This is a genomic window from Paenibacillus algorifonticola (assembly GCF_050481745.1).
GTDB lineage: Bacteria > Bacillota > Bacilli > Paenibacillales > Paenibacillaceae > Pristimantibacillus > Pristimantibacillus algorifonticola_A.
Genome location: NZ_JBCNGR010000017.1, coordinates 173,015 through 230,685, shown reverse-complemented (window position 1 = coordinate 230,685; position 57,671 = coordinate 173,015). Strand labels below are relative to the sequence as shown.

Genomic DNA, 57,671 nt, shown 5'->3' with positions numbered 1-57,671 from the left:
AAATAGATGTAAATTTTGTGATGTGGTGTCCCCAAAGTAAACATTAAATGAGTTATTGGTAACACCATCCTTAAACTCCCATTTATGTATGGGTACAATATCCGTACAAATTTCTCTCCAGGTGTTATTAATATCTCTATAGTGAATAGGAGCTGAATAATATTCTGCTCTAAAAGTGCCATCGCCTTGATCATAATGCTTGGAAAATGCACACCTCTTTTCAAAAGCTTCTTTCATATGATCCCCCTCCTTATTTTAGTTCCCAAACAATACTGCCACCCACTCCTCTGCAAAGAGGAGCATGTATATCGTCTACTTTCTTTCCATTCCGTTTAATTTCCAATCTGCCATCCAAGTTTGTATTTGTGACAATTTTCAAATCTAGACGGGCTAATTGATTTAAGGGAATCTGACATATAGCTTGAAAATGAAAATCTATATCATCGTCACTGAAATTGACTTTGTAGCCGAAATTAAATTGGGTTATAGCTGAGCGGCCAGAACCTTCAATTTTAGGATTAAACAAAAACTCCGCATCTTTGTAAGTTATAATATCGTTATAAAATGCGGGTCTTCCATTAAGTTGATAGTTCGAATTCTCAGTCACATAGTTCATTTCAATCATTTGGCCCATTATTTTAAATATCCCGCTGTAGTTTTCAAAATACATGGAACCACCGCCTCCTATAAGGCCAAAGCGGATAAGTTCATCTCTTTTTATGTTGTAAAAGCTTTGCTCTTCTCGGGTGTGAAAATCAAATTCAGACGTGCAGGTACCGTCAGCATATTCAGCTACCCAAATGAAAGCTTGCTCCACAGGCGATGTAAATTTTCTATTATTACCAAACATAAAATATTCCCCCATTGTATTGGTAGACAAGAAGCCCCACTATAGCAGTGGGGCTCCCATTATGTGTATTGATAAGCTACGCGGGTTAAGAAAGTAAAATTCCCTGCCGTAGCTGTTGCTGGAACGTTCGCATGAAGAGATACTTTAGCAAAGTTGGTCATTGCCCCTATTGAACCATCATTTGCTGTTCCTTTAATAATACCTGCTCCAGCAGTGCCAGCGCCTTGAATGGCTTTGGTAAAAGTTCCACCAATCGGTGTGAAATTACTCTCATTTAATGAATCAACCCTTGCTTCAATCCACTTGTTTGTGACAACCTCACCCGTGTTACTTCCTAGGACGTCTTTCGTTGTAATGGTGCAATTAGTCATATCTGATAAAATGCCAGAACCACCCTTGTTGTTCCAAATAAGAAATGTTGTTACTTCTGACACACTGCCCGCATCAACGACACCAATTTGCCATTCTGTTTTTTGTTGTGTATTTGTAATATCAAACCACTGTACTATTGGGGTTGCCATGTTCAAAATCCCTCCTTGTGTTATTGCTAACTTCAATATAAGTTGGAGAAGCCTCTTCTTAACCTTGAAGTTGGTAAAAAAATACCCAATGCTGCGTTAGCATTGGGTATTTTCACGATCTTTTTACAGAATCTTCTTATAACTAACATCCAGCACATCCGGTACACCCTCAACGATTTGCAGCGTATCAGGAGCAAAATTAATGCCTGTATATTCACCCTGGCCATTCTCAATGTTCACATAATGAATACCCGGCGACTGCAATTGTCCATTAATATAGACGAATAAAGTATCTTTGCGTGCACTGCCCTTAGCTAGCGTATAGGAAGTTTCTCCACCAACCGCTTCATAAATTTCGCGGGTCGACTCTTCCTCCACTTTACCGAGGCCTACTTCCGCTGCTGCAAGCCTTCCTGCCAAGTGGCTAAGTACAGCCTGCACATGAAGTCCAGTGTAGTTCGGATCCGTAATAACCCCTACTAGTTGAGCGCCTTTGCCAGCTGCAGTGGAGACAAAATCGCTTCGAATAGCTGTATCAGCATTGGCGCGGGCAGTCGATTCACTAGCGATTTGCTGGACAATCGGCGTAGCTAAGTTAGCTGCTCCATCATTATCCAGCGAACCTGCGCTACCGTACAAATCCTTCATCAGCTGAATAAGATTCATATACGCTTTAGCATCGGTCGCCCCTTCAACAAAGCCGGCTCCGCCTTTAATAATGGCATCTACCGGAATAACCGAAAGGTTTGTCCGTACTACATAGCGAAAATCGACATTTTCCGAAGCTGCGGGGAACGTATATGGTTCTTCAGTGTCGTTCACTATGCTATAAAATTTGAGAACAAACTCCCCTGAATTTTCTTCCAAACGGCCATATACAACGTCTGAATCCTCATCTCCAATAGGAGAATCCGTACCGGCAAGACGAACTTGTACTTTTTCTTCTAAAACCACTCCTTCAACTGCAACTGAAGTGGCTACCGGCCGGGAGCCTATAAGGTTCGTTACCATCAACTGGTTAAAACCCGCTACCACCTTATCGTTAACTTGAACAAACACATCCAATTTCGTGTCTTCCAATACATCCCGATGAGCTGAAAAATCAATATCAATAAAGTTTTCACTGATTTTATTCGCCTCATCAAAATGCTGATTCCGCATAATTTTGTTGTTAAACTGCTCTCCACGGAATCTAGCAATCCCTCTCGTACCTGCCATATTTCCTCATCTCTCCTTTCTCTTTCCACCTTCATTATAAGGAGATCCCGCTTTATTCTCACAGCAAAGCGTAATATTTAAACTACCTGAATGACCAGTTCGACGGTTAAGCCTTCAATGCCCGCTCCCGCTTGAATGATGTGGATTCGAAAGTGATCATTTGCATGAGCATAAGCGATTTGCAAATCATACGGGCTTGTGCTTGTCTTGCTGGAGTGCGCGCCTCTATCTATCGTCAGACCTGACCCCAAAATACTCGTCCAGCTAGGGCTTATATCCAGTTGTTCCTGCGAGCACTTTTCTATATCGATTAAGGTAGCTTCGCTGCCTGTTGTAGAGCAGGAAGCATACACCTCCGTAATAATCCCTTCATATGGAAAGCGAATATCCATTTTAGCGACACCATTTTTGACCTTATTAAGCACAAAAACTATCGTCTTGCTTTCAGCGCGGCGTTCAATGGAATCCAAGCGAGCATCAAGGTCTAGATGCGGCGCATCCTGCTCCTTATATTTTCTAGCTTTAATGATTTCCTGCTCAAGCTTCCTGAGAAGCTCTGCATCCTGTTCCCATCCAATAGTCGTGCCTTTCTCAAAATACTCAAGCTTCCAAATTCGAATATGAATTTCGTCACCCAGTTTCAATACAAACGGTTGTCCGGCTAAAGCGGAATCCCCATAATCCAGAGGATAACGGCCCAAATCCAAACGGATTGTCCGTTTATCCACTTCCTCATAGCCGCCACCCGATAGCAATTGCTGACCGTTAAAATGAACTTCAATTTGCCCAATATCCGGAATATAAGTGTATGGATCAAGCACAATAAATAAACCTTTGCCGCTGTCCAAATAAGCTTGATCCACAATAAGCTCCAGGCTGTCCCAGTAAAAAGTCTCCTTCTTGCCATAACGCTTCAACGTCATTTTAGTTCCGGCCATCGTTCCACCTCCCTACACATGATTAATATCCAAAATAAAATTCAACGGTTTGATATCAAAATGTTCATTTTTTCGTTCAACCTTCATCCAAAACTTTATTCGACCTAAGGGAGAAACCTCCGGCAGCTCAAGCGTCGGGGAAAAATCCATCGCTGGCTGATCCTCATCGTCATGACACAAATCGACCCACTCGTAGCCAAACTTATCGAGGTACTGGAGAATACCCAATTTGACATTTTTAGCTGTCTTATTGGCTGAAGGATTGACTAGCTCCATTTGAACAACCGTCATATTGTCATACATCGTACCCAAATACGTATCTTGCGTTACGTTAAGCTCCTTGCCTTGCCAGTGTACTTGCAGCTCGGTACCAAATAAGAAGGTATCCCCTCCATAAATATCAAAGGCGCTCAGGCTCGATAGAAGAGTTCCATTGCTATCATAAACTTTAATCATTCCATAATAAGGAGCTGTGGGAATCTGGATATCCACGCCTGTCCAGGTTCTTTCAACCGTTGACGATGCAATGGAATTGCCGAATTCATCACATAAATACACCGTGCAGCCTTCAGACAAATTACCGACTGTTATTTTATCGCTTTTGCAAAGCACTAGACGATCCAATTTCAGTGGAACAAAACCGGAGCTATCTTTACTCTTTAAAACGACTCCGAGTTTATTCGCGGCCAAAGTATCGGTATCAAAAAGCTCCCATCCACTACCACGATCCGCATAAAATGTCCATCGATTCCCCGTTCTGAGCGCTCGCCATTTGCTATACTCCCGCACAGCTGTATCTATACTTTCCAAAAATTCAATTCGGGACTCGCCATCCTTCCAGACGACAATTCCCCCCTCGTCCTTATGCTCCGTAGGTACATAATCTGCTGTTACCTCGAAGAGCAGGCTATGTTCTGATTCTGGAATATCAAACAGTAGCATATTATCTTCTTCCGTGTGATTCATAACGAACTGTTTAAGAGAATGGTCCAAATCTCCCGCATGGTGAGGGGAGAGTGTATAGCGAGCATGAAGACTCTCGTATTCAAATCCATCATCAAACAGGAGCCCACTCGTTTTTTTATAAATACCCAATTTTATCACCTACCTTGTTTTCTTCCAGTTCCATATGCTCCACGATGCTATCTTTCCAATAATGAGCCAAATTCTTGGTTTCTTCTGTTCAGGATGCGTAGTCATCCGTCCTTGTTCAGCTTCATCAATTGAAACTTCAATCGTTTTATGACGTTTCCCGCCGATTGGCTGAGCAATATCAGTCTCCAAGATAGCTTTGCGACGTTCTCCTGCCGATGGGGATATCGGCTCTGTTTGATGTATAATGCGTTTCCGTTCAGCATGCTCGGAGCTTTCAATATCCACTTCCAGCGGTGCATGCTTGCGGCTTGATTGTTCATGCTCCTGAATATTCGTTTCCGTGAGCCGCCGTTTGCGAATTGCTTCATTCGCTTCCGCTACATCACCACCATTAATCGACAATACATTATCGGCTGAAATGATTTCTTCCTCATCACCACCATTTATGAATAGCTTATTTTCTGCCGAATGGCTTAGCTGTGTAACAGCATTAAGCACGGTTTCACTTTGGCCAGCAGCCGTTTCATCCAAAATAGCCGGCATACTGACATCACCAAAATGAGTGGAGCCTTCTTCATGCCTGATCGCATCAAGCACGGTTTCCCCTCTCCCTACTCCATCCAACTCCATGATGACCTCATTGCTATTTATAGATTCAGCTCTCTCATCCTGATGAAGAACATTGAAATAGTCAGGCGCGAACAAATCAGCCCCTTCCACATTTTCATAGAAGGCCTCTTCGTTAGAAGCTGCAATTGCGGCTTTGTCCGGCTGGTGAAGAATGGAGTTATAGTCGGAAGCAGACTCGGCCATCGCGGGATCCGATATCAGCAATTGTGTATCCTTATCTTTAAACATCGACGTTTCCATAGGTTGAGCCGTTCCTTCAAACTCCGTGACATAGCTCGCCTCCGTACGGTCATTTTCACTCTGATAAGTGAGATAATCTTTGTACTGCGCTTGCTCCGTCTCCTGCATTACATAGTCCTTCATTCTATCCACATACTGGGCCGTTTCTGACAGCTGCAGATTCGTATCCTCAAGTCCAAGCCCATTGGCGGCTGTCTGAGTTATATCCTGTACGCCTTCTGCCTGCCCTGCTTTATCGGCATATTCAAAATCAGGTCCTTCCGCAAGCTTGCTGTTAGCATCCGTAATAGCTTGTCCAATATGATGCAGCCACACTTCCTGGCCCAAACCCGATTGATTGAGTAGAGTTGTTTCATCCATTATGCCGCTATAGGGTGAGCGAGTATAAGCATGTTCCGGAATTTCCGCAATACCCGCTTTATTGCCGCTGGCCTCCGCAAGTTCGGTTTCGCTTGTAAAAGAAAGCAGATTGCCGCTTCCCCCAGCGGTCTCCGTAACATGCATGAATCCATCTGCCCGGGCATCAGTAAACATCTGTTCCAGTGAGTCGATGATCGCATCTGCAGCAGCCTGAGCATCAGCCTCTGAAAGCTTTTCAGACAAAGCACGAGTTCCTATTTGTTCCATCCCCGATTCAATCATCTCAAACGCAGCCGATCCATACATAATTTCCATAAGTCTGGCTACTTTGCTTACATGCGGATCACTAGATAAAATTTGCTTTATATGGTCTGAGAGGGTGTCCGCAGCTATTTCTCCTTCAACTCCAGAATGGCTGGAAGAAGCTGCGAGTAAATTGATTTGGGCATCTGCATTCACATTATCTACGCTGCTATACGTTGACCATGCAACGTCCGCTTCCCTGCGGCTGCCGTCGATCGCCTCTGATAGCAGCTCCATAGTTCCTTCTTCCTTATTTCCTGAGAGGGCACTCTCCAGCTCGACTTGCACAACCTCATCTTTGCTTGCTGAACCGGCGTTATAATAGTGGGATGTATAAGCCTTATGTGTGTCATCTGTGACATTTAAAGTGTTGGAGAAAGCTTCAATCTCCCCATCCGCCATTTCGTTTTGCCTTATTGTATGGGAGAAGGATTCTCCGGTCGTTCCGTATAAAAAGGGATTATTTTTTTGAGCTGCATGAAAAGCTTCCGTCTCGATCTCAAAATCCTTAGATTGATTAATGGCCGGATTTAATTCAGTTGGCCTGTCTACTATATTTTGCCGCTCATTTTCATAAAAGGGGGCTGCCTCCACAGGCTGCGCCGATTCGGGAATAGCCCGCTCAACCTTGAATAGCCTAGTTGCCTTACTAGCATTCACTACATCAAATACATATCGCGATTGAACGTCAGATTGGTTGTCAGCCAAAGGTGATCTTTGCTCTCCTAATTTGAACTGTTCGACTAATAAGTCTTTATCTGCTTGGGCAGCGGCCGCGCTACGCGCTACTTCACCCACTTCAGGGATCGTTTGAAAAGCGGCTTCATTCCCTTCACTCAAGGCCGCTTCAAAAATACCCGAATGATTAGAATTCTCCGATTCATCCATTTGAGCCAGCGGTGATCTTATGACACTGTAATCAGCGCTTAAATACTCATGAACCCGGTTTAGGTAGTTGACTATGCTTGCCAGAACGGTTTCCATCTCTTTTCCTTCCGGTTCAGACACATAGCTGGCTTTATAGCTTTTCCCGAATGCCCCGGTTGCCACATTCGGTGTTTTTCCCGCCTCCTTCATCTTGTCTTCAATTAATGCCTGATACGTGCTGCTCACTGGAGCAGTCAGATGATATTGGTTATTCACATCGACCAAGTAGTCCAAACCGAACGTCAGTTCATAGCCCTTTTTTGAAAAAAGGGCGGTGAAACTGAGCAGGTAAGATTTTTTACCGTTCAGCATTTCACCGCCTACCTCCCTTGCTTATTAAATTAAGCTATTACCCCTGATTCTTGATTAACGTTTCTTTCAAAATGCCAAGACCGATTGGGGCAAATGGCGACATATTGGCCAGTGTAAGCGGACTTACAGGAGTATCAGCCAGCGTATACCGATATAGCTGTTTATAGTCATAGGTCGCAATAACCTCTTCTCCATCTCCTGGAATATAGCCCGCAGCAAAAGTAATGGCTTTCGTCTCCATTTCAATCGTATAATCCGTACCATATTCCATTTCAACGCAATCCACTTTAATTTTAATGTTGAAAGGCGTACCGTCATTTTTCAGCGACGGACGATGTGACAGATGGAATACCGCTCTCGTGCCGTCTCCTTTGCCTAAATCTTCATTTTCAGCCGTTTCTACGACCTCCAGCTCATCAAGCTGAGAAATATTTTTCGGATGCACAGCGTAGCATTCATCCAATTTACCGACAAAGCCATCATTTGGATGCACAATATACATCGGAGAAATATGATATTTTCCGCTGTATACAGATGGGTTGAATCTCGCTTCGCCCTCGTCCACCTGTTTGTCATGGGAGATAAAAGCAAGATAATGATGCTGGTAATAGGTGCCGCCAATCGACTGCTGCAATTGTACAGAGCTATTGCCATTTGAAGTATTGTTTCCATAGTCAACGAATAGTGCACCGAGCTTCATATTCGCTTTCCACTTCACTTCATCGGCTGCGCGGCAGCCAGACATAATAACATGGTTCTTCCGCGGCGCTTTGCCCAAAGTCGTCAAGCGACCGATATAGAGCGGTGCATAATACGTATTTTCCGGCCCTGGTGTCGGGTCTGGGCGGAGAAACATAACAATGCGGTCTTTGGTAATATTGCCCCAATAATAAATGGTCGAGTCCCGCTGCCAGCCGCGTGAAAAATCATCCAGCGGTGTAAAGGACATTGCCGTTGGAAGTGACGGATACAGATAATAAATAGCGGTATAGGCTGCATTAAGCAATTGATCCCCTTTATCTGGATCGAAACTCTTTACTGGAATATCGCCGTAGTCGAGCGTATCTGTACCATTTCCGTTCAGCACCTTAATGTAAGATACGTTCATCTCCGCGCCAGACTCTGGAGCAGCACCTGTCAATGTGATCGTATTGCTAGCATAATTGACCGTATATAAGTCAGGCGACACCTCGACTTTATTTTTATAAAAAGTCACAGTACCCGCTTTAAGTGTCGCCGTTGTAGGAATAGGGAACGATTTGCGCGAGCCATCGCCGTCTGGAAGAATAGATTCCGGATCTCCAATGTATACAGCATCACTCATAGCTTGTACAATTTTTTCCCCGCGCACATCATCAAAAGTAAAGAAATACATGCGTTTAGGCGGCCTAGGAGCAATCTGGGCAGGCTCGTAAGATACTGTATACTTATCTCCCTCTACCGGTGCCTCCCCCATAAGGACTTGTCCCTTAAAATCATCAAGCGTATAGTCTGCTTTAGGCACCTCAACACCGTTTCTATAGATAATGACCGTATCCTTAACGATAGGATACACTTTAAATTGAAAACCCCTATCAGTCTCCGGAATACGTACTAATTGCCCTAGAATAGAGTTTTGAGAAATAAAATCTGCTTCACCAAGCGTTGCAGTATTTTTAGTGCCATAGCCGTAAACCATACCGAAATTTCTGACTTGCCCGTCGCTGCCTCGCGAACGGAACAAACGGACATCGGCAAATTTCGTATTTTTATAGACAGAACGGTACTTGATGAACGTATTCCAGCCATTGTTGTTAAACAGCTTTTCCAGGTCTAATGGCAGCTGTTGAATATTAGAGTCTTTATCAAACCACATAATGTGACCACCTCTCGTTTAAATAGGCCGGCTGCTTGGTTAGGGCAGCCGAAGCCTTTATTACGTAATCTCATTTCCTTCTTCATCTACTGAGTTGACATACAAACCTATACCTGCCGGACGATATTGCGTGCCGGGCTTTTTCGTGAAAGGTGAAATTCCTTCTACCATGAAGTAGCGGAAAACATCATACTCATTTGGGCAAAGCGCCTTACGCACACGAAGCTTATTCGCATTAAACGACAACGCAGACAAAGCAATGGTATCTTTAAGTGAACCCCGGACACCTTCCTCAGGATGGATTAAATACACTTTGGAAGTATGCACCTTCTGGCTATAACGTGAAGGATTAAATGAGTATTTGTACAATGGATTTTCTGCATTATTCCAGGCTCTTGGATAGTCCTTGCCATCTGAGGCGCGTTGTGGCGGAATCGCGTTTGGCGGCGCGTTCCATGACAAGTAATACGCTTGATAGCGGGCACCCAGCTTAGAGCGGCTCATCATGACATTATCCAGCCCATTGGCCGGGTATTTCGGATAGCTTTTCAACAACGGAAGAATGCTCGGCATCCTTGTCGTATTATCGAAATCATATTTCGCAATTTTATCAATCTCATTCTCCCTAGGGACAGAACCTACAAACATCGCATAAGCATCGTCACCTTCTTCAATCGGATCAATTTTTCCAAAATAAAGCGGAATGGATGGAACAAGATTTCCTTCTGGTGCCGGTACATTGTCGGACTGAAGGATTAAAAATAAATTCGTAGAATTCATATGTCCTTTAATTGCTATTTCAGAATCATGCCACCAATTAGTATACTGGGCGGGTGCACTAAAAGAGGACGAATAATAACTATCCAAAAGATTAGTTCGTAAACCAGCCGTCATAATAGGAGATTGCATCCTGTCTAAAGTAGCTTTTGTAATCGTGAATACTCCTCCAAGTGACGCTACTGTTAGCCAATCACTCTGCTCTGCCTCTATGTCTAATGCAGCACGCAATTGTTCTTTTTCATCACTGCTATTCCAAGGAAATACAATATTAGGATGATCCACTTTCAAACCAGACAACTTCTCTATCATGTACATATAAAGAGTATGAGGTGCCCGATAGTTTCTAGCTTCATTACTTGCCCATCTACCAAAAGCCTCATTTTTTATGACCTCAGGATCCACATCAAGATCCCTCATGGCTCCAATCGTCATTTCCCAGCTCCCAGCAATAGCAATACCAAACATTTTCCCCTCTGCGTTCTCATAAATATAATGTTCCGCAACAGTGTTTCTTACTACACTGCTATTAGTTGTAGATCCCGTAGGTTTGGTCCATTTTGCATCATAGATAACCTTTTTAAAATTAGCTGCAATTTTCCAACCTGCTGTGGCAAGCAATTCACCCAGTCTCCACTGCAGGTTCTCTTCCGTTACCTTATGGGTAAAGGAAGCAGGTGTTGTATCGATAAATGCCATTTATTTAACACTCCTTTGCTCAATTCTTTAATTGTTCAATCATTGATTTCCCTTCTAAACAGGGCAGTGAACGGTATAACTCCAAGAGGTGCCCTCTGATTGTGATTTCATGACTACCTTGATCTGCGTAATTCCAGCCACAGGGCTGTACGCAAAATGCAATGAGCCGCTGCCGGAAACATAATTATTAGAAGAAGCTACTAGCTGATCCCGGTAATAAACATCGATCCGATCAGGCACGACCTCCATTGAATAATCAATTCTCACATTACCTGCTCTTGCTCCCATTTCATGAAACTTCTCTGTCAAAACCCCTCCACCACTATCATTCATATGACCACACTGCATGGTGCCTGAAGGAGGCGGTGGCGGTGGTGGTGGCGGAACCGGCTTCGCTTTGACCAGAACCGTTGCCGTGACAGCAGCATGCTGCTCCCGTTCATTCCAAATCTTAAAGGTTACAGTATACTGTCCGGCATGATGGAAGGTGTATTCAGCATCATTAACGGTATAATCCCCTTTATGCACATCACTGGAAACCGTCCATTGATAGTACGCAATTGGTGAATGCCTGCTATATAACGAGGAAATTTTAATCGAATCTCCTTCGTCAATGACGGATATTCCCGGATTAATGGTGGCAGTAAAAGCAGGCGGCGGTGGTGGTGGCGGTGGAATCTCGGGCAACGTATAGCCGCCTTTTAAAATACCAAGCCCTGCCGGTCTAAATCCGGTAGCTGATCTTTTCGTTAGTGGTGAAATTCCTTCGACCAAATAATAAGCGTATACCTCGTATTTGTTTTCCACATCACAATGATTTTTGACAGCCTTCAGCTCGTCACCATTCATTATAGATAAGGGAGAGACAAGAATAACGTTGCGCAGCGTACCATATGTGCCATCCTCAGGATGGATTAATAACGCCCTTGATGAATGAGCTTTATCACTATACCTCGATGGATTAAACTGATATTTATAAACATCATTCTCATAGTTATTCCAAGCACGAGGATGCTTCTTCCCATCCTGATCCTCGCGAGACGGCGGCATCACATTCGATGGAATATTCCATGAAAGATAATGAGCCTGATATCTTGCGCCATATTTTGTTCGTTTGACCATAACCGAATCAATACCGTTGCTCGGATAGCTAGTGTAGTCCTTCATAATGGGCTGGAGAATTTCTTGCTTAAGCTGCACATCGTCATAATCGAGCTCAGCCGACCTTTTTAATGAAGCTTCCAGAGCAGCCCCTTCCTTGTGATAAGCCGTCCCAGCAAATAAAGCAGCAGGAGCCATGTCGTCAGAAGATTCCGTTTGAATCGTAAATTCCAGCCACATCCGAGCTGCAACAGGGAAATAGGCACTTACACCCGCATCGCTATACGCTTCAATCGTAACGGCGCTTTTCCCATCAATATTCGTAATATCAAATTCGCCCATGTACTCGGCATCTTCACGATTATTGGTCGGCTCTACGGTAGCTGTGGTCGTAAAGTGACCGATTGTTTGCCCCGCTATCGTAAGGCGTACAAACTCATCCTGTCTTCCTCCATCCGCATCTCCCATAAGCCATACCTTCACTTTAGAGCGGTAATTCACCATTGGTTTGTTTGAAATAATGGTAGAGCTTCGTGTTGTTGCACCTGAAAAATCAAACTTGATTTCCCTATTTACAACCTCGTCCACTGAGTCGCCCATATCGAAATCACCCATATACAAAGGAATAGCAGGCACTGCGTTGCTATCCCATATCGGAGCTGTATCCGCATGAATAATAAACATGAGTGATTTGCCATCTATAAAACCCTTCAAGAAAACCTTGCTGTCTTCCCACCAATTTGTGTATTTTACATCGGCAAAAGCAAATTTCTCCGTATGCTCCAGCTGAGGTATACGCGTTCGAGCGACAGTAATCGGCGATTGGTAAAGCTGTGGAAATTTGTGTGTAATTTTAAACTGTAAAGCTTTGGTCTGGCTGTTAAGGCCCCACATTGAGGTCTGAATTTCGGCATCCAATGCAAGGCGCTTTAATTCCGCCGGATTGTCCCATCCCACAAGCATTTTTCCCGTGCCTATAAATTTATCAAGCTGGTAAAAATAGAGGGTATGCGTCTCATACAAACGATCCTCCTCCGCTTTTTGAATAGCCCATGAAAATATATCTGTACTCTGCGGTGTAAGCTCCGTTCCAAAATCGGCCAACGGCTCGTAAATAGCGAAAGGAACGCGGCACTCCGTATTACCAATCTGCTCCGTTACCTTCGCAAGCATCGCCATACCGAAAATATTGCCGGATGCATTCATCAGGATGTGGTGTTTGGCTACATAAAAATCAAACGTATCGTCAGCTTGGACAGAACTATAGTAAATGGTGCATTGACCTGAAACCCCCGGCTCAAACGTAATTCGTGTCGTTCCGTTTGCATTTTCAGTTTCGGTATAATAGGAGAAGGGCATAATCCTGCCGTCCAAATAAATGAAATAATCGTTATTTAAAAGTTCAGGCAAATCGACCACCGGGCTTGCCAAAGGCAAATAGAGTCGCCTAATCGTAGGTTTGGTGAGCTTATTGGAATAAGCGACCTTCGTAAATTCTCTAATCTTCGTCCAGCCATTATTTTCACAAATGCCTACAAGTCCTTCCAGCAGATGCTCTTCATTGAGCATCGTATCCAGCCAAGGTGTCGGCTGGTAGGCTGTATCGGCCATAGGTTCACCTTCTTTCTATTTGAGAGTCTGATAATTCACCCACACATACTTGGGCTTTCCGCCCTCATTAAAAAATTCAAAATGCAGCTGAGTCCCGCTTGGACATGGAATAATGGCCGTTAAATACATGCCTTCCGGAATGTCCTTTGTATAAATATTTCTACAAACCAGCTTCTCTCCAACATATAGATTCCAATAATCCTTAGCCTCATAACTAGACACGCCGACAGCTACCGAGAGCAACTCGCAATCGTCCGTAAGCAACAATCTGCTTTCCACTTTCCCTGCTGACTGCGCCTCCACCATAACTCCCTCAATATAAGGATTGGTTTTAGTCGGCATAAAGGGAGGATCTAGCCGCCCCCCAACGATATAACTAGCAAAATTAGCACCGCTGGACATCTATTACACCGCCTTTATATAATCAAGCTTCAGATTCTTGAATATACCGTTCTCTCTAGTAATAGTGCCTCTAACTGTACTAAAAGTTGCGATATTCGTTTCCGATTCTAATTCCTCGTTTAAAACAGCAGCCGTTGCAATTTCAATTTGGAAAGCTACCACAATTAGCTGCTCATTTCGCTCCAGCGTCAAAATCTCAACCGTCCCATTATCATAGGTGTAAACAACTGAAGTCACTAAAGCGGGATAACCAGCCATCTCCCTAAGCACATCTACACTTAAAACATGGGGTTCTTCGGCAGCATGGTCAACGATACTTAGGTCGTCTCCACCCTTGTATAAACCAGTTTTCTTTATTTCTCTACGAATCAGGTCGAGAATCGGAAATATCTCATTCGCATTAATAAAATTATTCAAAATAACACCTCACTCTCGCTTGCATTATAAGAAAAAAAGGAAACAATTAACGTCTGTGACGTAACTGTTCCCTTTACCTTGTGTTAAGAACCGACATTTGAGAGCGTCTGCCAGGTCAGTTCTAAATTATTAATAATACCTTGGTTGTTGCCTACCAGACGATTGCCTTTGACCAAATAATAATTGGCGGTAAATGTTTTTGCATCATATACATATACAGCATCCAAAATCTCGATTAACGGATTCCCTTTCACTACTACATTTTTCGTACGGGCCTGACGCTTGAGATCAAAAAATATTTTATTCGCTACCTCTTCTTTTAATCCCCGCATCGTAGCCCCGTCTACTTCTTCAATCCACTCGAGCTGTGAGCCCGCCGTACGGATATTCCCTTTAGTAGCTACAAGCAGCGACTTATCAAAGAAATGCTCCACCATCCCTGTAGAGCCAGATATCATTAAATGGTTGCGAACACGGGAATAATCGGTTGAAGAAGTGACACCTAGCAAATTATCTCCATCAATAAACTCCCACTTCATTCCTGAAACGACCATCCAATCGGGAGAATCGAGAAAATCCATTCGTTCCATCTTGAAAGTGCCGTAACGATCACAGTACACACGATAAGGAATATCTTGAATAAGTGATTGGAGAGCATCTGTTGCCCTTGTCCCGATGGGGAAAGATACGGAAGCGACAAAAGGATTTTGCCAGCCGCCAACTGTCATAATGGATTCCTGAGAGACAGTCTCCAGCTCCCCTGTTTCCTGATTGAACTTCATGAATGTGTGTTTGCCTTTATTCACATCAATATACACGGTGTCCTCAATCTCATAATCCGCGTGACGCAAATCTTCAGGATGTGTTTTCCAGTCAGTCATGCCCGAGGCTACGACGATATCCTCCACAATGCTTGATTTAATCCATGAAAAAGCGCCACTTTCCGCAGCAAAAGCCTCCTCCGGAGGATACTGCATGGGCTTATAGAATACGAATTCCTCCAGCATATCAAACCGGTCTACGCAGCTGAATGAAATCGTCTTATTTTCCGAATTCTCTTGAATTTCCCCTTTAATCATGCCCGTAAATACACGCACAACCTCATCTCCATAGCCGGCGTAGATACGGATTGGTGTTCCTTCACTAATGACATGTCTAATTTCGCCCTCTTCATAATAAGTCATAGGAGACTCATTTAATCGGTAGGAATCAGGAAACTCCGGCTTCCTCTCCCACGTCGGCGAATAAATGCCGGAAGCATTATTGAGCGTCACCTTGGCTGTTCGTGAAGACATATCCATATGCGAATTAACTTCCCATTGCATAACATCTGCATCCACAGTGAACATTTCTTCAAACACAAATTCGCCTACTTCGTACCACTTTTCCTTATAGGCATCGGCAATATGAGTGGCAAATTGTTCGATAGCATAGTCATTAGTTGAATAATTCACCTGATCCAGGTACATCGTGCCAGCACCTACAGCGAACAAAATTCGATTCGCCGTGTAGCTCATCGCTGTGCCTCGAACACCTGTGTTTTTCCATACATCGTCTATTTTCACATATACGTCGACATCCGTTTCATCATGGCATACAACGGTATATTCGACAAAATCGCTTTTATTATCTACAGTGTAGCTTCCGCCTCCTTGCGCTGACACGCTGCTGTCATTTATGCGGATAAGAAACGCTTTCGTGCCATTGCCCATATATAAACGTCCCGTTGTTCCCGGCTCGACTTTAACACTAAAATGAATTGTAAACGGAAATTTCTTCACTTTGCCCAATCGTTCAATGCCCGCTTCTCCACCCGCCGTGGTAATCGCTTGATAATCGCCTTTATCTGCTTGTTTGACCGTTCCATAAGGCGTCCAGTTGTTGGCGCTGTTCATGCCATCTTCGAAATCCCACATTTGCTTGCGCTCAATGGTTTCCACGTCGAATTCCTTAGCCCTGATCCAGAGCAGTCCGAACTTACCCACCGACGCTTTCGATGAATTAGCAAAAGAAATTTCAACTTTATGATGGCCTTTTGGAATCGGAATGGATGCTGGATAGGCAATACCGTTTTTCGCGCTGATTCCTTTTATTTGAGTGATTAAATAATCATCAACCTTTACAATAACAATATCCTCCAGCTCCAAATCGGCCATATATGCCCAAGCCACATTCCCTGCTTTTACCCAATCATGCTCAAAAACAATCGTTTTGACCGAGCCGGCCCGGCTTGTCCCTTTAAAACCAAGCACATTGAACTGCGTACCGTCATCCTGTACCATAAACTGTTCTGCACCAGTTAATTCCGTGTATTTTTTCACGTCGAGCTCTGTCCGTTTGGCTGTAAAATCTTTATAATACGTTTGCTTTGACGTTGTTTTATTGACCTGATAGGTGACCATTTCCTTGCTTAATTCTTGATTAACGGTTCTCGGCTTGCCATCCCCATAGCCTTTGACCCGGACGACAACCTGTTTGCGACCAAAATTTAACGCTTGCTGCTCGGTCTCCATTAATATGTCTATACGATTGCCTTTAATGGCTCCACCTGTATCATCTGCTAAATATTCGCCCCAGCTAACGCCGTCTACAACGAGTTCCACCATACTTTTTAGAGGAATAACGGAAGGATCGACGGCGATAATTTTCCAATCCTTCCATACCCGCACATCCGTGCCGCTCTTCGTAATTCCGGAGCATTTGTAGCATTTTGCAATGTAAGCCGTCGCTTCCATATGATATTCCTGAATGGTCGCTCCTGCCTCCTGCAGTAGAGGAATATCCGTTGCTGAGAAGTCTCCTATCGGGATAGATTCTGCTTTTGAGGGAACCTGGATGGTTTGCGTACCACGTAAGAAAGGCTCTGGGTTCAAATCATTATTGTTAAGCCTGACTTCAAAATGTAGATGCGTACCGTCTCCACCATTTGACCTGGAGGTTCCTGTATTTCCTCCTAGTCCAATCAGCTCGCCTGCCCCTACTCTTTGCCCTACACTTGCGACAAGCTTGTTTAAATGAGCATATCTTGTTTGCCAGCCATTACCATGATCAACGTATACTACTTTCCCATAACCTCCATTTATACTTGATTTAGTTACCTTCCCCCCCCAAACTGCATAAACATTGTCATTCATCGCTAAGTCAAAATCGACACCTTGATGATCGCGTCTTTTAGGATTGGCTGTTCTATGCCTTGAAGTAATAACCATCCCTTGAATCGTGTTATTATCCGTTGTACGGCCTCTCATTGTAGAGCTTTGCAAAATGGGCATCGACATATTCGTATTTCTTAGCTCGGTTGGAATATCGATTGGCTGACCATCTACGTAACTGGTTAATTGCTTGGCAGAATCAATAGATATAAGCTCGGATACAGCACTCTCGACGACATATTGCACAGCATCATATTTCCTGCGCATCCCTGGCACATAGGTCATTTTATCAAGCTCGACAATGACTCTCGGTTCGTTGCCAAGTGCATTAACTTTCTCCATTATATCGCGCATCAATTGATCCGTAGGATATTGCATATTAGATACTTTAGTCAAATCTATCACCTGCCTTTATCTATATTTCTCTGTTATCCATTCAATGAAACGATTCAAGTAGGTCACCGCCTCGGCCCTAGTTATGCATGCTTCCGGTTCAAACTTATCATCCGCGTACAAGGGGAACACAAAGCAGCCATCATGAAACCGCTCATTCAGCAGCGTCAAAACATCATTTTTGTACCAGTTCGCTTCAATGTCCGCCCGATCCACAATGACGCGGTCAAGGGAAGTATTGTATGAAAAAGTCCGATCTGTGTAGCGATTATGAAGATTCTCATAAAGGCGGCCCATAAGCGCGAAGAAATCTCCTCTACGAATCCGTACACCAGGAAAAAAACGGTCATTCAAGGCTATACAGCTTGAATCTACCATAACCGTCTCAACGGTCCGCCGATTAACCCCGTTTATTTTGGCATTATAGCCAACAACAGCCGGGAAACCGTTATACATATAAGGCAAATAAACTTTGCCCTTGTGAATAACAAATACATCCCGTTTAAAATTAACGGCATTTCTTATTTTTAGATCCGCATCCTCGCCAGCTTGTATCGTAATGATTTTGCGCTTCAGCTTAATGCCCATCACCGTACAGGTTTCAGGTTTATAGTTCATGCTGAAAAAATAGGTCGACTTATGCTTCAGCTCCGCAGAAGGCAATCTAAAATCTGAGCAGCCTGTATAAGGGGTATCCAGGCAACCAATCCGTTTCATCTCTGGTCTGCCATAAGCAACACATAACACTTCTATTCCTGCTGTCATTGGATTGGTCAGTGTAACCTTGCCTGTTTCCACCTTCTCAGGCATAATTTCGACACCACCTACCAGCACAAATAAAGGATTATCCACATGGTATTTATAATCAGGCACGAGAAACTCCTGTTGTCCATCAATGGTCACGAACCGTTTGACCATTCTTTCATAGCCATCCACAAACTTGTTATAGGTCATCCCTGCCAACACATCAACTTCCCCTGTAGCATCTGTCTTCAGCCGGGTGGCCACTAGCGTATCCCTGTAAAACCAGTCAAGCGGATCTACATCTATCCATCGTTTCATCCCTAGTACCCCCTCAGCAATTTATCTACGTGGCTGTAAGTCCGCATGAGCAAGGAAACCGCCTCTGCTCTAGTTGCAGGGTCATTAGGCCGGAAATAAGCAACGGCTTCGCCATCGCTTTCCCAATTCGTGGAGATCAGTCCCATCTGCTGCATTTCATCAATATAATCTTTTGCCCAGTGGCGGTCTGTATCAATAAACTCAGTCTGGTAACGATATTCGAACTCCTGCTTGCGGATGAGAGAAAGCGCTGCGGTTACAATGTACTTGCTTTCCATCTCCGCTGTTTTAACATCCGGTTCCCCAGTTATTATGCCTAAATAAATCGTACCTTTTTCATCGTAATACTTATGCTGTGTACCTACATATTGAATCCAATCCGCATATTCTTTTTTGGAATAAAATAAGAGGGTCAGCGTTGCACTATAGTGGGAGGTTCCGTTTTGAACAAGCCCGGATGAAGATGCGAGCGTCTGGTTCACCTGTGTTTTTAGAACAGGCGTTGGCGGCTTATACTCCGTAATAAGCTTGGCTTTAACCTCTGTAAAACGAATGCCATTATCATAAAATAGCTTCTTCTTATATATGGAATCCTCTGACAAGAGGGAATTCTGTTGTGTCATTTCTCTGCCTCCTTAAAATAAATCTCCCCACCTCATTATAAGGCGGGGAGCGCTTGTTCTAACGGTAGCTACCGTGATTTATAGCAATCGGTAGTTGCCAGGATTCATAGCCATCTGATTGCGCAAATTACCAACGCGTCCTACAGACAAACCTTGGCCTAATGATTGCCCAATTGCCTGCAGCTGGCTTGCAGTCGTACCGTTTGTTACATTTGGAAGTGTAATATTAACCGTGACATCTCCCGTTCCGATTGTCGTGGAATTATGCGTATTGCCTCTTGTGAGATATTCATATCGTGACATAGCTTGAACACCATTTGGCATATTAAACGTTCCTGCCGAGGATTTCATTTCATCCAATATTCCAAGCTGTGCTTGCAACGATTGTTTTTGCAAATCGCGAATTTCGGTATTGATTTCAACTGTTTCTCCTACACCAGCGCCCGGCAATCTACCTTTAAGATCAGCAATGACGCTTGTAATTTCCGAAATTTCACTTTTGGCATTAGCAATGCGTTTATTTCGCAGAATTGCAGAATCATCCGCTGGATTTCCCAGTTTGACCTTAAGCGCAAGCAGGTCATTTTCTCTCTGTGAGTTGCTGTCATTAATGTTTTCTCTGCCAATACCTATTGACGCGAGCGCATATTCTTTGAGTTTAGCCTGCTCACTGCTAATGGAGTTTTGCATTTGTGAAATGCTAGTAGTAAGCTCTTCTGCTTGATCTCCTGTTGCTTTAATGGCTTTTAAGTTACTTAACTCTTTTCTTAGAGACGTCAATTTATTTGAAGTTATTTGCTTCATTTTATCCAAATAACTTTTTGACTCTGTATCCATATTGTAAGCTGCTGCAAGTTCTTCAGCCTGAGCGGAAAGTCCAATTCGCTGAACTTTTAAATTAACCTCCCCCACCCTTTTTTGAAAAAACTCCTTGTCATAATTGATGTCCTCCATCATAATAATTGGCTGAAATTTTGTTATAAAGGCCATACGAGTTGCTTCTAGATCATTTCTATTATTCCATGCTTCTCGATATTCGAATGTATTTTCATCCGTATTATCCAATTTCTCCTGCGCTTTAGTAATATTAGAATTGAGGATATTTAATTCTTCATTGTATATAGTTTGCAATCTAGTTACCTGGGCTCTTCGCATATGAAGATATTCATCGACTGTTTGATCTCCTTCAAATAAATACTTAATTGTTTCCTCTGAGTTTTTTTCTCTCCTGTCCTGTAAACGCTCTTCTATTCTACTCTCAACACTCTCTTTAGTAATTGTAGCTACATTAGCAGTACCCTCTCTTAGTTTGGTTTCTTGATTTTCCTTGGCTTTTTGTAGAAGTCTTTCTTCTTCTTTTTGAGTCAAGAGACTATTAGTGTAATCTGAATTAGCCGCTTCTTGTTTTAATTTGTCAGTCTCCTTTTTTCTTCCAGTATTTACAGACCATTCATATATCCCTTCCTCCAATGTTTTTCCTTGGCTTTCAATATATTCTATTAACTCATTAATAGAGGTAAATTGAGCCCCATTGCTCCAATAATAGTTGTATAGGCTCTCCACATTCGCATTAAACCCATTATCAGACATTGCACCGCTATGCGAGGGGGATGCACCCACAAATTTATCAATAGAATTTAAAAAGTCGCCTACAGCAAGTGATGCCATACTTGAGAAGGACTGTGAGGTAAAGAATCCATCTTGCATTGAATACAACGTATTAGTAAGTGCTCTTTCGTCGCTATCGCGAGTATCGGCTATAGCCTGTTGCTTCTGTCCCTTTGTTGCCGTTGCTTCCCAGGATATTGCTTTCAGACTCTCACCCAATACGATAGCTCCAACCATTTCTAAACCCATAGATGCAACACTGGCAGCCAAACCAGCAATTGATTTGCCCGCACCTTTAGCCAAACTAGGAATATCCTTTAGGAAACCTTTCATTCCATTACTCATTCGTTGAGACCTTGTCATTTCCGTATTCAAACCGCGAACGGCATGTGATAAGTTACCAAAAGCTGAGCTAGTTTGTCTCGCGGTTGTATCGACCTGACGCTGCTGCTGATCATATTCACCTAGAACTTGAGTCAAATCCCTATAATTGTTAATATTAGGCAATCCATTTCGACTTCTTTCGCTAAGATGGCTCTCAAACGATTTAAATTGTGATGGTGACATAGAAGTCATTCGGTTAGTAGCTCTATCAAAATCAGGTGACCAAATCCTCGTACTATTATAGCGATTCTGATCGCTGGTGCTAGAATTCAATTGATTTAGAAAGTTTGGACTAAATTGGCCGGCTAGCTCTGGGCTATTTTTTATACGATTATTATATTGTCTCTGACGCTCAAACTTTTCATCATCCGTTAGTTGAGTAGTGGCTTTCCATTTTTTCGCTTCATCCATCGCCGTAAAGAGTGTTGGGATATCTTTTACATCTACTTTCATTTCCGTAAGATAATTTTTGAAGTGCTGTTTTTGGCTAACTGTCATATCTCGAACACTTCGAATGTAAGCATCTAATTCTGGGCTTTTTTGCATTAACCCTATATTCCTACGACTCGTATTTTTTAAATCATCACTTATCAAACCACTGCCATGCAAATCCTTTAAAAAATTGGCCATGCTTCCTTGTCGTTTCTGAACGTTCATTTCCTCGCCTATTCCAGATTTGCTAGCCCCCCATTTTAATCCTTTAATCAGCAGCATTCCCAACAAAACACTGGAAAGTACATCACCAAACTTATGAAACAATTCTGCATTTTTAGAAACGTTATTGGCTAAATTCGTAATAACCGTTGATAATTTTTTTATACTCGGTGCCATTCCATCAATCACCGTACCAAAAGCTATAGAAATACTTTCCATGGCCCGATTTGCATTAACTAGAGGGTTATCCAACGACTGCTGGAGCATTTGATTGTAGGCCGCGCTTTTAGGGTCTCCTACGAACTCCTGCGTTGTATCATCCAATTGAAGCAAACGATTCATAACCTCATGCATCATCGCTGATTCAGAGGACGCATTCGCTTTCCCAAGTATTGAATCTAGCACTTCATTCTGTACGACATCCCCTTTTCCACGCAGAGCCGTTACCAACTCTTCAAAAATTTCTTCGCCTGTTTTATTTATTGTCTGACCCGTTTTTTCATCTTGGATACTCGGCTTAATTCCCAATTCCCCCAGCTTGAGCTGCGCCTTATCGGATTGTAATTCATTAAAAATAGTGGTATAAACATTATTCTTATTGTTACTCGCAAGCAAATTAGGGTTATAGCCTGTATTTAGCCCTTTCACCAAGTTTGGCTCCAGCGCAGCCCCTGTCATTAACAAAGCCAAAGCAGGGCTTATATCTGAATTATCTTTGTTTACTCTTGAACGCTTAGTAATATCTAGAAGCTGCTCGATCGGAATATTTGTTTGATTAGAGACCACCATAGCTGGCTCAGCAATTTGCTTCTGGACATCTGCAACTTCAAGGCCGAATTGCTGGCGAAGAGATTCTGCTCCCGTTAAAATATTTTTCTCAGAGCCGCCTGTCATACTTTGCAAGCTTAATGCAATTTCGCTCATCTTCTTGATTTCTGCGGGATCGGAGTAATAACCTGTAGCAACTCCGACGACTTGACTTACTCTTTCTCTACTAACACCAAACTTAACGGCAGCGGCATTAATAAAAGCATTTATCTCCGTCATTACATTATCTATCATCGTCTTATTCGCCATGCCAGTAGGATTGCCGTTATCATCCACCCGAAAATTATCTTTAAGCATAAAGCTCTGAATCAACTTCATTTGTTCGACTTGTAAAAATTTATAGGTTTCAATGGACTGGTTTAACATTTTTAACGGTTCTGTTAAATTTGCTATCGTTAAAAAATCATTAGCATTTCTAACAGAGCTGCTCGAAGCTGCTGATACTGCCACTACAGGAGCAGCTGTTGTCGTCGTTGCTGCAGGAGCAGCAGCAGGCTGACTAGTTGAAGGATTTGCATTCGCATTCCCTGCTGGGTTCATATTAAGCGGCTGATTTTTACCTGAAGATGTCTCTATCTCTCGAATAATAGAATTAACCTGATCATCGAACTGCTCGCGAATCTTTTGAACAAGGCTGATATTCAGCCTGTTCATTTGCGCGGTCAAATAACGCTTCAGCTGCAAAGATGGCTCTATCTTCGCTTCCTCTGTATATCCAATGATACTCTCAATGCCTTCTCCTACTATTTGCAGCAGCTTGCGGTCAAGCACTTGGGTTACTCGATCCAAATAGGTTCTGAGCGCAAACCTTGTGTTTCCTTCATGACCTGCTGCTTCATATTGATTAATTTGGCTAAAAGTCGCGCTAATCTCTCTGCTTAAAATAGATTGCAGCCGCTTACCTAGCTCGCCAGCAAATAGATCTTTCCCCTCTTTAAAAACCTCATTTATGCCAAGAATAATTTCATCGACATATTCCTCTAATCCCAGCTCGATCTCCTGTGGGATCTTTGACAGCTGTTCTTTTATTTCATCTGTATCCAGAGGTTGATCTTCTATTTCCGTTGAATTGAAAGCCCGCTTTAATCTCTCAGCAGCCTTCACGATAACCTTATTCATATCAGCAGCAGAAATGCTAATACGCGCGCTTGTTCCGGCTAACACAGGGCTGCTAATCATACCAAGAATCTGCTGTTTAATCTTCCCTACGACTACGCGCAAGGTTTCTTGACTAATCTCCATTTCCAATCCGTCTAATGCTGGTGCTGAAATCAAATTTTCTTTATTTTTATCAATTGTCGCTGCTAAAGAAGCAAGCTGCTGCTTCATCAATTTAGCCAGTTCTTTACTCACTTCATTAAAGTCATTACTATTGAATGACATCCGTTGCCCCATGGCGTAGCCTGGATCCATTTCAACTTGAATATTGCGCATAAGCTTCTGAAGCTCACTATTCAACTCTTTTTCCACTTTGCTAAACGCCTGACGAACTTTATCCTGGCTTAAGCTAACAGGAGTGTTACTACTCTGCTTTATGGCGGATACATGATTCGACACTAGGGCAGTCATTTCATTTTCCAATTGCTCGCGCAAGCTACTGCCGGATTGTTTATTGACCTGACTATTCAACGATTTAGCAGATGTCAGCAGCGACTCAATTCGTCTTTCCACCCGACCAAATCTTGAATCTAGCGATTCCAACTCCTGCCCAAACCGCATCATATGATTAATAGACTTGTTCAACTCTGAAACTACATTTAATTGGCTATTTTCCACTGGCTTTCACCACCTTTATAAAATAAAACTCCCGCCCCTCCATGAAGGAGCAGACAGGAGACTAATCGTGCTTATAGCAGCTGCGCAAGAAAATTCATATCTTCTGCGTCAGCAACTTTATAACCCTCTACATAAGTGCCATCTTTTTTGACTACTTCCCCCTGCTCGTCGCTATCAGAGGAGCCTCCCCCGCCGAACAGTCCGCCAAGGGACATCGTCGATACTTTGATGGTGAACTGTATGTGTTCATTGCATTGCTCAAGGTAGTAACCCAGCTGCGGTAGGGTCAGCTTCCACACATCGTATTTATCCAACTGGCAATAGTGTGCAAGCTTGAAGAAGATATTCGCCCAATCCACTGGCGGCTTATTGTCGTACTCTTCTTCCTCTACTTCAGTAGTTACATGGACTTTTTTAACCCATTCAGACCAATCATACAGTCGATAATCTTTTTCGCATTATCTAGATCAACGTATTCTTCCAAATGTTCCACAGTCATTGAACTGTAGTAAGGCTTAAAAGCCATTAGCAGAACATTCAAAAGCTCATCATAACGATCCTCGTCATCTTCGCCATCAGGAATCAGATTTGCAATGATCACACCTGATTCAATCGTATTCAGCTTCTTCATCAGCATGCGTGCATCTTTAAGTCCGAGTGGCGGGATCGAATAGGTTTTGCCATCACGCAGCCGAACCTTCTCGTCTTCCTCAAAAAAGACCTTCTCGCGAATATCTGCTTCCTCTTGCGTAATTGCCTTTTTCTCCGCTTCTTTTTTTGCTTCCGCTTCCGTTACCGCTTCAACCTCTTTTGCTTGCTCAGTGGCTTTCGCCAATGCTTCTGCCTCTTCATTTGCTCTTGGAATAACTGTTTCACGTTCACTCATTCAAAACGCCCCCCTTTAATTTCTCCCACGTTTGATAAAAGGTAGATGGCCTGCAAGGAGGGAGAGGTCCTTGCAGTCACCTCATCCATCATTCTAAGTAAATAAAATGCGAATTTAACAATCTGATTGTAAAAAAAAGACCCTCCGAGGAGAGCCTTCTAATTATTAGCAGTCAATACCTTGTACAGAGCCTACTTCGTAGCGTTTAATACTTCCCAGCTTGCCATCCGTACGTTCAGGATCGATAACGGTCAGTGTTACACTATGAGTGGAAGCTTGTTGACGCTGTGCATCAAGGGTAAAGTTGGATTTTACGCGGCATTGGAACAATTCGGTTTGGAAACCTTGAATCGAACCATCCTTTTGCTCAAATTGGCCATCATGTACAACATGAACCGTCAACGGCATGTCCTTCGTTGTAATATCCAAAATATCGACAACTTCATTGCGTTTGTAGTTGACATAAATATCAACATCCTTCAATGCCGAGTTAAACGACAACTTGCCGCCAGATACGTTATACTCGTATTCGCCAGGGGAGGCATTCGTTGTTTTCTTCAGCAGCTTATTACCTGCCAAAGTACGAACTGAAATTTGCGGATCCACATTCAGGGAGGAACCGAATACCAAATCAGCCTCAAAGCTGCTGCCATTTTGCTTCACGGTATGTTTTTCTTCCAGAACCCAGATGAAGCCATCTGCATCATGTGTCGTGCCTGGCAGTGCAGTTGCATATACAATGACAACCACTTTGCCAGCAAGCGCCATATCAAAATCAACATCCTTGCCCGATACCGTAACGTCAAGCGATAGATCACGGCCGTTTACAACGGTTTCGTAAGCTTTAGGAGCAGGGGAAGGAACTGCGACTTGGGACAGCTGCGCTGTATATGGAGCAGACGATGGAACCGTAATCGTTTCTGTAACCATGCTATAAGCTGAACCTGTCACACCCTCACGCAGCTTGGAACCAAGAACAAGACGGACAAGGTTTAGATCGAATTTAGCAGACTCAGCTGTAATATCAATCGTTTTCTTCCGAAGAAGGGTATCGAGCGCTACACTCGAATCTCCACCTTCAATATCCTGCATATCAAGCTGGATGTCCAGCTTCATATTATTAAGCGTACCGATTGTAACGAGATCATCGCAATTCGGAATCTTCGCCATAAACTTGCCGGCACCTTTAATCAACATCTTCTTGTTTTTTGTAATTCCCATTTAAAAAAACCTCCTTCTATTTTCTCCCTCAATAGATCATGCTATTGGGGTGTCACATCCTGTTTCGTGATGCTTCGTGAAACAATATAAGCTGTTGTATGCTTCTTTATAACCGTCATGCGTACAAATTAACTAAATATGATTATTTTTAAAATTAGCGTCACATCACTTCGATAATAGAAACAACAGGCTGGCTGTTGGACGTGAAAAATAACTTGTTTGCTCTAATTGCAAGCTGTTCTCTAAACAGTAAGCGCATTGAATCGGCTCCAACACTGACATCTTCCCTGTCACTTACATACACATCACCAAAACCCAAATTCTCGACAATAAGGCTGGCATTTGGATGATGGGCATTATAGATAAACAAACCTGAACCGACCAACTGCTGAGTACACTCAGCGACTACTTCGCCATCTAACTCATCCATATTAATAATGCCGTTCGTTGCCATCATACTACCTCCTTCATTGCAGGCTGCTAAAATACATCCATATTTTTCATGCAAACATCTACTTGTTTTCGGACACTATTCAGATTTAAAGTTAAAGAAATATCTGCATTATAAAGGTTCAAGTAGCTTTGACGCATGGCGGTAAGCTCATCTGAAAGGATACCTTTACCTTCATCCTGAAATACTCGATCTAAATCTACATCCATATCGCTTACACCCTGCTGCATTTCTTTCAACACATGATAGATGTCTCCAAAAGTCAACGTCATACGATTCTAGTCCTCCCAATATAGTCTTTTTTATCGTTATAGGCGGCATCTATGCAGCTTTGCAAACACTGTCGATGCGCCTGTATGAGACCATGTAAGTTGAGCTGCGAACTGACCGTTTGCCCCATAATAAAGGCTAACAAGCGTTCAAGCTGTTCCTTATTTCTACGAAGAACATCAATACTGGCAGGAGAAGCATGATGCATCGCCTGTTCAATACGCTTAACCGCACCAACAATTCGGTCGACATCACTCACAACCACTCCTAGCGAATAATTAAAATCAGCCATTGTTTCCCTCCTCTCTGCAAAAGCATTTATCCGCCCCTCCGCTTCATGCATGGCCGACATCCCGTTATCGTTCTAGGCATAACCTGTGTTCTCGTATGCTGACTCTCCATATCCCCCAATCTGACGAGATATCCCATAGCATTCATCATTTTGCCGGTTAACTCCCCGATACAGTGCAGACATAGTAGCGCATCTCCTTGCAATCCCTCAGCTACAAAGCTTTCCCTTGCCTTATCTGTCACGTAGCGAAATTCACATTTTATGCATTTGACGTACAGGTCCATAAGTACACCTCTTCATTCCCATTACACTCACCCTAAACCTAGCAGCTTTCTGCGCAGTTCTTCCTTCTTCTTGTCTTGAGCACAAGGTCTGCAATCGTATATTCCCATATATTGATTTAACAGCTCCTCATAAGGGATACACAGTACTTCCGACAAACAATGAATGCATTTCTCCGACGGAGTCTGATATACTCGTGCCAATACTCGGGCCTGCTGCGTAATAAATCGACCACACATGCATTTCACTACAATCCCCCCTTCTTTCAATATAGGGAAAACAGCTCCCTTCCGAACAAAATAGTAGTAAAACCACTCTATTGACCGAACAAACGTTCCTATGCTAAAATTAATATAAGAACACTTGTTTCCAATTAGAGTTATTTCAATTTCCTTAAAAGTTGGATAAAATCCATTTTTATTTAAATATATTTTTTCAGCATCATATACAATTTTCAAACAGGCCTTCCGATATATAAAATAGAAAATGCATGACCTTAGAATCAATATTGTGCTTTGAGTAGATACAAAGACTTACTTTTTCTCTTTTTTTTAAATAAAAAGGTATTTAAATTACCTAACAATTTAAGATTTGATATTAAAAGTACTCCAAAAAAAGCATTCCTATGTTTAAGAAAAGAAACAGAGAAAATTAAAGAAACTACTTATTCATATTTATAAGTTGCAAATCTACTTATTTGGAAAAATAAATAAAAAATAGACGCAACTATTATATAACATCCTCCGACAACTAATAGTAAGGAGAAAAAAGGAGGAAAACGCAAAAAACACAGCCCTCATTCTGCTGCGTACATCTTTATACCTATAAAAGGATTCAACCAAAATGAAAATATCAAAATTTCAAGGAAAGTAATGGTGCTGCACACACCAGAACTGCTATCCCTTGCTTTGCTGCGCTCGAATAAACAAATACGAATAGCTGGAGGATCTACTAATGAACATGACAAGCATACAAAACTTCGATATTAACGCTCTCACGCCTATTTTTAACCATATTCTAAAAAATGTGCGCTACGAAGACAGAGCTGATGTTAAAAGTGAGTCTATCGTGCGTATATTGAATGCAATCCATACAGGCAAAATAAACAAAAATCTGTTCACTTTTGCTCACACGGTTGTTCAAAGAACGGTATTTGACTACTATCGCAAAAATAATAGAATGATCGTCAAACATAGTACTTTAGTTAACTTCTGTGATGGTGCGCATGAAGAACATAGTACTTCGGTTGATAGCTTTTCATATAAAACAGAAGAAGTGGGTTATGACATATCAGATGTGAAAAATGATTATTTCAATAATAAGGTTCGCTTCACTCCACAAGAACGCAAAATTATTGAATATATGCTATTTACCGAAGAGGGTATGGACATGAAGCCGACTGAAATTTCTAATCTATTAGATTTGAACAAGTCCCATGCTTCCCGTGCGATGAACAAACTTAAGAAGATATGCCAGGAGTTTGCCTAACTTTTTCAGAAAGCTATTCTATGTCATTATAGCATAAATCACCATAATGATGGCTTAAAAAACTTTAATATTTACCCACAACACGCATAACTTTGTTAACTATATTCATTATGTTACCACAGGTCAAGGGCCGTTGCAACTTTCGGCTTTGGATGTTGGGCATTATCAAAAATATCATCACTATTACAGAGGGGGAATAACCATGTTCGCTCAATATATAGTCGGCGGAAGGCTGGACCCACCTTTTCATCCAACTAAACCTTCTTCAAACTTCATTGGTAGAACCATAAACATTCCGGCTAAACAAAATGGCGTCAGAGTTATTAAGGATACCTTCCATTTTTCCAACGACCTTGAATTCTATGCGATTTCTATTCGTGCATCAAATGCTGACCCGAAGGATTACTGGAATCTTACAATAGGCGGGAAAACTATAGCTAAACGTATTTATTGTAAAAGCTATGAAGAAGGCCTCTATCTTCAAGTAGCATTCCCCGTTGCAGCAAGCACTGCTTTCACTTTTGAGTATCATACAACACTAGGCAAGTCAAATACGTTGGATATTATGTTTCACCTTCTTACTGACGAGCATGTAAACCTGGTGCTAACTGGCACAACAGATTTAGGTAGCTATCCTGACCCCCATCCAGAAACACCAGAGCACCCTGAGCCTGTAGGAGGAGAGATACAGCTTCCCGTCACCTGGCAGCCTTTTACATCGGTCGCTGCTGCCGAGGAGTGGGCACGGAATCTTGGCATTGAAACCAACTTTGCCCGCAAGCTTGATGCGGCCAATTACGTAACAGAAGCTCTGGCCATGCTGTTAAATCAATGTGGAGAGTTTGCTTCCATGATCAAAAGATTTCCGCTTACCGTAAATATTAAAAGCGGCAGAGGTGCCAATGGCTATTTTAATTCTTCCACTGGCGAAGTTGTCATTAGTAATACCTATGACTTTACTAATGCAGCTACCATTACACAGGCAGAATATGAAGCAGGACAAAAGTCTTCGCCCTTTCGGCTAAGAACCATTATGCACGAAATGGGCCACTGGCTGCATTTTCAAAATGTAGGGGAAGCGGACTTTTACCGTATAGCTATGCTGGACCCCGATAATTACGGCGCTCAGACGATACTATCCAATAGAGAGGCCTCCTATATCGCGAATAATTTAAGCAACTATGCTACACAATGGTTTCCCATTGAATTAATAGCAGAAACGTTTTCAGCAAAAATGACCGGAGTTCCTGTAGATCCGAGAATATGGGAATGGTATGAACAATATGGCGGATATAAATGTTCCGGCTGGTAGGAGGCCCTTATGGATATAACCATTCCTTGCGTGTTTTGCAAACATTTTAACAGAGATGATCGTTCCACGACATCATGCGCTGCTTTCCCAAGCGGGATACCCAAAGATATTCAAGAGCTCAAAGCTATTCACACTCAGCCCCATCCGGCTGATAATGGCATCCAATACGAGCCGATAAGCGCTCATAAAGATTACTTCAACTTTTTCAAAGCAGAACTAAGGAAATAAGGTGATAAAATGGTAGGATTCATGAACAAATGTCCCCACTGCGGATACAAGTCTTCTTTCACACCGGAAGAAGCTGAATGTGATAAAGCATTGATGTTATGGTGCAACCATTGTGGCCATTTCATTAATCAGTCATTTACGATTCAGACGTTCGAAAAATGGTGGTCACGCTACGATGAAGGAGAAGAATTGTTTAAGCCTCCCATCAGCAAACAACTGCTAATCAAGCTGCAAGCTTTAGAAAATGAAATTCGGGCAGATCAGGATTGTTTTTTAGATCATGTGCAAATTCATTTGAAAGATTTCACTGATTATTTGTATTGTGAAGAAGAAACGGAAGAAGAGCGTATTTCACAGCCTCCTAAAGCTGAGTCTGAGAAATAATACGATATTAATAAGGTAAATTGTAAAGGAAAAGGGGCTTTACAGCGTGTATTGAAAAATAAAGGTACACGCTGTTTGTATTGGCTTGGACTGACTTAGAGTACGTTTCTAATAGGCTTCAGGAACGTGCCCAAGTTAGAGCGTATATTTCTAAAGGGCAGAATACCCCTTTTTGAATGGTCTCCGAGCAAGCTTGAATGGTACTTCCTGTCGTAAAAATATCATCTACAAGCAATAGCCTCATTGGTGCGTTTTGTGAGACAGACTTGGACGAGGATTGAACCAAACCTTCCAGCCCTTCCCGTTCAACTTCAAAAATATTTTGCATATCTCGCATTCTCTCCGAGCGCGTTTTAAAGCTTTGCTTGGCTGAATGCTTTTGGCGTGCCAATAAGTTTACTAGCGGGATCCCACAGCTTTGGGAAACCCATGCTGCCAGCCTTTCCGCCTGGTTAAAGCCGCGTTCCTCGGCCCTCTCGACGCTAACAGGCACGTAAGTAATGGCGTGCCAAATGTTAGACCATGGACTTCCCGCCCGGATACCAAGCCTTCCAGTCAGCTCACGAGTCATTTCGGTAAGAGGGTATAGCAGCATTTCTCCTAAATAAGGCTCCAGCGTTTCATTTCCGCGATATTTATACTTAGCTAAAAGCTCCCGCATCTGCTCGCTATATTGTACCGCGCTCCTGTTGAGAACAAAGGCAGCAGCATTACGCCTGATGCAGTCAGGGCACGCCACAGCCCTACCACATATTCGGCATTTTATACTTTTTATCCAAGGAATGTTCTCCAAACAATTTCCACATATCAGCTTTGCAAAGGATGCCGACAATATTCTTTGTTTCGCTAGATCTTTAGCAACCCCCCTTGGCTGCAGAGGCTTTGCGATTTTGCCGCATAATGGACAAAGCTCGGCAGATGGGCCGAGCAAACCCAATGTATTTCCCATAAAGTTAGCAAGTTTCTGCCCTAAACGGTATATTGTGATACTGTTCATCTCAACGCTCGCCTCCTTTACAAAACTTCCCCATCATACTCATTCCCCTAACTGAGATAGCCTTTAGCTCGTGCGATACGATTCATCTTTTTAATATGATGGACAGCCATCATTTGGGAACGGGTACGCTCTTTGGCGCAAAAAATAACATTGCCATACGGGTCTTCGCTGGATCTTCCCGCTCTCCCCGCCATCTGCACAAGCGAGGCCTCATCAAACAGCTGTCCGTCTGCATCCAAAATAAAAACATCGCTTCTTGGAATGGTTACCCCGCGCTCCAATATCTTAGTCGTCACCAGAATACGAATTTCTCCTGCTCGAAAACGCTGTACCTTGTCGGCGCGCTCCGCATCCTGCGATGAGGTACCCGCTATTTCGGGTTGCTTCAGCACTCTCTGCAGCAGCTTTGCCATACGTTCGACCTGCGAAATACGCTGTACAAAAACGAATAGCTGGGCTCCGCGTTTCAAGGAAAACAGCATCGCTTCTCGAAGGCGCCTCGTAAGCTGAAGCTTTTCCAGCATTTGTCCTACGCTAGGTGTTCGGAGCAGCCTCGGAACAGGGAGCGGGTGGCGATGAAATCGTACAGGTACTCTCGCATGAGCAAGCCTGCCCCGCCGTGCAAGCTGCTGCAGCTCGGTCGGAGGTGTTGCTGAAAGTAACACTCTTCTTCCTGTTGGGAAGCAGCTTTTCTCCGCAGCATAATGAAGCTGGGGATCATTGTGGTATGGGAAAGCATCCAGTTCGTCTAAAATTACTAAGTCAAATGCTTGGTTAAATCTAAGCAGCTGATGCGTCGTCGCAAGCGTAATATCTCCTTGCTCCCACCGCTGCTCGCTACCGCCATACAGCGTGACCACATTGTGTTCCGGAAATGCCCTCCTAATGCGCGGACTCAGCTCCAGCACAACATCCCTTCGCGGCGTAGCTATTAATGCTTTGCCCCCACGGAGTAAAACCGACTCCACAAGAGGAAAGGTCATTTCTGTTTTGCCAGCGCCGGTGACCGCCCATAGCAGGAAGCTGGTTTGATTGGCGTCCGGCATGGGGGTTAAAGCAGCGCGAGACGTTTCAGAAGCTGAGCGGCTTGGAGCTGGACGCTCTATAAAATATAGAGCGGACTCTGCCGCCGCCGCTTGAGCAGGGCTTAGCCCCCAGCGCGCGAGTCGCTGCTTTGGGGGCGAAAGCTTGGAAGCGGAGCTGCTGGCGAGGCCAGCTCCGCCTAATATAAGCAGCTCGCATTCGCGGCTGCGCCCCATTGTGAGGCATGCGGTGCAATACGCGCATGCCTCACTCCCGCAGGCTGCACAGGGTGCCTTGTGCAGCTGCTCTTCCCCGCTGCCGCAGCGCAGGCAGCGAAGTCCGCGCTGTGCGCGCTGTGGCCAGCCTGCTTCGCGGCTGGCCCTCATTGATACAGCGCTGCGCAGCTGTATCAAGCCCAGCAAGGACGCTAGCTGCAGCACAGCGTCCTTGTCCTCGGCAAGGACAGCTGCCGCAGGCGCTGTCCCTTCAAGCAGTGCGTGCGCTTCGCCGCGCAGCAGCGCACGGCCTTGCAGCGCCGCTGCCGCCTGCTGTGCGGCGGCGGCAAGCGCCTGCAATGGCGCGCGTTCCACTCGCGCCATTGCTTCCCACTCGCGGCTATCCGCAGCGAGCGCTTCGCGCATGTCCATGGCGGGCATCTGCTCCGCCAGCCCCTCCCGCCCAAGCATTAAACCAGCAGCTTGACTAATTATTTCTCCCAAGCGGCTTAACGCCAACTGTTCACTCGTACCTTCTAAGCTCTCCCCACTCCTCTCACCAACAGCCCCACTGCTTATGCCAGTCCCCTCCCTTCCCCTGTTACTAAGATGTATTCTGCCTTCACCCAGCCATGTTCTAAAAATATTAAACATAGAATATCCGGTACTGCTCCTTGCTGTTTTCATTCCTCCCCACACTTCTCTTTTGTCTCCATTCATTGCATTTGATCCCGCTCCATTAAAACGCTCAGCGACATCCAAAGCTATACCGAGAGGAAGCGACATTTTCCATAAAAGCAATCTCTCCGCATCGTACCAGAAGGAGGCGTCCACCTCAGGCTTCATGGTTACTCGGCATGACCAATGCGCGGATTTCAGCATAAGATAGATATAAATTTTCATTTAACTCATCTCCTTCCCAAATGAAGCACAAAAAAAGCACATCTCAACAACGCCTAAGCGTTATCGAAGATGTGCTTCATCTTGATTATTGTATAATGCAATGAATCATGAACGAGCTGCAAATATCATTCTTTATATTGTAACTATAATAGATAGCCAGCCTTTTATCAACGGCTTTCCCTTTCCCTTCAAAAAGGAATTTTGGATAAATCCTCTGGATTTTGCAAATCAATAACGACAGGGTATTCATTTTTCGTTATGACTCCGTCTGCCTGCATTCTCCACAATAAACTGGATGCTGTTCGTTTCGATTTGCTTTGCGGATTGTTCAGCTTACGCTTAGTCGCATAATCCGGCTTTAGCTTGGAATCTGTGTCCTGCTCCAATAGCCGGTTTTCCGTTTCAACGCCAGGTTCCATTCCCTCTAATCCATGCTCACTTAAATGCTGCATTCTACTCACACCTGCTCGCCCTTCCTCTGAAATAATCAAGGTCGATTCAACTTCATTATAGCGATCCACGTATAGGTTGATTCCTCCATCTGCTCGGTTCAACCGCTCTATAATTTCCCTTGTTTGCTCACTGAGTCCAGCATCTACGACAGTCAACTGAACATCTACGCCCATCCAGCGCGAGAACGAGAAGAAGGATCGGATCATCCGTTCCATATTAGAATGCTGGGGATTTGCAAGCAGCACATAATGTCTGGCAGAACGCCGTTTATGGCGTTTCCAGCGGTAAACTGCATGTACGAAGAAGCCCGCCAGCACATAGCAGCCCACGACTATCAAAAAAATGTTGATCATGGCACCGCACCTCCTGAAAATAATTCAATGCTTGTTTCCTTTTTCCTATGTGCGTCTCCAAAGGAATACTCGGCATAACGAGCCGATTTCCCTATAAAATAAGCCCATCATTTTTACACCTTTCTCGGCACCTGCCCATGGCTGTATTCCAATAATCCTTTGCTCCAAGCTTCTACTTCCTTGACAGCCATTTTTGCCACCCTCGGCTAACTTCTCAGGCCATCCAGGTGCCCCAGCAGATGCACTGCTGCCCTAACCTGTCTTGTTCTGCATTATATGCCTGCGGGCGCCTAGTGGTTCCACCATTAGCGGACAAGCGCATAGCTCTCGGGGAAAAAAATAATCCCCTGTGCAAAACCCTTCTCGCCATAAAAAAAGCTCCCGGCCATATGACTATGGTCCCGGGAGCTCTTCTTTTCTGCCTATTTATTTTTCCCTTGTATCATCATTCGCTTCTGATACTAGAATTATCTATTTAATAAGCTGCTGCCAGCCACCAAAGCTTGGTCCTTCGGACACCTTTAGCGGCACTATGCAGCACACTTTCGCTCACTTTAGGCTTGAACGGCTACAGCGTAACCCACCCAAACTTAATGGAGTTGATAACGGCTTGCGTACGATCATCAACCTCCATTTTTTGCAAAATGCTGCTGACGTGGTTTTTAACCGTTTTTTCGCTGATGAATAGAAATTCACCGATGAGCTTGTTGCTTTTACCCTCAGCCATCAGGCGTAATACTTCAGCCTCACGACGCGTTAATGGATTATCATCGCCAGCGACAAATTTCACGCCTGGCTCTTTGGCTGCTGCTGCGCCAGATACGACACCCATTTCATCCAAATACGTCATGCGACGCAGCTGGTTGATCAGCTTGCCTGTGACTTTAGGATGTATGTAAGCATGTCCGTTAACTACGGAGCGTATAGCGTTAATGAGGGCCTCTGCCTCCATATCCTTCAGCAGGTAGCCTGTCGCTCCTTTGCGAAGCGTCTCGAATACATAACTCTCATCATCATGAATCGACAAAATGATAACCTTCACATCTGGGAAAATCGTCTTAAGCCGCTCGGTCGTTACGACCCCATTTTCAATCGGCATATTGATGTCCATCAGGACGATTTCCGGAATGGTATGATTGCAAAATTCGAGCACCTGAATACCGTCACCGCATTCGCCAATGACCTCCAGGTCCTCCTCCATATTCAAAATACGTTTCAATCCTTCACGAAAAAGCTGATGATCGTCAGCAAGCAAAATTTTAATTTTACGTTTATGGTTAGGTGCGCTTTGGTTCATCCGTCATCTTACTCCTTTCTATTCTCCGCTGTAATAGGGATTTTAAATATAATCTTCGTGCCTTTTCCTAAATTTGAGTCTATATCCATCTTCCCTTCCAAGAGATCAATCCTTTCCTGCATGCCAACTAACCCAAAATGCGAGTTGTCTCCGTTATGCACCTGGATAAGCTCTTGTTGGAATCCACTACCATTGTCGAATACGGTGATTGTAACTGAATCTGAGGTATAAACCATGTCTAGAGTAACGTAAGAGGCATTAGCATGCTTAAGCGCATTGGAGTAGGCTTCTTGGACCAAACGGTAAATAGCAGCTTCCATGGCGGAAGGCATCCGTATCTCTCTGCCCGTAAGATCAAATACAGTATGTATTTTTGTTTTCTCTTCAAAGTCCTGTACAAACTTGCGCAGCGTAGGTACAAGTCCCAAATCATCAAGCGCCATTGGACGCAGATTAAAAATAATTTTGCGAATTTCCTCGAGTCCTAGACGAACCTGACCCTTTAAATCTACTAATTCGTCCTGTACTAGCTGAAATTCCTTCTTTAGAAACATTCTTTCTGCAATTTCCGTACGCATGACAATATTTGCAAGGGATTGCGCCGGTCCGTCATGGATCTCACGGGCTATACGCTTGCGCTCTTCCTCTTGGGCTAAAATAATCTTCAGGCCAATCAGCTGCCTTGTTTTCGCGGATTCTAAAATACGCGTGACCTGATTGAGGTCGCCCGACAAATATTCCAATACGACATTAATTTGTGAAGCGATCATCTCTGCACGCTCAATCGAGGATTCTACATTGCGCACGCGCTTTTGCAAATCATCGCGTCTCGATTTTAAATAGGTTTCCTTCTCGCGGCAAACCATTAAATCGAGCTGAATCTGCGTTGCTTTTTCGTATGCGGATTTAATATCCTCTTCCTTGTATCTGACGAAATCACGGCTAACTTCCGTTAAACGGATTCTTGCCTGCCGATAATCCAGCTCAAGCTGATCGACCCGTTCAATTGTCTTTACCGTTTCCTGAATAACCACTTCGAGCTCCTGCTCAAGTGATTCCAATTCAGCGCGTGCAGCCTCACAAATTTCAAAAATCTGAAATTTGCTGTCCTCCATGACCTGCGTCGCATTCGTAATGACACGGTTGATATCTAAAATATGTTGATCCATAAAAATTCGGCAACCTTTCCAATAGAAGGTTCTTTTAGACTATCATAACACAATTGCATAGTCCGCCGCCTCCTTGGCCTTCAACTCTAGCTGCCAGATGCTGCGGGAACGGGAGGGAATAGAGGAGTTATTACCCAATGATCCCGGGCGAATATCCTTTGTTTCCCGCTCCCGCTCCTGCAATCCCGGTCTAGAACTCTTCCCTAGTTAATGGTGATTTTCTTCGTGCTATTATCAAAGCCTACCTTAAGTCCCAACTGCTCGGAAAATAGTCGAATAGGAATGAGCGTCCGATTGTTCCGCACAATAGGCGCAACCTCTGTCGTGGAACGCTTGCCATTCGCCACGATTTCTTTTTTACCAATAACCATCTCAAGCAAATGGGCACCATCAAATACCGTTACCCGGTTCAGCTTATTGTCCCATTGCAGATTGGCTCCAAGCGCTTCGGATACGAAACGAATTGGAACGTAGGTTGTTCCCTTTAGCGTAATTGGCGTCACGTCGAGCGTTGTCGCCTTGCCTCCGATAGAAGCAGCTTTGCTGCCAATCGTCATGACAATGTTTTTCGCTTGGGAAGATACGGCTTCTCCTGGATATTGCAGCTTCATATTGTCAATGCCAATCGTGCCGGTTGCCGCACGCTCATCTGCGCCCTCCGCGATTGTAACGACGTAGACCCGCTTCAGCTTGATCGGATATTTCATGCCATAAGACGACAAATCCGCCTTCACCGTCTTCCAGCCACTCCAATTGAGCTGCTTCGCCACGTCTACCAGATGCGATTCGCCATCGGCATCGGTGAACTCCGCCCGCAGCCAGTTAAGGCTCTTATCGCTATAAACATCAAGCGTCATGGCAGTTGGCGAGCCTTCAATCGATTTACCGGAAGTGCCGTTAAACACAGCATAGACGGCCTTCGTCCCTGTTCCTGCGCTAAAATCATACGTCAGCTGCAAAGCCTTAGCCGATGTCTGGCCTGCCAGATCACTAGTCAGCTTGACGCTGCCCTTAGTCGTCGTGGACGGAGTTAGCTGCGTCGAAATGCCATAGTTCACATTTTCAAAATCCTCAAGCGCCTTCTCCGAGCCTCCCTGCGTAAGCGGGAGCATCGTCGGATAGCCGTCATAGCGACCGATGGCATAGCCTGTCGTTGCGCCTTCATCGACTGATTGCACCGTAAGCATATCGCCCGATACTTTGCCGGTAAAGCCTACAAACTCCCATTTAAGTGAATCGCCGCTCAGCTTATAGCTTTTGCCATTTTTCAAGGTCATCGTTACTGGCACCGAGACAGTTGCTCCTTTGGAAAGCATGCCTGCTGCACTGTCAATCGTCATGGACGCAATCTGATCTTGTCCGACCACATCTACCTGGTATGTAGCACTCGCCGAGCCCGATTTGACGCTAATAGTAGTAGAGCCCGCTTTTGTGGCCGTAAAGTCCGCGCCCTTGAAGGTGCCCACCGCCGAGGAGCTGCTCCATTTGGCATTGGTGCCGTCAACCGCTACCGGGTTGTAATAGGTATCGTACCCTTTTACCGTAAAGGTCGCCTGCTGCCCAATGAGCAAGGCATTCGTGCCGCTTACTGTAATACCCTTGACTTCACCTTTAGGCGCTGTCGAAAACACGCCTATTCCGCTCGCGACACTGCGCATCGTTGTACCGTAAGTCGTAGAATGAGCCGATTGCAGAGCAAACTGCCCGAGCGGGCGCTCGATCATCGTTGTTGAACCGCCGCCATCCAGATTTATGCCTTTGTAGACGCCAAGCTTCACCATAATCTGCTGCAGCTCCGCCAAATTCACGCCCTTGCTGTCTCCGTACTGTTCGCTGGTAATCAGATATACCTTCGTACCATCCTTGGAATAGCCTACGGCTGAACGGGAAAGGTATGCCGCTCCGCTAACACCTGTAATGCTGCGCGAGAATGCCGATGCTGCCCCATTATTAACCAAAATCGTATGCCCGCTAACCATCATTTCGAATTGATTCGGATCTACTTTGCTTCCAGTCGTTTGGGAAACTAAAGAGTAGTCCGATTTCAGCTTGTCTCCGACCTTGATCTCGGCGCGGATGAATTTAGCTGCTGTGCCGTTGGCACGTAAAATATATCCGTCTTTAGGTGCAGCCATCGCAAGCGCAGTCCCATCGGAAATCTGCTCAACTACTCCATTGCGAACAAGCACTTCGGTCGGCAATGCGGCGGAATTTTTCGGACGCTCCGAGCCAGCCCATGCACTTGTGTAGATATACATCGTGTTGGCGTGGCTATAGGTGGAGTCTCCGCTCTCCGGCGTATAAGACGACTGGTTAATGCCTGAAAGGGTGAAAGTCGCTCCGCTTGCAGACGTAACCGTTCCGCTGAAGCTGTAGCTGTCGATTTTCGGCTGGCGGTCCTTCGTGACTCCAAAAGCATACATGCCCTTAATTTGCATCGGCGTCGTCATGAGCGTTCCGCTAGTAATTTGCGCCCCCATCGGCGAGCCTTCGCCCGTGGTCACATATACGTCACCGTTAATGCCAGCTACCGCTCCACTCGTTTTCGCCATATTCAAAATCGTATCGCGATCGCCGATCGTATTGTTTTTGCCGCTCAGCGCATTCAGTTGCACATATTTATTCGTGAGATCGACTTCAATGACATGGACGTTCGCTTGCGCCGTTCTGCCACTGCGTGTTGTCGTCCAAAGATAATCGATTCGCTCCGCGCCTGATGTCACGTAGGACTGCTGCAGTTGTTTAAGCGTTCCGCTGCTCGCAGCTGCGGCCGTTTCTATTTTTAGCATCTTCCAGCTTGCCGGGGCAAGCTCTGAAATTGGATGCAGGAGCAACGCTCCTCCGATTATAACAATAGCTACCTTTTTGCCTATTCCGCGGTTACCTTGGTCGTATCCTCTTACTAACTTGCGCATTATTTTTGCAACTCTCCCATCTCAGGCCCGCTCCATCCTTGTCGAAAATATGAAAAAGGGATGGCAGCAGCAGCCTAATCTACTAAGCCTATTAAATATAGACTATAAAAAGGTGCAAAAAGTTCCGCTAATCTTCCGATTTTTGCGAATTTTGTCGTATGGCAACAGCGTTCGTCTCTGATCCTGCTTCTTGCTGTGAACGCCTGTCGCTGCGGCATCAGTCCTCTCTCAAGTGAATGAAATTCCAAATTTGTTTATAGCTACAAAAAAGCCCCGTACAACCTTTATGCAAGGTGTCCCGGGGCTGGTACCAATTTACTACGTGTTTAGAAATTGAATATGCTCTAACAAGCGCTTGATCATGACGACTGCTTCTGCCCGGGTTGCATTCGTCAAAGGACTAAAGATTTTAGTCGTTTTACCGCCGATTACGCCGGTATAAATCGCTTTTGCCGCATCCGTACGCGCCCATGAGCTGATGCTGTTGCGATCAGTAAATGGCTGCAAATACGTAGAGGCTGAAGATGGCAGTTGAATGGTGGCGCCAGCTGCACTTGCTGCGCGCGTCATCATTGCCGACATCTCCTGGCGTTGAATATATTTATCTGCTTTGAATGTTCCGTCCGTATAGCCAAGCACGATGCCTGCTTCCGATGCTGCTCCAATATAGGCGGCAAGCTCCGTGCCAATATTAACGTCTGAATATTTGGCTGCTGCTGCCTTATTGCCTGAAAGCCCTAATCCCTTCGCAATATAAGTTGCGAACTCACCGCGGGTAATAGGCTTGTCTGGAACGAACTGATTGCCTGTGCGCGCTGCAACAATATTTTTGTTGGCAAGTGACTGCGCAGTTGGGCCAGCCCAATGACTACTAATATCAATAAGACTGACAGAATTGCTAACTAATGCAAAAGCGCCGATGCTTTTGCTTCTAAAAGTAGCAACCGTCTTGTTATTCAACGTGGAAAATATCGTCGGTACGTAGGTCAATGCACCCGCAACAGGGTCAACCCGCACGATTGCTGTATTTTTTCTCGTCACAGCCAACGATGTATCTACGCTTAAAGTCGCATAGCTGTTAAGCTCTGTAATCTCGCTTTTCATTGTACCACTAACTGCATAGAGCTGAAAATGAACAATTCCCGATAAGAGTGAGATCGTTGATAGATTCAGCCTATTCGTCAATGCCGATGTAAGCGATGTGGTGCCAAGCTCAAGCTCAATTAATAGCTCGCCCGTTGTTCCGACGGAGCTTGTAAGCTTGGAATAATTCAAGGCACCGAGCGGAATTTCATACGATGTGCCATTATATTTTACAACAAAAAACGGATTCGTATTGATAGAACTCGCATTGAGCAGCGTAGACAGTGGTACAGCTACGACAGCCGCATTTTCAGAATTCGGAATCTCTACAATAATTCGCGATTTCGTAAGGCCGGCCGTTCTTGCCGCCTGATAGGCAGGAGCGAGCTTCTCCGCTGAAATGGAATATTTCACTGACGATCTGCCTGAAGCGGTCTGATACGACGTCTTTGTAAAAGCACCGCTTGTCATGAGAACACCGCCATCAGACGATTGGGTGAACTCTCCCGGAATCAAATCAATGATGGACGAGCTGTTCGTGACAGACTGGCTCAAAATGTTCTCTATGATTTTGCCTGATGAAGTACGAAGCGTCGTTCCTGAAGCATAATAGCTAAAGGTCACCGAACTCGTCGAAGCAATCGCCGTTGCAAGCGTCAGCGTAACTGTGGAGCCGCTAATCGATACGCCTGTAACTGAAGCTGTCGAGCTTCCCGCCATAACGGAAAATTGCGTTGTATAGGGCACGTAGGAGCTATTCATCGTTTCTCCAAATGTAAGCACAAGCGAATTTCCTTTAATGACTGCTGAGTAAAGCGAGCTATTTGCAGATCCCATAGATGCTTTCTGAGTCGAAAAGCTTGCTGCTGCATTCCCGGCCAGATCCACCACTCTTGGTGAAGACATATTGTACGATACATAGATCGTATCACTTGAGCTAATGGCCGAGCTTAGTGTAAGCAGCACTTGGCTGCCGGACACCGATATTTGCACGATCGAACGAAGGCTGCCATTCACGCTGACTGTATAGCTGCTCACAGGCGGAATAGCGCTCGTGCTCAGCGTTTCGTTATAGCTAAGCGTTATGATGCTGCCATTTGCATATACACCTTGCAGCGTTGGAGCTGTTACATCAACCGTATTTGTAATGTAGTAGCTGCTAAAAGCGGCCACATTGGCTCCATCCGTACTTTTAAGCGGATAGCTGCCTGGTGTGTAAGAGACGTACACGGACTGATTGGCAATCGTCGCATTTACGCTCATCGTGACAACCGAGCCATTAATACTAATAGCCGTCGGTGTATAGGAGGCACCACCAATATTGACGCGGAATTGCTGATACGCCAAATTATTGACGGAAGCCAGCGCTTTATTGAATGTAAGCGTCACAACGCTGCCTGTTGCCGTTCCGCTGGAAAGCGTTGGCGCTGCAGCATCTACTGCAAATGCCACGTCCTGATTTGCAATGCTTACCGCCTGATTGCCAACGAGATCCTGTATACCCCCAGTTGTCGTCGTAGGCTTGGAATAGGAAAGCTTGACTGTCTGGATATTAACGAGCGTCCCTGCTAACGTCAGCGTAACGGTACTTCCCGATACAGCAGCCGACAGCAATTCACGCCGCTCGCCATTAACCGTAATATAGAAGCTGCTTAAGGCCGGGACAGAGCTTGCTTTAAGATCCTCGTTAAAGGTCATTACGATAGTTGAGCCTTTGACTTCCATCTTGCTAACAGCAGGAGGCGTCGTATCAATACCTATTGTTTTAAAAGCCCATTGATAAGCATTCTGAATACCTAGAAATGCATTATCCGACAAATCATAGATTGCTGTTGGGCTAATCTCGATATAATAATTCGTGTTCGGAGCCATCGTCGTTCCCGTTGGAAGCGTGATGACTAGTTGACGGCTGTTGTCTGGATTAATATAGAAATTAGCTGGAATATCGACTACGCCAGGCGCTGGTGTAACTGATCTAATTGTAATCGTACCCGTGCCTTTTACTATAGTCTCGCTGAAAATAGCGGAGAAGTACGCATCTGTAAGTACATTTTGCGTATTATTAACAGCATATTGCGACTCAATTGTTGGCCTAACCGTATCTTGAGTTACCCTGAACGTCCAGCTGTTTGCTGTAATTCCGGCAAAATAGTTCCCCGCCGCATCACGGAAAGCACTGCTGCCAATAACCACATAATACTGCGAGTTGTTAATAAAGGTCTTATTCGGGTTAATCGTAATTTTGCTCGTTCCGCCACCCGTTACATAGCTTGAAGTTACGGGAATAGTGGCAAAAATCGTATTGTTCGAGTTGCGAATTTCTATATTGCCTGCGCTCGGATAAACCGGCTCCGTAAAGTTAATTTCAATGCTGGAGTTAAGGGTACCGATTGCTGCCGTATGGGCAGGATATGTGCTCTGAATCCGTGGTGGATCAGTCTCATCGCCTGGACTCGTCGTAAAGCTCCACGTAGCAGCATTGGATATACCTTGGAACCAGTCCCCAGTCGTACTGTCTGCGAAGGCTCCTGCATCGATTAAAATATAATAGCGGGTGTTTGCGAGCAGCTTCGGAGGCGTAACGGTAACGGTATTTCCGCTAACGCTTACACGGGACGTATCTGTAGCCTGATAGCGATCCGCATAATTATCATTTACGCGCACGAGGCTTATGTATTTCTGAGAGTTCGCTTTCACATTTTTATCAAAGCTAATGCTAAAAGAACTGCTTACTCCGACAGAAGTCGCGGAATTTCCAGGCGTTAAGCCCGTTGCATTAACTGGCGCTGGCGCAGTTGTAAAACGCCATGTCGTTCCGGCATAGCGATTGCCCGAGCTGTCTTGAATGACATGACTAGGAATCGTAATTGTATAGGTCGTATTCGGATAGAGCGCCTCAGAAGGTTTAATCGTCAGAGTGGAAGTGCCACTGCCCACTACCTGAGCGGAATTGACCGCTATTTCTCTAGAGTCATAAGCTGTTGCGCTTGGAGCAGATACCAGCGTAATCGCCCCATATGTCGTATATACGTTTTCATTAAATGGGATCGTTATTGTAGTTGTAATGAGCGCCCCGCCCGATTCAGGAGCAGGCGACACCGCAGACCGTAAGTCTGGAGGTGTACTGTCAACCTGACTTACGGTTCTGAAGTTCCAATCCGCAGCATTGGAAATGCCGCTAAAATTCGCGCCATTGGATGCATTTACAAATGCGCCCTGGTCAATGAATACATAATATTCGGTACCTACAGCAAAAGAAGTACTTGGCTGTACCGTAACCGTTCTTCCGGTAGCATCAATGGCAACTCGATTGCTAGTTGCAACATTAAACGTCTCAAATGGTGTATTATTCGAATAATTGTAGATAGTAATTGAAGCAGGGCCTGTTCCTTTTATTACACTTTCATCAAAAGTAAAAGAAAGAGGCGCACCGAGTCCGACATTTCCAAAAGTATTAGCTGGTGATTTGCTTGTAATAACAGGACCGTTGACTGCCGCATGCACTTCATTGGTCAAAAGGCTGCTACTTGGCGGCAATGCAATTTGTAGCAAGAGTACGAATACTAGAAGAATACTAATTTTGTAACGACTCATTTCATTCACTCCCCAAAAATTTACACTCGTACCTTATTTGTCGGCTTCTGAGCGCCGAAAATGTAGGTTTTCCGGATAATTTCCAATGAATTAATTATCATCTGCTATCTTTTTCGCTATAAAATAAAAAGACGCTACGATCTCTCGTAACGTCCCCTACATTATGAATTAAATAATTTCCGTTCCAGAAGCTCGGAATCTTTATGGATTTAGAGCAGTCAGATTACTGAATCTTGCTGTAACAAAGCTCCCTGTTTGTAATGATACCTTCCGAACAAATGCAGTTACAACTAAGTCATTGCCTTCCCAATTCATATATTGCATATAATCAAGAGCTAGATAGGAGCTTAAATCACCAATAACAGGATTAGGAATGCTGTAAGAAGCGATTACGTTGTTTTGGGCATTCCTTACTTCGATTGTTTTATTATTTAAAATAGAGAGCTTATATAGCTTGCCGTCAGGGCCTGTAAGATTTTTATTACGAACTTGCACAGTAGTTAAATCATAAGACCCATTAGCTACAGTCTGTCCTGTAGCAATTGAATCAACTCTAACATTAATTTTTACATTTTCAGCTACTGTAAAGCCTCCTAATCTAACTGGGCCGTTTACACCTACTGAAATTTTTTCGATTTTATTCCATGTCCCTTGATTACCGAGTTGATAGTAATATTCAAATCTGGAGATTTGACCAATCTCGGGTATGGATATATAGGCAAGAGGACGGGCGGGATCTAAGTATTCCGCTTGAATGACTACACGATCAGGAATAGACGGAACATTATAAAATGTAGAAGTGTATGTAACTAAGCCCGGGCCTGGCCATCTTACAGAGGCCACTATATTATTCCCATTAAAACTGGCTCCAACTAAATAAGCATCCCTGTAATCATTCCCTGCTAGTCTTTGCGGTGTTATTTGTTGAATCCATGTAGTAGATCCATCTCTCATAAGCCACAGTTGGTCGTTTACAAATGCAACCATATACGACAGACCATCTGGGCCCAATATTGTTATTCTTTCTCCATGTGCTTCAACAACAGCCGAATTAAAATCGCCTTTAATTACATTAGGTAAAGTAACACCAGACAAAAACATTGTTGAAGCTACACTTGCAACTACTAGCTTCTTTCCTATTCCATTTATTTTCAAGTTAATTCCGCCTCTCAATCATACTCATAATCCAAATAAGGGATTATATAAGTAATATCCTAAATTTAGATTATGTAATTGAATAATAGACGAATAGATATTAAGTAGTCAAGGAATTTAATCCATTTTAATTCCCCTTAGTATGGACTTAAAAAATGATAAATAAAAAAACACTTTTCAAAATACTTATCGGCCGAATATTAGACCTATATTTTCATATAAAAACACCCCTTGAATAGATCGAGGGGCACGTAGGCCACCCAATGATTATTCTAGGGGTGTTCATTTTTTAAACTATATCATTATAGCAGCATAATCGCATCAAAATTGGCTATTAAGCCAAAGCATCTGCTTTCAGCTTATCCGCTTTGTCAACGCGTTCCCAAGGAAGATCCACATCTGTACGGCCGAAGTGACCATAAGCAGCTGTTTGACGGTAGATTGGGCGACGCAGATCCAGCATTTTAATAATGCCTGCAGGACGAAGATCAAAGTTGTTGCTGATAACTTCAACCAGCTTCTCTTCATCCACTTTACCTGTTCCGTATGTGTCTACACTGATAGAAACCGGATTTGCCACGCCAATAGCGTAAGCAAGCTGAATTTCGCATTTATCAGCAAGTCCAGCTGCAACAATGTTTTTAGCTACATAACGGGCTGCATACGCCGCAGAACGGTCAACTTTTGTAGGATCCTTACCGGAGAATGCGCCGCCGCCGTGACGTGCATAACCGCCGTACGTATCAACGATAATTTTACGGCCAGTAAGACCTGCATCACCTTGAGGACCACCAATAACGAAACGGCCTGTTGGGTTAATGTAGTATTTTGTTTCAGCGTCCAGCCACTCAACGGGTACAACTGGTTTAATAACGTGCTCAAGAATATCGCTTTGAATTTGCTCTAGGCTAATTTCCTCAGCATGCTGTGTAGATACAACGATTGCATCAACACGTACAGGCTTACCATCGACATACTCGATTGTAACTTGAGTTTTGCCATCAGGACGGAGATAATCAAGCGTACCGTTTTTACGCACTTCGGACAAGCGACGTGCAATACGGTGTGATAGCGCGATCGGAAGAGGCATAAGCTCAGGTGTCTCGTTGGTTGCAAAACCAAACATCAAGCCTTGGTCACCAGCACCAATATCTTCGTTCTCTTGCTGAATATCTTTGCCATCACGTGTTTCAAGGGCAGCATTAACGCCTTGAGCAATATCAGCAGACTGCTCATTAAGCGAAGTCAGAACTGCACAAGTGCTGGAATCGAAACCAAACTTAGCTCTAGTGTACCCAATTTCTTTAATTGTACGACGTGCGATAGCCGAAATATCGACATAGTCCGCACGGCTGCTAATTTCACCAATAACGAGAACAAGCCCTGTCGCTACAGATACTTCACACGCTACACGCGCATAAGGATCTGACTCCAGGAATGCATCCAATACTGCATCGGAAATTTGGTCACAAATCTTATCGGGGTGACCTTCCGTTACTGATTCTGATGTAAACAAATGACGACCTTTAATTGACACCCGTATCAACCTCCTACAGCTTTAATATAAATAAGTTCAGAACTTATAAACAAAAAACGAACCTTTTCCTTATGGAAAAGGCTGTTTTACAACTCTCTAATAAAGTATGTTACCGAAAATGTCGCTTCCTGTCAATGGATACTATCCCGATAAGAATTAATTTTCAGTAAAGGTTAAGATGAAACGGCTGTCGCCGTCCTCTGGCGGAGTAGCGCGTTTCAGTCCGAGAAATATAGAAAATGGATAGCTAAATCATATCCTTTCCTATATTTTAAATATAACCGTTTAAAACGGACTCTGCTTGCGCCACAAGACGTTTCGTCATTTCCCCGCCAACGGAACCAGCTTGTCTTGTCGAAAGCTGTGACCAATAAACTGAGCCAGTAGTTTGTGGTACTGATCCCAGTTCTCCCGCAAACTCCGTATCATCACCATTTGAATGGGAATGATACGAGTATAGCCCAAATTCTTCAGCGATTTCATATTTCATTTGTTGCAGCGCTGCTTTACTAAGGGGAACGGCTACTTTATTAGAACGACTCATAATAAGAACACCTCACTGTTGGATGTTGGGAGCATGCTCTTATTTTATCCTCAGGACATTTGTTCAAGCGTATAATCTATTGTCAACTTACACAAATTATACTAACTCAGTTAACGGATTGCAGCTTATATCCACCACGAACTAATACCGTTAATGATTTAGTGTAGCCTGCCGCAGCCGTAACTCCCCTGCCCGAGCGAGGCATTAGTAAAAGATGGTTGCTGGCTACGGAATTACCTTTAACCAAATCCTTACCATCCGTTATATCTACAATACCACTGCTATCTGAGCTGTAGGCTACTGCTTTACCCACACGAAGAATGATTTCTGTTCCTTCATCACCAAGCAGCACTTTGCCACTAGGTACACTAACGACTTGCAGGGAAGCCTGAGCGTTGGATGTGCCAGTTGAGCCAGTACCCGCACCGCTACTGCCACCAGCAACTTTAGCAAGCTGCTCATCTAAATAACTTTTTGTAATTACAGGATCGTCAATAGAGCCTGGAGTTGTTGATACGCCATCTGCTTCGATTGCTTTCGGATTGAGAATGCCAATACCGAAACCTACCAATAGGAGTGCTGCACCAATAGCCACTTTCATTGTCGTTTTCTTCAACTCTATTACTCCTCTCAGAAAAAAATCAGGTATCCTATTAAGATACCTGATTTTTTAAAAATTAACTACAAAATTTTAATAATGTTATTCAAAATTAAAATTCCTTATTATTTGGGTCAGCCCAGTTCAAGTATGCCGACCATTTAATATTTTTGGATACCAGCTTCGTTTTATATCCATTGATTTCCTCATAGATAGTAAGCTGAATCGTTTTAGCAACTAGCTTATCTGTCACGCTTTGGACAATGTTCGTGTAGTTGTTGCCAACTTTCCAAACATATTGACCTGCAGTACCAGCTGCACCTTCAAGTTCAAATGGAGCATTAATCATCGATAGATTAGTAGATTGATCCTCGATGGCAAAAGTGAACTTTTTAGCGCTAAAGCCTTCATAGCTAAGATCCTTTGTTACTTGACCAGAGAAATCCACATCAATTTTATCATCTGTCAAATAAGTGATAATGTTATCCATATTAATGGTATAAGGACCGACCTGAACCTTATTAAACTCGGATGTAACGGTCTGACCATACTGTGGCAATGCATAGCTCACTGGATTTACAAAACCTGAAATTTCAGCATCGTCTTTCTTAACAATGCCCTGAGCATTAAAAGCACTACCAAGTACAACCGTTGCGCCAGCTAACTCAAGCTGTTTTGGCACTTCTGCAGTAACAATAATTTGCTCCTTCTTGCCAGGATTAATCAAATTGCTTGTTTTCAACAATTTAATATCGTATTTATCCCCATCGGCTGTTTTCAGGTAGCCTACAAGCTTGGAAGTCGCAATTGCACGTGACTGCTTATTCGTAACATCCATATAAACTGCATAAAGATTATTAGAATTACCTTCAAGCAATTGTGTTTTCATAACGTTTACCGTGAAGTTTTCACCGATATCATTAACATTGTTTTCGCTACCAATAGCAACAGATTTCGGTACGATAGCAGCCGGTGTTTTTAAAGCGGCCAATTCTGTTTGTGATTCACCGGACTTCTCAAATAGCTTGAGCTTTAGATCAGTTAACGATGTAGTTGTAGGAACCGTACCTGTATAATAAATCGTTATTGAACTTTTCGCCGGAATAGCTACAGGGTTTGTGAATGGAATGATTGTTGTCTTCACAGCTGCATTATCCCCAATGTACAACGAACCTTCGATTGCTGGGATTGGGGCTGTTTTGGAGCTTGTGTTTGTAATAACAAGCTTACCGATCAGGCTGTCCTCTCCGCCCCATGTATTTCTTTGAATAGAAGCAACATTCATTTTATAAGTGTAATCATCTTTAATATATTCATAATTTGTTGCTGTTGTGGTATTAGCTGTTTTCAGGTTATACCCTATTTTAGAAACAGGCAAAGATAAGGTTGATGCGCCTTCACCGGAACCAGAGCTAATACCTTGTGTAATAACAAGCTTCTGTCCTTTAGTAGAAACAGACTTAGGAAGGGTGATGCTTAATTTAATCGTTTCAAGAATTTTAGGACGCAATACAATCGCTTCTGCTGTACCAGAGGTAGTAGAAGTGACTTTCATCTTGTACATGCCTCCAGCTGCCGACTGAGCTAGAAACTGCAGGTTAGCAAGCGACAGTTCAGAACTGCTCGTATTACGCATAGCGAGTTCAATATTAACCGTATTATTATCTGTGCTTGTGGACATGGTAGATTTGCTGATTCTAATATTTACAGGAGTGCTATTCAACTTCACAGAGGTATAGCCACCTGCTTTAACATCTGTAGAATAATCTGATGGAAACTTAAATTGTCCGAGTGTCTTCTCATAACCGGCGACACTGAAATCAAACTTTACGACTTTAAAAATGAGCTTAGGCAAAGTCATGCTTGATGGCAGCTCGCTATAAAAAGTTAAAGTAACATTCGAATTCGCTTGAACCGTTTTTTTCGTTTTATCACTATCCAGCATATACAACGTGTATTTAGTACCACTAGTAGAAGCTAAACGGAACCAATAGTCTTGGAGGTTAATAGCCTTGCTGCCTCCATTATAAAGCGTAATTGTAAAGCTAGCTGTTTTCCCTTTGCTTGTCGACAGTATATCCGCACTATCCAGCTTCACATATGAATTACTGTTTATGTACACAGGTTTAATGCTACTCGCATTAGAGGCCGCCTCACTACTGCTTGGCAATGCAGGAAAGAGCAATGCTGCAACCAACAACATGGCTACATAAAAACGCCACTTCAATCTTGAGCTTCCAGAAACAACTGTCTGCATTAAAATATCACTCCACATCTTTTTTTATATAGACGTTCATACCCAACAAAAAGTTTCGCTGTAATGCCGAGCAATTCACCCCTTCAGAGCATTTTTTTCTACTTTAATTATAACAAACTTTTATGAATCAAGTGTGAACGCAAAAAAAGAAACCGATGAGATATCTCATCGGTTTCTTTGGGTTAAAGAAATATTATTTCTTTTTAACAACTACGATTGCTTTAGCAAGTGTGAAGTTGCCATAGCTTGAATCGCCAACGATAGCGATACCGTATTTGTTAGTTGCTTCACCAAGGTGAGCAGTTACATCAGCAAAGATGCCATCAGTAACAAGGGAATCATTTGCTTCGTCGTAAACATAGATTGCAGTCGAGCTGTTAACATAGTATACTACGCCGTTAACAGTTACAGTCGAATCAGAGTTGTTTACAGCAGTCAAAGCGTTAGTAGCTGCATACACATTAACTGTGTCATACGCAGTGCTTGGCTCTCCAGTGTTACCAGCAACAGGGTTGCCAAGAGCGTCCTTGATTACAGAGTCTTTAACTTCAACCAAAGTTCTGGAATCTTTCTTGTAAGTCGAGTTACCTGCCGATACGCTATTTACGATCGAGTTGTAGATAGCAGCACCTTCAGTACCAGTCAAAGCAAGAGTTTCCTCAGTACCTTTTACGCTAATAGTGATGGAGTAGTCGTCGCCAGTTTTAGCAGCGCCAACATACAGACCGTATTTAGTTTCTTTTGCATCAGTAGCCGATTTCTTAGTAATCAGGACATACTTAGCAAAAGTAGAAGTACCATCAGGAACGATAGTTACTTTGTTACCTACAGCAAGGTTTGCAAGAGTGCTAGTTTCAACTTTACGATCACCAGCAGTTGCTTTGTTGTAAGTGTTAGCATCAAGAACTACAGTGTTAGCATTGATTTCGTAAGTGATTGTTGTAGTTCCGTTAGATACTTTCAAAGTAGTATCTTTCTTTTCTTTAACTTCCCATGCTTCAGTCAATGGTGTAATTTCTTTAATACCATTGATACTTGCATCGGAGTTTTTCAAAGTCCAAGTTACAAACGCTGCTTGAGAGTTGTTAAATGCAGTTGTAGCACCAGTAAATGGAGCAGCATCTACAGCATCACCCAAACGGATTGTAGTTTGAACAGCCTTGTTAGCATCAGCTCCGCCAACCCAAGTAAGTTCGTTCAGGCTAACTTCAGCTGTTTTGTTTTCTTTAATCGAGTAGTATTTGAATACATCTTTGTTGTCGCCAAATGCGCCCGATGGGGACACTTTGTTTTCAGCGTTCAGGATAACACCGTATTTAGCATCGGAGCTTCCACCGCTCAACAATTCAGCACCAGCAACTTTACCGTCTTTGTTCAAGAACAGTTTGAAAGAACCGTCTTTAGTAACTTCTTTCGAACCAGTAAGGTTAGCACCTTTTACACTTGTGTAAGTTTTGCCATCAATAGTGTACACGAATGTACCATCAACAGATGTGCTTACAAGCGTTACTTTACCTTCAACAACATTACGAGTCGCAATAACTTTAACTGCTACTCTGTCTTTGTTATAAACAATGTCAAGAACATCGTTTTTAGCAAGATCAGTTGCAGCTTTAGCTTCACCGTTCAGAACGATAGAAGTGGAGTCGTTAAGCGATACAGAAAGGTTATCTTGTGTAAGGATACGAGCTTTAGCAGTCGAAGTTGCAGCGATGTAAGAATCAAGCAACTTGTCAGCACCGTTAGCTTTGGAAACAACTACTGCGCGAACTTTACCTACAAGACCAGCAGTAACGTTTGCATTTGTGTTGTCGTAAAGGTAAACAGACACATCAGCGTCTTTTTTCAGGTTGGAATCAGATGCACCAACAGAATCGCTGTTGAAGTAGTAAACAGAGCTTGCTACAGTAGCATATTTAGTTACTGCAGTACCGTTTTTAACTTCAACTTGTGGCGCGTTAACGAAATCAACGTTCAGTTTACCAGTTACTACATTGTTTTCTTTTTGGTTGTCAGTGATTGCACGAATGCGACCATCGGAATCAGCCAAAACAGTTACGTTGTGAGCAAGCAGGTCAACCAATTTCGCTCCACCAGTGATGATGAAGTTAGGCGCCAAAGTTTTGGAAAGACCGTTCAACGAAAGACGACCATTGTCGTCAAGAACTGCAGAAGTTACAACTTCTTCAGTAGTTGTTCCCAGACGGGAGATCAATTTTTTGCCAGTGCTGCTGTAAACTTTAGCATCAGCAATCCATTGAACCAGGTCAGTACCAAGTGCGTTGCTAACTTGTTGTGCTACAACACCACGTGTTGCTGCAGTACCAAGAGCTAGATCAACTTTTTTGAATACGCCAACTTCTTCAGCTTTCAAAGTGACGTTATAAGGCCACGAACCAGTCAGGTTAGAATCTTGGTAACCAAGAGCACGAACCACGATTGCAGCAACTTCTTCGAACTTGATGTTAGCGTTCGGGCGGAAGTTTTTAGTACCTTTGTCACCAAGCAGCAAACCTTTGCCAGTTGCTACGTTGATGTAACCAGTGTACCATTCGTTTGTTTTAACGTCTTTGAACTGGGATTTAACGTTTTGCAGTGCAGTAGCAGCTTGCTCGCTACCTGTTGCGATAACGATAATTTTAGCAAGCTCAGCACGAGTAATGCTGTTGCCTGGTTTGAATGTACCGTCAGTATAACCATTGATAATTCCAAGAGCTACAAGCTCCTCAATTGCACTTTGTTCTTTCACGCCTGCTACGTCAGTTGGAGTTGCAGCAAATGCTGGAACTGTTACGGCCATAGCAAGGGAGAGAGATAGCACGGATGCCAATAAACTTTTCTTCATAACCTTTTTTTCTCCTCCTCTAAATAGCTTCGGTTGTTGAGAGTTTTCTTTAGAAAATGAATTGCTCGTTTCCCTCATGTGTGTGTCACCCCCTTCCCAGAGTTGAGCAGTATTTAGTATAAATAATGTCTGTCGCCATGTTTAACCCTATGTAATAACATGTCGCAGAAACTCGTAAACACGCAGAAAATTGCTAGACCTTTATACCACTATAACATTATACAATGGCATACCCTTATCGTAAAGAGAAAGTTGAGAATTCATTCCAACTAACTCTGATATTAGGCAAGTCTAAAGAGTGATTTTTTTGGCGATTGTTGTAACACCACTTAATTAGACGCATGAGCTTCAAAAAAGTTGCGCCCACCGAAAAATAATTTCAAAAAAGTTTTACCCTCGCTATGTAGCATCGAAACAACTGCATGCGATCTTTAAGAAAACGGTCGCTTTGGTTCTAAACGCACTTCTATGTTTTATTACTTGTTTAGTATAGCTTGGCTTCCTGCATTACGTCGATGCAAAAGATTTTCCATGGATAATCTTACGCATTTTCAAGGTATAGAAAGGGCTAGCCGATGGCCAACCCCTCTAACCCCTACTAAATTATCCTTATAGTAGCTTATTCTTCCGCATTACACGTTCAGCAATAATCGAAGCATCTGCACGATTTAGATTAGCCTTCGGATCAAAACGATACGTAGCTTTTCCTGTTCCAGTAGTTGTGTTAGGCAAGCCTTCCAGGAATTTAGCCTTCACGACAGCAAGGATGGAGCTTAATGCATAGCCATCCATCGAGCTTGCATCGGTGAATGACTTCTGGAGAGCTGCACGATCCTTCACCTGATCTTCTTTGCCATCCTTGACTAGGTTAGCTGCGCGAGCAATCATTACAGCTGCTTCCTCACGCGTCAAAGCCTCATTTGGAAGGAATTGTCTTGGTCCTTTACCTCTAATAATACCTTTACGTACAGCTGTTTCAATATAGCGATAGTCCCACAGCTCGCTGATTCCTAGTATAGGCACAACGTCATCAAAGGTCATGTCATTAGGGTTATAGTCGAGCGGGATTTGGAACATTTTCACCAAAAGTTGGGCAAACTCACCGCGACTAATATTGTCATATACGCCAAATTCGTTGTTGCTTTTAGGATTCATGACCCCACGAGAGAACATAAGCTCAAGTGAGTTGCGTGCATACGCATGGCCAATCATATCACTATAGCTATAACGCATTTGCATGACCACATAATAGCCAAAACCATTAATTGGAGCTGTAATGGTCTTGCTTCCTGTATTCACTTTTCCACCAATATTGGTCCATTTACCATCATAGTAGCGCCATATACTTAACGTATTCGCTACAGTGTTCCTTATTTGAGAATCATATTTAATTGTAATACTGCCATAGTTAGTTGTTTCCAACCATTTATCTAATGTTCTTTGATAAAATTCTTGACCTTCTAAATAAGGATGCTGTCCTTGCGTAAACGTATATTCTGTATTTATAAATCCACTAACGTAACCCGCATCAAGCCAAAACAGATTGGATGCAAAACCAAAATGAGAATTAGGACGCAACCTTGCTACAGCATTATCATTAGTAGGTATATCTAATATAGTACCATCTTGAGCGACTATCGGAGTTGAACTAGTATATTTCCCGACTGGATTGTAAAACTTCAATGTTCTACCATCTGTCCGATCTGCGATCCCAAACAAGATTTGCTGGGAGTCAAACATATCAATTGTTTTGACATCACTGCCGGGGGTCTGATTAGCCGGACGTAAAAATGTGTTTTTAGGAAAATTCAGTACTAATTCATTTTTAAACGCACTAGCTTTACCTGCTTTTGTAATTACGGTTTTGTATTGTGCACCAATGGAGTTATCTGCTGCATAATTGACTGAGAATTCACCATTAAGCTTCTCACTGCCTCTATAAACTGTAAATTTAATTTTATTTGTACCCGCTTTGAGACCCTTTTGCTCATAGCGGAAAATATCATCTACAGCACTTTTGTTCATATCTACTTTGCCAATTACTACTCGATCAGCGCCTTCTGCAAGGATACTGACATTAATGAAGTTCTGATTAATAACAGCTTCCTCAGGCAATTTTGGAGACAGTATCTCATAAGCAGGCAGTTCACGTGTAATTGTAATAGTCTGGCTTACACTCTCCGTACCCACCTGTGAAATTACGGTAATACTCTTCGAACCAGTAACGGGAAGTTCTACTCCAAATAAGCGAAGGGAGTAAAAGCGTCCTGTAATATTTGTAGTAGGTTCAAAAAATAGTTTATTATCATCGATTGTCATTACACCAGTCGCGCTATCGACTGAAGCCGTTGTATACAATTGTCCGTCTACATTAATAATAAGATTTGCGAGATTCGTTACATTGAAAAGTAAGTCTGTTTGTCTCAAGGTTGTTGTATAAGCGTTAGCTGTTGTGCCAGCAACAAATCTTTTATCTGTGTCAGAATCATAGCGCTGCCCAGTAGGATTTGTTTTAGGACTAGTTGTAAAAGGTACCGGGATAATCTTCGTTACTTGTGGACGTTTATCCGAAAAACGATAGATTGTAAACGTAGTAGCAACCGAAACTCCATTTGCGCGCCCTGCCAATTCAATGACGTTGCTTCCATAAACTAAGCTATTAGCGGTTAGAGGGATTTCGAACTCTCCAGTGCTATCGGTGACATAACCAGCAGCAATCGTCGTTTTAACACCATTAAGCGTATAAGTAAGGGTAGGCTTATCTGCTGGCAGCTTGAAGTTCAAAAGTTTACCCTTCAAAGCCAGTAACGGAGCATCATCATAATAGATGGCACCATTAAATGTGTTCGTAACCTGAATCGATGATATCGGATTATAAGTAAACTTTCTGGTTACTGTATCATTTCCAAAAGCGTTGCTGACTTTAAAAGTCAGTTCAATATCACCTTGAGGCAAGGCATTGATTTTAAAGACACGCTGTTTGGAATCCGATGTTCTATAAATCGAGTAATCAAATGTAGAGCTGTTTACTGCAGCTCCATTGACCTTTGCTGTAAGAGTAGCTGTACCCCCAGCACCTAGGTCGAATTGTCCGGCATCAATTGCAAGCCATAAAGGAAGCTGGCTTACCGCGCTGTTATCAACAAAATTAGTTTGGGCTCCAGCAGTAACAGCAGCATCAAT

Annotated in this window: 40 protein-coding genes (2 of these 40 running past the window's edge); 4 read left to right on the top strand and 36 right to left on the bottom strand. The window is 43.5% G+C overall.

Going from position 1 to position 57,671, the window contains the following annotated elements; all coding sequences use genetic code 11:
- The 22 genes from ABEW34_RS17230 to ABEW34_RS17125 form a co-directional block, all read right to left on the bottom strand.
- Positions 1 to 237, bottom strand: partial view of a hypothetical protein gene (locus tag ABEW34_RS17230; protein WP_430160393.1) — the 5' portion only. The gene continues 1,356 nt to the left of window position 1, outside the view; the window shows 237 of its 1,593 coding nt (coding positions 1–237); the start codon lies at positions 235 to 237; its stop codon lies off the left edge, out of view.
- Between the two features lie 13 nt (positions 238 to 250).
- Positions 251 to 850, bottom strand: a complete 600-nt coding sequence (locus tag ABEW34_RS17225) for a hypothetical protein (RefSeq protein WP_430160392.1) — start codon at positions 848 to 850, stop codon at positions 251 to 253.
- 59 nt (positions 851 to 909) lie between these two features.
- Positions 910 to 1,371 carry a hypothetical protein gene (locus ABEW34_RS17220; protein ID WP_430160391.1) on the bottom strand — a complete coding sequence of 154 codons (462 nt, stop codon included), beginning with the start codon at positions 1,369 to 1,371 and terminating at the stop codon, positions 910 to 912.
- Positions 1,372 to 1,494: 123 nt separating this feature from the next.
- Complete coding sequence (locus ABEW34_RS17215) at positions 1,495 to 2,589, bottom strand: hypothetical protein (protein ID WP_430160390.1); 1,095 nt, start codon at positions 2,587 to 2,589, stop codon at positions 1,495 to 1,497.
- Between the two features lie 77 nt (positions 2,590 to 2,666).
- Positions 2,667 to 3,527 carry a hypothetical protein gene (locus ABEW34_RS17210; RefSeq protein WP_430160389.1) on the bottom strand — a complete coding sequence of 287 codons (861 nt, stop codon included), beginning with the start codon at positions 3,525 to 3,527 and terminating at the stop codon, positions 2,667 to 2,669.
- A 12-nt stretch (positions 3,528 to 3,539) separates the two neighbouring features.
- Complete coding sequence (locus ABEW34_RS17205; RefSeq protein WP_430160388.1) at positions 3,540 to 4,631, bottom strand: cell adhesion protein; 1,092 nt, start codon at positions 4,629 to 4,631, stop codon at positions 3,540 to 3,542.
- Complete coding sequence (locus ABEW34_RS17200) at positions 4,632 to 7,394, bottom strand: hypothetical protein (RefSeq protein ID WP_430160387.1); 2,763 nt, start codon at positions 7,392 to 7,394, stop codon at positions 4,632 to 4,634. It abuts the gene before it with no gap.
- Between the two features lie 37 nt (positions 7,395 to 7,431).
- Entirely contained in the window at positions 7,432 to 9,249 is a 1,818-nt protein-coding gene (locus tag ABEW34_RS17195) for a hypothetical protein (protein WP_430160386.1), read from the bottom strand.
- Positions 9,250 to 9,309: 60 nt separating this feature from the next.
- A complete protein-coding gene (locus tag ABEW34_RS17190) occupies positions 9,310 to 10,725 on the bottom strand; it encodes a hypothetical protein (RefSeq protein ID WP_430160385.1) in 1,416 nt (471 codons plus the stop codon).
- Positions 10,726 to 10,779: 54 nt separating this feature from the next.
- Positions 10,780 to 13,437, bottom strand: a complete 2,658-nt coding sequence (locus tag ABEW34_RS17185) for a PKD domain-containing protein (protein WP_430160384.1) — start codon at positions 13,435 to 13,437, stop codon at positions 10,780 to 10,782.
- A gap of 15 nt (positions 13,438 to 13,452) precedes the next feature.
- Positions 13,453 to 13,839, bottom strand: a complete 387-nt coding sequence (locus tag ABEW34_RS17180) for a Low copy number virion structural protein (protein ID WP_430160383.1) — start codon at positions 13,837 to 13,839, stop codon at positions 13,453 to 13,455.
- A gap of 3 nt (positions 13,840 to 13,842) precedes the next feature.
- A complete protein-coding gene (locus tag ABEW34_RS17175; RefSeq protein WP_430160382.1) occupies positions 13,843 to 14,256 on the bottom strand; it encodes a hypothetical protein in 414 nt (137 codons plus the stop codon).
- An 83-nt stretch (positions 14,257 to 14,339) separates the two neighbouring features.
- Positions 14,340 to 17,804: a peptidoglycan DD-metalloendopeptidase family protein gene (locus tag ABEW34_RS17170; RefSeq protein WP_430160381.1), complete on the bottom strand. Its 3,465-nt coding sequence runs from the start codon at positions 17,802 to 17,804 to the stop codon at positions 14,340 to 14,342.
- 15 nt (positions 17,805 to 17,819) lie between these two features.
- On the bottom strand, positions 17,820 to 18,863 hold the full coding sequence (locus tag ABEW34_RS17165; protein ID WP_430160380.1) for a hypothetical protein: 1,044 nt from the start codon (positions 18,861 to 18,863) through the stop codon (positions 17,820 to 17,822).
- A gap of 2 nt (positions 18,864 to 18,865) precedes the next feature.
- Positions 18,866 to 19,486, bottom strand: coding sequence for an S-layer homology domain-containing protein (locus tag ABEW34_RS17160; protein ID WP_430160379.1), 621 nt, complete (start codon positions 19,484 to 19,486; stop codon positions 18,866 to 18,868).
- A 78-nt stretch (positions 19,487 to 19,564) separates the two neighbouring features.
- Entirely contained in the window at positions 19,565 to 24,736 is a 5,172-nt protein-coding gene (locus ABEW34_RS17155; RefSeq protein WP_430160378.1) for a hypothetical protein, read from the bottom strand.
- A gap of 71 nt (positions 24,737 to 24,807) precedes the next feature.
- The gene (locus tag ABEW34_RS17150) at positions 24,808 to 25,095 is read right to left on the bottom strand and encodes a hypothetical protein (protein WP_430160377.1); all 288 of its coding nucleotides are present in this window, start codon (positions 25,093 to 25,095) and stop codon (positions 24,808 to 24,810) included.
- A 41-nt stretch (positions 25,096 to 25,136) separates the two neighbouring features.
- Positions 25,137 to 25,622 carry a DNA polymerase III subunit gamma/tau gene (locus tag ABEW34_RS17145; protein WP_430160376.1) on the bottom strand — a complete coding sequence of 162 codons (486 nt, stop codon included), beginning with the start codon at positions 25,620 to 25,622 and terminating at the stop codon, positions 25,137 to 25,139.
- 165 nt (positions 25,623 to 25,787) lie between these two features.
- Positions 25,788 to 26,843 carry a hypothetical protein gene (locus ABEW34_RS17140; RefSeq protein WP_430160375.1) on the bottom strand — a complete coding sequence of 352 codons (1,056 nt, stop codon included), beginning with the start codon at positions 26,841 to 26,843 and terminating at the stop codon, positions 25,788 to 25,790.
- Between the two features lie 160 nt (positions 26,844 to 27,003).
- Entirely contained in the window at positions 27,004 to 27,297 is a 294-nt protein-coding gene (locus tag ABEW34_RS17135) for a hypothetical protein (protein WP_430160374.1), read from the bottom strand.
- A gap of 26 nt (positions 27,298 to 27,323) precedes the next feature.
- Positions 27,324 to 27,566, bottom strand: coding sequence for a hypothetical protein (locus ABEW34_RS17130; protein ID WP_430160373.1), 243 nt, complete (start codon positions 27,564 to 27,566; stop codon positions 27,324 to 27,326).
- The gene (locus ABEW34_RS17125) at positions 27,563 to 27,856 is read right to left on the bottom strand and encodes a hypothetical protein (protein ID WP_430160372.1); all 294 of its coding nucleotides are present in this window, start codon (positions 27,854 to 27,856) and stop codon (positions 27,563 to 27,565) included. Before ABEW34_RS17125 ends, ABEW34_RS17130 begins: the two co-directional genes overlap by 4 nt.
- Before the next feature lie 1,236 nt (positions 27,857 to 29,092).
- Between ABEW34_RS17125 and ABEW34_RS17120 the strand changes: the two genes are divergently transcribed.
- The 4 genes from ABEW34_RS17120 (at position 29,093) to ABEW34_RS17105 (ending at position 31,550) form a co-directional block, all read left to right on the top strand.
- A complete protein-coding gene (locus tag ABEW34_RS17120) occupies positions 29,093 to 29,626 on the top strand; it encodes a sigma-70 family RNA polymerase sigma factor (protein WP_430160371.1) in 534 nt (177 codons plus the stop codon).
- A gap of 202 nt (positions 29,627 to 29,828) precedes the next feature.
- Complete coding sequence (locus ABEW34_RS17115; RefSeq protein ID WP_430160370.1) at positions 29,829 to 30,938, top strand: hypothetical protein; 1,110 nt, start codon at positions 29,829 to 29,831, stop codon at positions 30,936 to 30,938.
- Between the two features lie 9 nt (positions 30,939 to 30,947).
- Complete coding sequence (locus ABEW34_RS17110) at positions 30,948 to 31,166, top strand: hypothetical protein (protein WP_430160369.1); 219 nt, start codon at positions 30,948 to 30,950, stop codon at positions 31,164 to 31,166.
- 9 nt (positions 31,167 to 31,175) lie between these two features.
- A complete protein-coding gene (locus ABEW34_RS17105; protein ID WP_430160368.1) occupies positions 31,176 to 31,550 on the top strand; it encodes a hypothetical protein in 375 nt (124 codons plus the stop codon).
- Between the two features lie 118 nt (positions 31,551 to 31,668).
- Here ABEW34_RS17105 and ABEW34_RS17100 read toward each other — a convergent pair whose 3' ends face one another.
- From ABEW34_RS17100 to ABEW34_RS17035, 14 genes are all read right to left on the bottom strand, one after another.
- Positions 31,669 to 32,547: a ComF family protein gene (locus tag ABEW34_RS17100; protein WP_430160367.1), complete on the bottom strand. Its 879-nt coding sequence runs from the start codon at positions 32,545 to 32,547 to the stop codon at positions 31,669 to 31,671.
- A 47-nt stretch (positions 32,548 to 32,594) separates the two neighbouring features.
- A complete protein-coding gene (locus ABEW34_RS17095; RefSeq protein ID WP_430160366.1) occupies positions 32,595 to 34,688 on the bottom strand; it encodes a DEAD/DEAH box helicase in 2,094 nt (697 codons plus the stop codon).
- Between the two features lie 188 nt (positions 34,689 to 34,876).
- Entirely contained in the window at positions 34,877 to 35,494 is a 618-nt protein-coding gene (locus ABEW34_RS17090) for a hypothetical protein (protein ID WP_430160365.1), read from the bottom strand.
- 568 nt (positions 35,495 to 36,062) lie between these two features.
- Positions 36,063 to 36,791, bottom strand: coding sequence for a response regulator (locus tag ABEW34_RS17085; protein WP_056036894.1), 729 nt, complete (start codon positions 36,789 to 36,791; stop codon positions 36,063 to 36,065).
- A gap of 8 nt (positions 36,792 to 36,799) precedes the next feature.
- Complete coding sequence (locus tag ABEW34_RS17080; RefSeq protein WP_056036892.1) at positions 36,800 to 37,960, bottom strand: sensor histidine kinase; 1,161 nt, start codon at positions 37,958 to 37,960, stop codon at positions 36,800 to 36,802.
- A gap of 203 nt (positions 37,961 to 38,163) precedes the next feature.
- The gene (locus ABEW34_RS17075) at positions 38,164 to 40,875 is read right to left on the bottom strand and encodes a stalk domain-containing protein (RefSeq protein ID WP_430160364.1); all 2,712 of its coding nucleotides are present in this window, start codon (positions 40,873 to 40,875) and stop codon (positions 38,164 to 38,166) included.
- A 318-nt stretch (positions 40,876 to 41,193) separates the two neighbouring features.
- A complete protein-coding gene (locus ABEW34_RS17070) occupies positions 41,194 to 45,552 on the bottom strand; it encodes an Ig-like domain-containing protein (RefSeq protein ID WP_430160363.1) in 4,359 nt (1,452 codons plus the stop codon).
- A 201-nt stretch (positions 45,553 to 45,753) separates the two neighbouring features.
- Positions 45,754 to 46,707: a hypothetical protein gene (locus ABEW34_RS17065; RefSeq protein ID WP_430160362.1), complete on the bottom strand. Its 954-nt coding sequence runs from the start codon at positions 46,705 to 46,707 to the stop codon at positions 45,754 to 45,756.
- A 334-nt stretch (positions 46,708 to 47,041) separates the two neighbouring features.
- Complete coding sequence (gene metK / locus ABEW34_RS17060; protein WP_430160361.1) at positions 47,042 to 48,244, bottom strand: methionine adenosyltransferase; 1,203 nt, start codon at positions 48,242 to 48,244, stop codon at positions 47,042 to 47,044.
- Between the two features lie 271 nt (positions 48,245 to 48,515).
- Positions 48,516 to 48,788: a small, acid-soluble spore protein, alpha/beta type gene (locus ABEW34_RS17055; protein ID WP_430160360.1), complete on the bottom strand. Its 273-nt coding sequence runs from the start codon at positions 48,786 to 48,788 to the stop codon at positions 48,516 to 48,518.
- Between the two features lie 106 nt (positions 48,789 to 48,894).
- Positions 48,895 to 49,404, bottom strand: coding sequence for a hypothetical protein (locus ABEW34_RS17050; RefSeq protein ID WP_430160359.1), 510 nt, complete (start codon positions 49,402 to 49,404; stop codon positions 48,895 to 48,897).
- A 94-nt stretch (positions 49,405 to 49,498) separates the two neighbouring features.
- On the bottom strand, positions 49,499 to 51,643 hold the full coding sequence (locus ABEW34_RS17045) for a hypothetical protein (RefSeq protein WP_430160358.1): 2,145 nt from the start codon (positions 51,641 to 51,643) through the stop codon (positions 49,499 to 49,501).
- 193 nt (positions 51,644 to 51,836) lie between these two features.
- Entirely contained in the window at positions 51,837 to 54,566 is a 2,730-nt protein-coding gene (locus ABEW34_RS17040) for an S-layer homology domain-containing protein (RefSeq protein ID WP_430160357.1), read from the bottom strand.
- 531 nt (positions 54,567 to 55,097) lie between these two features.
- A protein-coding gene (locus ABEW34_RS17035; protein ID WP_430160356.1) for an S-layer homology domain-containing protein crosses the window boundary here: on the bottom strand, positions 55,098 to 57,671 show its 3' portion. 1,098 nt of this gene lie beyond the right edge of the window; the window shows 2,574 of its 3,672 coding nt (coding positions 1,099–3,672); the start codon falls outside the window, past its right edge — the gene reads right to left on this strand; the stop codon is at positions 55,098 to 55,100.

What these genes read in the sequence shown, in the direction of transcription:
- ABEW34_RS17070 (WP_430160363.1), bottom strand. Translation starts at nt 45,552, where the DNA reads ATGAGTCGTTACAAAATTAGTATTCTTCTAGTATTCGTACTCTTGCTA.
- ABEW34_RS17100 (WP_430160367.1), bottom strand. Translation starts at nt 32,547, where the DNA reads ATGAACAGTATCACAATATACCGTTTAGGGCAGAAACTTGCTAACTTT.
- ABEW34_RS17140 (WP_430160375.1), bottom strand. Translation starts at nt 26,843, where the DNA reads ATGGGAATTACAAAAAACAAGAAGATGTTGATTAAAGGTGCCGGCAAG.
- ABEW34_RS17105 (WP_430160368.1), top strand. Translation starts at nt 31,176, where the DNA reads ATGGTAGGATTCATGAACAAATGTCCCCACTGCGGATACAAGTCTTCT.
- ABEW34_RS17165 (WP_430160380.1), bottom strand. Translation starts at nt 18,863, where the DNA reads ATGAAACGATGGATAGATGTAGATCCGCTTGACTGGTTTTACAGGGAT.
- ABEW34_RS17215 (WP_430160390.1), bottom strand. Translation starts at nt 2,589, where the DNA reads ATGGCAGGTACGAGAGGGATTGCTAGATTCCGTGGAGAGCAGTTTAAC.
- ABEW34_RS17210 (WP_430160389.1), bottom strand. Translation starts at nt 3,527, where the DNA reads ATGGCCGGAACTAAAATGACGTTGAAGCGTTATGGCAAGAAGGAGACT.
- ABEW34_RS17200 (WP_430160387.1), bottom strand. Translation starts at nt 7,394, where the DNA reads ATGCTGAACGGTAAAAAATCTTACCTGCTCAGTTTCACCGCCCTTTTT.
- ABEW34_RS17110 (WP_430160369.1), top strand. Translation starts at nt 30,948, where the DNA reads ATGGATATAACCATTCCTTGCGTGTTTTGCAAACATTTTAACAGAGAT.
- ABEW34_RS17075 (WP_430160364.1), bottom strand. Translation starts at nt 40,875, where the DNA reads ATGCGCAAGTTAGTAAGAGGATACGACCAAGGTAACCGCGGAATAGGC.
- ABEW34_RS17120 (WP_430160371.1), top strand. Translation starts at nt 29,093, where the DNA reads ATGAACATGACAAGCATACAAAACTTCGATATTAACGCTCTCACGCCT.
- ABEW34_RS17055 (WP_430160360.1), bottom strand. Translation starts at nt 48,788, where the DNA reads ATGAGTCGTTCTAATAAAGTAGCCGTTCCCCTTAGTAAAGCAGCGCTG.
- ABEW34_RS17145 (WP_430160376.1), bottom strand. Translation starts at nt 25,622, where the DNA reads ATGAGTGAACGTGAAACAGTTATTCCAAGAGCAAATGAAGAGGCAGAA.
- ABEW34_RS17130 (WP_430160373.1), bottom strand. Translation starts at nt 27,566, where the DNA reads ATGACGTTGACTTTTGGAGACATCTATCATGTGTTGAAAGAAATGCAG.
- ABEW34_RS17160 (WP_430160379.1), bottom strand. Translation starts at nt 19,486, where the DNA reads ATGACACAACAGAATTCCCTCTTGTCAGAGGATTCCATATATAAGAAG.
- ABEW34_RS17125 (WP_430160372.1), bottom strand. Translation starts at nt 27,856, where the DNA reads ATGGCTGATTTTAATTATTCGCTAGGAGTGGTTGTGAGTGATGTCGAC.
- ABEW34_RS17180 (WP_430160383.1), bottom strand. Translation starts at nt 13,839, where the DNA reads ATGTCCAGCGGTGCTAATTTTGCTAGTTATATCGTTGGGGGGCGGCTA.
- ABEW34_RS17115 (WP_430160370.1), top strand. Translation starts at nt 29,829, where the DNA reads ATGTTCGCTCAATATATAGTCGGCGGAAGGCTGGACCCACCTTTTCAT.
- ABEW34_RS17185 (WP_430160384.1), bottom strand. Translation starts at nt 13,437, where the DNA reads ATGGCCGATACAGCCTACCAGCCGACACCTTGGCTGGATACGATGCTC.
- ABEW34_RS17190 (WP_430160385.1), bottom strand. Translation starts at nt 10,725, where the DNA reads ATGGCATTTATCGATACAACACCTGCTTCCTTTACCCATAAGGTAACG.
- ABEW34_RS17095 (WP_430160366.1), bottom strand. Translation starts at nt 34,688, where the DNA reads ATGAAAATTTATATCTATCTTATGCTGAAATCCGCGCATTGGTCATGC.
- ABEW34_RS17220 (WP_430160391.1), bottom strand. Translation starts at nt 1,371, where the DNA reads ATGGCAACCCCAATAGTACAGTGGTTTGATATTACAAATACACAACAA.
- ABEW34_RS17080 (WP_056036892.1), bottom strand. Translation starts at nt 37,960, where the DNA reads ATGGATCAACATATTTTAGATATCAACCGTGTCATTACGAATGCGACG.
- ABEW34_RS17135 (WP_430160374.1), bottom strand. Translation starts at nt 27,297, where the DNA reads ATGGCAACGAACGGCATTATTAATATGGATGAGTTAGATGGCGAAGTA.
- ABEW34_RS17040 (WP_430160357.1), bottom strand. Translation starts at nt 54,566, where the DNA reads ATGAGGGAAACGAGCAATTCATTTTCTAAAGAAAACTCTCAACAACCG.
- ABEW34_RS17085 (WP_056036894.1), bottom strand. Translation starts at nt 36,791, where the DNA reads ATGAACCAAAGCGCACCTAACCATAAACGTAAAATTAAAATTTTGCTT.
- ABEW34_RS17045 (WP_430160358.1), bottom strand. Translation starts at nt 51,643, where the DNA reads ATGCAGACAGTTGTTTCTGGAAGCTCAAGATTGAAGTGGCGTTTTTAT.
- ABEW34_RS17195 (WP_430160386.1), bottom strand. Translation starts at nt 9,249, where the DNA reads ATGTGGTTTGATAAAGACTCTAATATTCAACAGCTGCCATTAGACCTG.
- ABEW34_RS17090 (WP_430160365.1), bottom strand. Translation starts at nt 35,494, where the DNA reads ATGATCAACATTTTTTTGATAGTCGTGGGCTGCTATGTGCTGGCGGGC.
- ABEW34_RS17225 (WP_430160392.1), bottom strand. Translation starts at nt 850, where the DNA reads ATGTTTGGTAATAATAGAAAATTTACATCGCCTGTGGAGCAAGCTTTC.